At 61.9% G+C, this 56,950-nt stretch carries 58 protein-coding genes and 1 other annotated feature (1 of these 59 cut by a window edge); of the genes, 6 read left to right on the top strand and 52 right to left on the bottom strand.

Translation table 11 applies throughout. The features are described from left to right. Positions 1–497 (top strand): hypothetical protein (locus VE009_RS19140; RefSeq protein ID WP_325010365.1); only part of this gene is annotated, 497 nt, incomplete at its 5' end. A gap of 888 nt (positions 498–1,385) precedes the next feature. On the opposite strand, the gene dtd is transcribed toward VE009_RS19140, so the two are convergent. Continuing rightward, the gene (gene dtd / locus VE009_RS19145; RefSeq protein ID WP_325010366.1) at positions 1,386–1,829 is read right to left on the bottom strand and encodes a D-aminoacyl-tRNA deacylase; all 444 of its coding nucleotides are present in this window, start codon (positions 1,827–1,829) and stop codon (positions 1,386–1,388) included. Between the two features lie 22 nt (positions 1,830–1,851). Next, complete coding sequence (locus tag VE009_RS19150; RefSeq protein ID WP_325010368.1) at positions 1,852–4,077, bottom strand: bifunctional (p)ppGpp synthetase/guanosine-3',5'-bis(diphosphate) 3'-pyrophosphohydrolase; 2,226 nt, start codon at positions 4,075–4,077, stop codon at positions 1,852–1,854. A 202-nt stretch (positions 4,078–4,279) separates the two neighbouring features. Between VE009_RS19150 and uraA the strand changes: the two genes are divergently transcribed. Beyond that, positions 4,280–5,563, top strand: a complete 1,284-nt coding sequence (uraA, locus tag VE009_RS19155; RefSeq protein ID WP_325010371.1) for a uracil permease — start codon at positions 4,280–4,282, stop codon at positions 5,561–5,563. A gap of 48 nt (positions 5,564–5,611) precedes the next feature. On the opposite strand, the gene VE009_RS19160 is transcribed toward uraA, so the two are convergent. The 6 genes from VE009_RS19160 to VE009_RS19185 form a co-directional block, all read right to left on the bottom strand. Further along, positions 5,612–6,124: an adenine phosphoribosyltransferase gene (locus VE009_RS19160; RefSeq protein ID WP_325010620.1), complete on the bottom strand. Its 513-nt coding sequence runs from the start codon at positions 6,122–6,124 to the stop codon at positions 5,612–5,614. A gap of 2 nt (positions 6,125–6,126) precedes the next feature. Continuing rightward, the gene (recJ, locus tag VE009_RS19165; RefSeq protein ID WP_325010373.1) at positions 6,127–8,544 is read right to left on the bottom strand and encodes a single-stranded-DNA-specific exonuclease RecJ; all 2,418 of its coding nucleotides are present in this window, start codon (positions 8,542–8,544) and stop codon (positions 6,127–6,129) included. Between the two features lie 27 nt (positions 8,545–8,571). Then, positions 8,572–9,531 carry a cation diffusion facilitator family transporter gene (locus VE009_RS19170; protein WP_325010375.1) on the bottom strand — a complete coding sequence of 320 codons (960 nt, stop codon included), beginning with the start codon at positions 9,529–9,531 and terminating at the stop codon, positions 8,572–8,574. Continuing rightward, the gene (gene secF / locus VE009_RS19175) at positions 9,528–10,418 is read right to left on the bottom strand and encodes a protein translocase subunit SecF (protein WP_325010377.1); all 891 of its coding nucleotides are present in this window, start codon (positions 10,416–10,418) and stop codon (positions 9,528–9,530) included. Before secF ends, VE009_RS19170 begins: the two co-directional genes overlap by 4 nt. After that, positions 10,408–11,640, bottom strand: a complete 1,233-nt coding sequence (secD, locus tag VE009_RS19180; RefSeq protein ID WP_325010379.1) for a protein translocase subunit SecD — start codon at positions 11,638–11,640, stop codon at positions 10,408–10,410. Before secD ends, secF begins: the two co-directional genes overlap by 11 nt. A 123-nt stretch (positions 11,641–11,763) precedes the next feature. After that, a complete protein-coding gene (locus VE009_RS19185) occupies positions 11,764–12,063 on the bottom strand; it encodes a post-transcriptional regulator (protein ID WP_325010381.1) in 300 nt (99 codons plus the stop codon). Positions 12,064–12,200: 137 nt separating this feature from the next. Here VE009_RS19185 and spoVB point away from each other — a divergent pair, with 137 nt between their 5' ends. Beyond that, positions 12,201–13,760, top strand: a complete 1,560-nt coding sequence (gene spoVB / locus VE009_RS19190) for a stage V sporulation protein B (protein ID WP_325010383.1) — start codon at positions 12,201–12,203, stop codon at positions 13,758–13,760. A gap of 2 nt (positions 13,761–13,762) precedes the next feature. On the opposite strand, the gene VE009_RS19195 is transcribed toward spoVB, so the two are convergent. Beyond that, positions 13,763–14,455 carry a DUF421 domain-containing protein gene (locus VE009_RS19195; RefSeq protein WP_325010385.1) on the bottom strand — a complete coding sequence of 231 codons (693 nt, stop codon included), beginning with the start codon at positions 14,453–14,455 and terminating at the stop codon, positions 13,763–13,765. 184 nt (positions 14,456–14,639) lie between these two features. On the opposite strand from VE009_RS19195, the gene VE009_RS19200 reads away from it, so the two are divergent. Then, a complete protein-coding gene (locus VE009_RS19200; protein WP_325010388.1) occupies positions 14,640–15,032 on the top strand; it encodes a TIGR04086 family membrane protein in 393 nt (130 codons plus the stop codon). A 61-nt stretch (positions 15,033–15,093) separates the two neighbouring features. Here VE009_RS19200 and yajC read toward each other — a convergent pair whose 3' ends face one another. The 16 genes from yajC to VE009_RS19280 all read right to left on the bottom strand — a co-directional run bounded on the left by yajC (position 15,094) and on the right by VE009_RS19280 (position 29,952). Then, the gene (gene yajC / locus VE009_RS19205) at positions 15,094–15,399 is read right to left on the bottom strand and encodes a preprotein translocase subunit YajC (RefSeq protein WP_325010390.1); all 306 of its coding nucleotides are present in this window, start codon (positions 15,397–15,399) and stop codon (positions 15,094–15,096) included. A gap of 30 nt (positions 15,400–15,429) precedes the next feature. After that, a complete protein-coding gene (gene tgt, locus VE009_RS19210; protein WP_325010392.1) occupies positions 15,430–16,569 on the bottom strand; it encodes a tRNA guanosine(34) transglycosylase Tgt in 1,140 nt (379 codons plus the stop codon). Between the two features lie 20 nt (positions 16,570–16,589). Continuing rightward, entirely contained in the window at positions 16,590–17,633 is a 1,044-nt protein-coding gene (queA, locus tag VE009_RS19215; protein ID WP_325010395.1) for a tRNA preQ1(34) S-adenosylmethionine ribosyltransferase-isomerase QueA, read from the bottom strand. A 5-nt stretch (positions 17,634–17,638) separates the two neighbouring features. Next, a complete protein-coding gene (locus tag VE009_RS19220; protein ID WP_325010397.1) occupies positions 17,639–19,759 on the bottom strand; it encodes a SpoIID/LytB domain-containing protein in 2,121 nt (706 codons plus the stop codon). Further along, a complete protein-coding gene (ruvB, locus tag VE009_RS19225) occupies positions 19,756–20,766 on the bottom strand; it encodes a Holliday junction branch migration DNA helicase RuvB (protein ID WP_325010399.1) in 1,011 nt (336 codons plus the stop codon). Before ruvB ends, VE009_RS19220 begins: the two co-directional genes overlap by 4 nt. 18 nt (positions 20,767–20,784) lie before the next feature. Next, positions 20,785–21,432 carry a Holliday junction branch migration protein RuvA gene (gene ruvA, locus VE009_RS19230; protein WP_325010401.1) on the bottom strand — a complete coding sequence of 216 codons (648 nt, stop codon included), beginning with the start codon at positions 21,430–21,432 and terminating at the stop codon, positions 20,785–20,787. Beyond that, positions 21,429–21,944, bottom strand: coding sequence for a crossover junction endodeoxyribonuclease RuvC (gene ruvC, locus VE009_RS19235; RefSeq protein ID WP_325010403.1), 516 nt, complete (start codon positions 21,942–21,944; stop codon positions 21,429–21,431). The genes ruvA and ruvC overlap by 4 nt, the downstream gene beginning before the upstream one ends. A 145-nt stretch (positions 21,945–22,089) precedes the next feature. Next, entirely contained in the window at positions 22,090–22,746 is a 657-nt protein-coding gene (locus VE009_RS19240; protein ID WP_325010405.1) for a BofC C-terminal domain-containing protein, read from the bottom strand. Positions 22,747–22,898: 152 nt separating this feature from the next. Beyond that, positions 22,899–24,005, bottom strand: a complete 1,107-nt coding sequence (locus tag VE009_RS19245) for a LysM domain-containing protein (protein ID WP_325010407.1) — start codon at positions 24,003–24,005, stop codon at positions 22,899–22,901. Positions 24,006–24,172: 167 nt separating this feature from the next. Continuing rightward, positions 24,173–24,553, bottom strand: a complete 381-nt coding sequence (gene mnhG, locus VE009_RS19250; RefSeq protein ID WP_325010409.1) for a monovalent cation/H(+) antiporter subunit G — start codon at positions 24,551–24,553, stop codon at positions 24,173–24,175. After that, entirely contained in the window at positions 24,525–24,821 is a 297-nt protein-coding gene (locus VE009_RS19255; protein WP_325010411.1) for a Na(+)/H(+) antiporter subunit F1, read from the bottom strand. Before VE009_RS19255 ends, mnhG begins: the two co-directional genes overlap by 29 nt. Next, positions 24,821–25,297 (bottom strand): Na+/H+ antiporter subunit E, encoded by a 477-nt coding sequence (locus VE009_RS19260; protein ID WP_325010413.1) that lies wholly within the window; start codon positions 25,295–25,297, stop codon positions 24,821–24,823. The genes VE009_RS19255 and VE009_RS19260 overlap by 1 nt, the downstream gene beginning before the upstream one ends. 6 nt (positions 25,298–25,303) lie before the next feature. Beyond that, on the bottom strand, positions 25,304–26,776 hold the full coding sequence (locus VE009_RS19265; protein ID WP_325010415.1) for a Na+/H+ antiporter subunit D: 1,473 nt from the start codon (positions 26,774–26,776) through the stop codon (positions 25,304–25,306). Next, positions 26,769–27,107, bottom strand: coding sequence for a Na(+)/H(+) antiporter subunit C (locus tag VE009_RS19270; RefSeq protein WP_325010416.1), 339 nt, complete (start codon positions 27,105–27,107; stop codon positions 26,769–26,771). The genes VE009_RS19265 and VE009_RS19270 overlap by 8 nt, the downstream gene beginning before the upstream one ends. Positions 27,108–27,110: 3 nt before the next feature. Further along, a complete protein-coding gene (locus VE009_RS19275; protein ID WP_325010418.1) occupies positions 27,111–27,533 on the bottom strand; it encodes a Na(+)/H(+) antiporter subunit B in 423 nt (140 codons plus the stop codon). Next, positions 27,523–29,952, bottom strand: a complete 2,430-nt coding sequence (locus VE009_RS19280) for a Na+/H+ antiporter subunit A (RefSeq protein WP_325010420.1) — start codon at positions 29,950–29,952, stop codon at positions 27,523–27,525. The genes VE009_RS19275 and VE009_RS19280 overlap by 11 nt, the downstream gene beginning before the upstream one ends. A 119-nt stretch (positions 29,953–30,071) precedes the next feature. On the opposite strand from VE009_RS19280, the gene VE009_RS19285 reads away from it, so the two are divergent. Continuing rightward, positions 30,072–30,308 (top strand): hypothetical protein, encoded by a 237-nt coding sequence (locus VE009_RS19285; RefSeq protein ID WP_325010422.1) that lies wholly within the window; start codon positions 30,072–30,074, stop codon positions 30,306–30,308. A gap of 179 nt (positions 30,309–30,487) precedes the next feature. Here the strand turns inward: VE009_RS19285 and ilvE are convergent, their stop codons facing one another. From ilvE to VE009_RS19400, 23 genes are all read right to left on the bottom strand, one after another. Next, a complete protein-coding gene (gene ilvE / locus VE009_RS19290; protein WP_325010424.1) occupies positions 30,488–31,369 on the bottom strand; it encodes a branched-chain-amino-acid transaminase in 882 nt (293 codons plus the stop codon). An 18-nt stretch (positions 31,370–31,387) separates the two neighbouring features. Continuing rightward, positions 31,388–32,263, bottom strand: coding sequence for a prephenate dehydratase (pheA, locus tag VE009_RS19295; RefSeq protein ID WP_325010426.1), 876 nt, complete (start codon positions 32,261–32,263; stop codon positions 31,388–31,390). Further along, the gene (thrB, locus tag VE009_RS19300; protein WP_325010622.1) at positions 32,260–33,228 is read right to left on the bottom strand and encodes a homoserine kinase; all 969 of its coding nucleotides are present in this window, start codon (positions 33,226–33,228) and stop codon (positions 32,260–32,262) included. The genes pheA and thrB overlap by 4 nt, the downstream gene beginning before the upstream one ends. Position 33,229: 1 nt before the next feature. Continuing rightward, on the bottom strand, positions 33,230–34,300 hold the full coding sequence (thrC, locus tag VE009_RS19305; protein WP_325010428.1) for a threonine synthase: 1,071 nt from the start codon (positions 34,298–34,300) through the stop codon (positions 33,230–33,232). A 44-nt stretch (positions 34,301–34,344) separates the two neighbouring features. Then, positions 34,345–35,631, bottom strand: coding sequence for a homoserine dehydrogenase (locus tag VE009_RS19310; protein ID WP_325010430.1), 1,287 nt, complete (start codon positions 35,629–35,631; stop codon positions 34,345–34,347). A 37-nt stretch (positions 35,632–35,668) separates the two neighbouring features. After that, positions 35,669–36,145, bottom strand: coding sequence for an ACT domain-containing protein (locus VE009_RS19315; protein ID WP_325010432.1), 477 nt, complete (start codon positions 36,143–36,145; stop codon positions 35,669–35,671). Between the two features lie 121 nt (positions 36,146–36,266). Continuing rightward, positions 36,267–37,574, bottom strand: coding sequence for a GTPase ObgE (gene obgE, locus VE009_RS19320; protein ID WP_325010434.1), 1,308 nt, complete (start codon positions 37,572–37,574; stop codon positions 36,267–36,269). A gap of 13 nt (positions 37,575–37,587) precedes the next feature. After that, positions 37,588–38,193 (bottom strand): Spo0B domain-containing protein, encoded by a 606-nt coding sequence (locus VE009_RS19325; RefSeq protein WP_325010436.1) that lies wholly within the window; start codon positions 38,191–38,193, stop codon positions 37,588–37,590. 152 nt (positions 38,194–38,345) lie between these two features. Further along, on the bottom strand, positions 38,346–38,657 hold the full coding sequence (gene rpmA, locus VE009_RS19330) for a 50S ribosomal protein L27 (RefSeq protein ID WP_325010438.1): 312 nt from the start codon (positions 38,655–38,657) through the stop codon (positions 38,346–38,348). Positions 38,658–38,674: 17 nt separating this feature from the next. After that, positions 38,675–39,010: a ribosomal-processing cysteine protease Prp gene (locus tag VE009_RS19335; protein WP_325010440.1), complete on the bottom strand. Its 336-nt coding sequence runs from the start codon at positions 39,008–39,010 to the stop codon at positions 38,675–38,677. 14 nt (positions 39,011–39,024) lie between these two features. Then, positions 39,025–39,336, bottom strand: a complete 312-nt coding sequence (gene rplU / locus VE009_RS19340) for a 50S ribosomal protein L21 (RefSeq protein ID WP_325010442.1) — start codon at positions 39,334–39,336, stop codon at positions 39,025–39,027. Positions 39,337–39,350: 14 nt separating this feature from the next. Further along, positions 39,351–39,433, bottom strand: a sequence feature (ribosomal protein L21 leader region). 34 nt (positions 39,434–39,467) lie between these two features. Beyond that, positions 39,468–40,712 (bottom strand): Rne/Rng family ribonuclease, encoded by a 1,245-nt coding sequence (locus VE009_RS19345; RefSeq protein ID WP_325010444.1) that lies wholly within the window; start codon positions 40,710–40,712, stop codon positions 39,468–39,470. Positions 40,713–40,769: 57 nt separating this feature from the next. Next, positions 40,770–41,666, bottom strand: a complete 897-nt coding sequence (locus VE009_RS19350) for a M50 family metallopeptidase (protein WP_325010446.1) — start codon at positions 41,664–41,666, stop codon at positions 40,770–40,772. Continuing rightward, a complete protein-coding gene (locus VE009_RS19355; RefSeq protein WP_325010448.1) occupies positions 41,638–42,477 on the bottom strand; it encodes a M23 family metallopeptidase in 840 nt (279 codons plus the stop codon). Before VE009_RS19355 ends, VE009_RS19350 begins: the two co-directional genes overlap by 29 nt. Before the next feature lie 72 nt (positions 42,478–42,549). Beyond that, positions 42,550–43,707, bottom strand: coding sequence for an FtsW/RodA/SpoVE family cell cycle protein (locus tag VE009_RS19360; RefSeq protein ID WP_325010450.1), 1,158 nt, complete (start codon positions 43,705–43,707; stop codon positions 42,550–42,552). 2 nt (positions 43,708–43,709) lie between these two features. Next, entirely contained in the window at positions 43,710–44,501 is a 792-nt protein-coding gene (gene minD / locus VE009_RS19365; RefSeq protein ID WP_325010452.1) for a septum site-determining protein MinD, read from the bottom strand. A gap of 5 nt (positions 44,502–44,506) precedes the next feature. Continuing rightward, positions 44,507–45,175 carry a septum site-determining protein MinC gene (locus tag VE009_RS19370; protein ID WP_325010454.1) on the bottom strand — a complete coding sequence of 223 codons (669 nt, stop codon included), beginning with the start codon at positions 45,173–45,175 and terminating at the stop codon, positions 44,507–44,509. A gap of 69 nt (positions 45,176–45,244) precedes the next feature. Beyond that, positions 45,245–45,790, bottom strand: a complete 546-nt coding sequence (gene mreD / locus VE009_RS19375; RefSeq protein ID WP_325010456.1) for a rod shape-determining protein MreD — start codon at positions 45,788–45,790, stop codon at positions 45,245–45,247. Continuing rightward, positions 45,783–46,646, bottom strand: a complete 864-nt coding sequence (mreC, locus tag VE009_RS19380) for a rod shape-determining protein MreC (protein ID WP_325010458.1) — start codon at positions 46,644–46,646, stop codon at positions 45,783–45,785. Before mreC ends, mreD begins: the two co-directional genes overlap by 8 nt. 55 nt (positions 46,647–46,701) lie before the next feature. Beyond that, the gene (locus VE009_RS19385) at positions 46,702–47,739 is read right to left on the bottom strand and encodes a rod shape-determining protein (protein ID WP_325010460.1); all 1,038 of its coding nucleotides are present in this window, start codon (positions 47,737–47,739) and stop codon (positions 46,702–46,704) included. A gap of 1,358 nt (positions 47,740–49,097) precedes the next feature. After that, entirely contained in the window at positions 49,098–49,781 is a 684-nt protein-coding gene (radC, locus tag VE009_RS19390) for a RadC family protein (RefSeq protein WP_325010462.1), read from the bottom strand. Positions 49,782–49,894: 113 nt separating this feature from the next. Beyond that, positions 49,895–50,494: a Maf family protein gene (locus VE009_RS19395; protein WP_325010464.1), complete on the bottom strand. Its 600-nt coding sequence runs from the start codon at positions 50,492–50,494 to the stop codon at positions 49,895–49,897. Between the two features lie 35 nt (positions 50,495–50,529). Beyond that, on the bottom strand, positions 50,530–50,784 hold the full coding sequence (locus VE009_RS19400; protein ID WP_325010466.1) for a DUF4321 domain-containing protein: 255 nt from the start codon (positions 50,782–50,784) through the stop codon (positions 50,530–50,532). A gap of 208 nt (positions 50,785–50,992) precedes the next feature. On the opposite strand from VE009_RS19400, the gene VE009_RS19405 reads away from it, so the two are divergent. Continuing rightward, positions 50,993–52,270, top strand: coding sequence for an N-acetylmuramoyl-L-alanine amidase (locus VE009_RS19405; protein WP_325010467.1), 1,278 nt, complete (start codon positions 50,993–50,995; stop codon positions 52,268–52,270). Positions 52,271–52,345: 75 nt separating this feature from the next. On the opposite strand, the gene VE009_RS19410 is transcribed toward VE009_RS19405, so the two are convergent. The 4 genes from VE009_RS19410 to VE009_RS19425 form a co-directional block, all read right to left on the bottom strand. Further along, entirely contained in the window at positions 52,346–53,821 is a 1,476-nt protein-coding gene (locus VE009_RS19410) for an SPOR domain-containing protein (protein ID WP_325010469.1), read from the bottom strand. A gap of 105 nt (positions 53,822–53,926) precedes the next feature. Further along, entirely contained in the window at positions 53,927–55,309 is a 1,383-nt protein-coding gene (murC, locus tag VE009_RS19415) for a UDP-N-acetylmuramate--L-alanine ligase (RefSeq protein ID WP_325010471.1), read from the bottom strand. A 6-nt stretch (positions 55,310–55,315) separates the two neighbouring features. Further along, positions 55,316–56,662 (bottom strand): folylpolyglutamate synthase/dihydrofolate synthase family protein, encoded by a 1,347-nt coding sequence (locus VE009_RS19420; protein WP_325010473.1) that lies wholly within the window; start codon positions 56,660–56,662, stop codon positions 55,316–55,318. A gap of 6 nt (positions 56,663–56,668) precedes the next feature. Beyond that, positions 56,669–56,950, bottom strand: partial view of a valine--tRNA ligase gene (locus VE009_RS19425; protein ID WP_325010475.1) — the 3' end only. The gene runs 2,382 nt beyond the window's last position; 282 of the gene's 2,664 nt are visible here — the last part of the coding sequence; its start codon lies off the right edge, out of view; it ends in the stop codon at positions 56,669–56,671.

Raw genomic sequence — 56,950 nt, forward strand, 5'->3', positions numbered from 1 at the left:
TCTTAGGGACCGTTCACGCCGGCCTCCAAGTGCTCGGTCCTTATTTCTTCATTACGCATGCCCTTTATCGCAGAGAACGCGTTATTCTTATCGGGGGTTCCATGGACAATCGCACCGGGAAAGCTTCAGCCGTCAAGTTCAAGCCCGTTCCAACGCAATTGTTGGATGGGAAACGATTGACGAGAGACGGGAAAATACACTTCGCCCAAAACGTGTTTCCGGATTCGCGCGAATTCGTCCCGCTCTCCTCTTTCGGCATGGCCAAAAGCCAACTTCGATTTATTGCCGAAGACGCGAAACACTGGCTCTACTCCGTCTTTGGCAGCATCGGCAACACCTATTTGCAACTTTATCTCGACGAATACGCGTTTCGTTGGAATTGCATATCCCAAGGCATCCCCTTGAAGGCTGCATGGGAACAAATGATGTTCGGTCGCGCCGTTTACGAGCGGACGATGTCGGCATCGTACTGCCCATCTGCCTCTATAGCCGGGTAAGTCATACGTGGCTGTGGGCAACCGTCCCCAAAAGATTGCCCAGGCAATAGTTCGGATTATCGTTCGAGTTATCGACTTGGAAAACACCTGCTGTATTCTAACGAAAACACTGGAGACAAAGCGATACTTCTACACTAACCATTGCAGGGTACAAAGTTTCCCATTTTAATGATAGTTTGTTTATAATCCCCATTGGTAAACCTTGCAAATACCCTGGAACATAAACTCCCAACAAAAGGAATCGCTTGGGATACGCAATTGCTGCGAGCTCTTTGTCTTGCGCTTGTTGCTGAGCAAAGGGAATTGAAACGGAATGCGACACACTCATAGGTGCAGCGCAAGCTTGTTTATCGGGATATCGTTGTAGCAAAGCCATGCAAATTGTCGCTGCGCTGAGCAAAGGGAATTGCAACGGAATGCGACAAAAGCGGCGTTGGTGGATCACCTTCTTTTAAGACAGGGAGTCCACTCGGATATTGTTGTGGGAAGTAGTTTGGTGTAAGTCATACCTGAGCAAAGGGAATTGATACGGAATGCCACATGCACATAGGTGCAGACAAGCTTGTTCATCGGGATTTCGTTGTAGCAAAGCCATGCAAATCGTCGCTGCGCTGAGCAAAAGGAATTGTAACGGAATGCGGTGTAAGCGTACCTGAGCAAGGGGAATTGAAACGGAATGCGACAAAAGAGGCACTGGTGTCTCACCGCTCACGAACCGTTGCTGAGTAAAGGAAATCGAAACGGAATGCGACAAAAGGGGCAATAGCCAACCGCTTCTCTCAAGGTGCGGGAAAGCGAAAGTGCAAGATGAAACCCGAGAAGAAGCTTGCCCCGGAACATTCCGAACAAAACAAAAAACCTTCCCTGTAAAGGAAGGCCGCTTGTTCATTATGCTTTGCTGTCCAGCCAAATCGTCACGGGGCCCCAATTGACGAGCGATACGTCCATCATTTCCCCGAAGCGGCCGGTTTCGACCGTCAACCCTTTTTCCCGCAGCAGCGCGTTAAATCGTTCATACAGCGCCAATGCCTGCTCCGGGCGGGCGGCGGCCATGAAGTTGGGGCGTTTGCCCTTACGGGCGTCGCCGTACAACGTGAATTGCGACACGGAGAGAATCGCTCCGCCGACATCGGCGACGGAGATGTTCATTTTGCCGTCTTCGTCCTCGAAGATGCGGAGGCCCGCCACTTTGTCCGCCAAATACGCCGCGTCCGCTTCGGTGTCCTCATGGGTCACTCCGAGCAGAACGACGAGCCCGGCGTCAATAGCGCCGACCGTTTCGCCCCCGACGGAGACGCTTGCCGTCTTGCAGCGCTGCAGCAACGCGCGCATGATGTCGACCGCCTTTCGCTTTCTACTGCATGATGCGCTGAACGGAATACACGTCGCGCACGCGTTTGATTTTTTCGACTACGGAATGCAGATGCTCCGTATTTCGAATGAGTATCGTCATGTGAATCAACGCTACTTTGTTTTTATCCGAACGGCCCGATACGGCGGACATGTTCGTTTTGCTCTCGGACACCGCTTGGAGCACTTCGTTCAACAGCCCGCGGCGATCGTGTCCGGTAATTTCGATATCGACGCTGTAATTCGCCTCCGCCGCGCCGATCCACTCGACTTCGATGACGCGGTTCGCTTCGTCGGCCGCGTCTTCCGGCAGCGCGACGTTCGGACAATCGGCCCGGTGAACCGATACGCCGCGCCCCCGCGTAATGTAGCCGATGATGTCGTCGCCGGGTACGGGGTTGCAGCAGCGCGCGAACCGGACGAGAAGGTTATCGACACCCTTCACCCGCACGCCCTGCGTCGAGCGCGGGCGCACTTTGTGCGCGGCGGAAGCCGGCTTCAGCTCGCGGACTTCGCTTGTCAGCTGCAGCTGAGCGGCTTCTTCGTTTTCCCTGCGTTGTTTTTCCGTTAAGCGGGTTACAATTTGGGCGGCCGTAATGCCGCCGAAGCCGATCGCCGACAACATATCTTCGATGTCGTTGAAGTTGAACTTCTTCGCCGTTTCCAGCAGCTTCTCGTCGACCAGTATCTCCTGCGGGTCAAAGCCGAGGCGTTTCACTTCCCGTTCAAGCGCTTCGCGGCCCTTCTCGACGTTTTCCTCGCGCTTTTCTTTCTTGAACCACTGCTTGATCTTGCTCCGAGCGTGCGAGGATTGAGCGATTTTCAGCCAGTCCTGGCTTGGCCCGTACGAATGCTTCGACGTTAAAATTTCCACGATGTCCCCGGTTTGGAGACGATGGTCCAGCGGGACGATCCGGCCGTTCACTTTCGCGCCGATCGTTCGGTTGCCGATTTCGGTATGAATGCGGTACGCAAAATCGAGCGGCACGGAGCCGGCCGGAAGTTCGATGACTTCGCCTTTCGGCGTAAAGACGTACACCAAATCGGTGAAGAAGTCCATTCGCAGCGATTCCATAAATTCCGCCGCGTCTTTCGCCTCGTGCTGCAGCTCCAAAATTTCGCGGAAGAACGTCATTTTTTCCTCGAAGGTACCCAGATTCGCCGCCTGCGAGGAGCCTTCTTTGTTTTCCTTATACGCCCAATGCGCCGCGATACCGAATTCGGACGTTCGATGCATTTCGTACGTGCGGATCTGCACTTCCGTCGGCTCGCCTTTCGGACCGATCACGGTCGTATGGAGCGATTGGTACATGTTCGGCTTCGGCATCGCGATATAGTCTTTGAAGCGTCCCGGCATCGGTTTCCAAAGCGTGTGGATGATGCCCAGCGTCGCATAACAATCCTTCACGTTCTCGACAATGATTCGGATCGCGAGAAGATCGTAAATTTCGTTAAACTGCTTGTTGCGGGTGACCATCTTTTTATAAATGCTGTAGATATGCTTCGGCCGCCCGCTAATATCCGCATCGATACCCATTTCCTTGAGCTTCTCGCGGATTTTTTCCATGACCTCGGAGATATGCTGTTCGCGCTCGGCGCGTTTTTTCTGCATAAGGTTGACGATCCGGTAGTATTGCTGCGGGTTCAAATACCGAAGCGAGATGTCCTCCATCTCCCAACGGATCGCCGCCATACCGAGTCTATGGGCGATCGGGCAAAAGATTTCGAGCGTTTCTTCGGAAATGCGCCGCTGGCTTTCTTCGGATTGATACTTCAGCGTCCGCATATTATGAAGCCGGTCGGCTAACTTAATAAGAATGACCCGGATGTCCTGGGCCATGGCGACGAACATTTTGCGATAGTTTTCGTTCTGTTGCTCTTCTTTCGACTTAAATCGAATTTTTTCGAGCTTGGTGAGTCCGTCGACGAGCGCGGCGCATGTCCTCCCGAATTTCGCCTCGAGATCCTGCGTAGTCACGTTCGTATCTTCCACGACATCGTGCAGCAAACCCACGATAACGGTGGTCGCATCCATCTGCATGCCTACCAAAATGTCGGCCACGGCAAGCGGATGCAGAATGTACGGCTCGCCGGATTTTCGGGTCTGGCCGCGGTGTGCCGCTTCGGCGAACTCGTACGCTTCCCGGATCCGCGCAAGGTCGGCTTCTTTGATATATGAAGATGCCTTCTCGATCAGCTGCTCGATCCCTGTGGGCTGCCGTTCTTCCATAGACTTGTGTTTACCCCTAAAACATAAATTTTGTTTACCATTATCCCCTTGTTAAGGGGTTCCGTCAAGAACGGTCGTGATTCGAGGAAAATTATAGGCTGACATTTAATGTGACTTTTGCTACGATATCGTTTAGGTCGAATTCATTCGAACCATGTCGAATGCTGTCACGCTACTTTTTTCAGAGGAGTCGATGTTTTCCATGTCCCACCACTCGCGCACCATCGGCGTGAACGAAAAGCCCCCGATCCTGACAGCTCTACCGCTCTCGCTGCAGCATCTATTCGCCATGTTCGGCGCTACGGTGCTCGTACCGGTGCTGTTTCAGGTCGATCCGGCAACGATTCTGTTGATGAACGGGATCGGTACGTTGTTCTATCTTATTTTATGCAAAGGGCAAATCCCAGCTTACCTCGGCTCAAGCTTCGCGTTCTTGTCGCCCGTATTCGTGGTGCTGGGAGCGACGGGCGGGAATTACGCCAAAGCGCTCGGCGGCTTCGTGGTCGTCGGTGCGATTTTTACAGTCGTCGCGCTGCTCATCTCGGTCGTCGGCACGAAATGGATCGACGTTGTGTTCCCGCCGGCCGCCATGGGCGCGATCGTCGCGGTCATCGGCCTCGAGCTGGCTCCGGCCGCAGCGCGGATGGCAGGCTGGATTCCCCCTGAAAACGTGTTGCCGCAGGATTGGTCCCCGGATCCGAAAGCGGTCGCGGTCTCCGTCGTCACGCTGTTGATTACGATCCTCGGCTCTGTCGTCTTCCGAGGATTTATGAAAATCATCCCGATTTTGTTCGGCATCGTAGCCGGTTACGCGTTCGCCGCGCTAATGGGAATGGTGTCCTTCGAGCTCGTCGCCGAAGCGAAATGGTTCCGGCTGCCGACGTTCACCTCGCCCCAATGGGATGCCGCCAGCATCGCGATCATCGCTCCCGCCGCGCTTGTCGTCATCGCGGAGCATATCGGCCATCTGATCGTCACTGGCAACATTGTAGGCAAGGATTTGACGAAAGAACCGGGGCTCGGACGTTCTCTGCTCGGCAACGGATTGTCTACGCTCGCATCCGGCTTCGTCGGCTCGACGCCGAACACGACGTACGGCGAAAATATCGGCGTCTTAGCGATTACGCGCGTATACTCCGTTTGGGTCATCGGCGGCGCCGCCGTAATCGCAGTTGTGTTGTCGTTCGTCGGCAAGCTGGCTGCGCTCATCAGCTCGATCCCGACGCCGGTCATGGGCGGCGTATCGATCCTGCTGTTCGGCGTCATCGCCGCTTCCGGCATCCGGATGCTGATCGAAACGAAAGTCGACTATTCGAAAGCGACCAATCTCATCCTGACGGCCGTCGTGCTTGTCATCGGCATCAGCGGCGCGACGTTTACCGTCGGCACTTTTTCGCTTAAGGGCATGGCGCTCGCCACTGTGGTCGCGATTCTGCTGAGCTTGTTCTTCAAGGTGCTTGAAATTACGAAGCTGAAAAACGAATAGTACGTGAAAAATCGCCCCCCGGCATGCCGAGGGGCGATTTTTAATTCGTTAATACGTTATCAACGATTGGACTTCGATGCCTTTCATTTTGTCTCTGCCGTTCAAGTACGACAGCTCGATCAAGAACGTCGCGCCGATCACTTCGCCGCCGAGCTGGCGAACGAGATCGATGCACGTCGAGATCGTGCCGCCGGTCGCGAGCAGATCGTCTGCAATCAGCACCCGTTGGCCCGGCTTGATGGCGTCCTTGTGCATGGCGAGCGTATCTTTGCCGTACTCGAGATCGTACTTCGCTTCGATCGTTTCGTACGGCAGCTTGCCGGATTTCCGAATCGGCACGAAGCCGACGCCGAGCGCGTACGCGAGCGGAGCGCCGACGACGAAGCCGCGCGCCTCCGGTCCGCAAATCACGTCGATTTGCTTGTCCTTCACCATGTCCTTCATCTGGTCGATCGCCGAACGGTACACTTCTCCATCGCCGAGCAGCGTCGTAATATCCTTAAAGCGGATGCCCGGCTGCGGCCAATCCTCGATCACCCGAATATGTTTTTTAAAATCGATGCTCATCCCACTGCCTCCGTCGTTCGTATTCCGTATTCGAAGCCTTCGCGCGTCGACTGTCCGAGCAGCCGTTCGCGCAGCGCCTCTGCGGTCATTCGTTTCCATGCCAGCCGTTCCGCGGCGGCTTCCTGCTCCAACGCGAATGCTCGGGATTCCGTCAGTTCCCGCCTTGCGGGCGCAACGACGGCGCGCAGCGTCCCCGGTCGAACGCCCTCTTCCGCGAAACGCAGCTCCTTGCAGACGCGAATCGCCAGCTTCGCGGATTGAATCCCGATGCCGGCTTTGCCGGCGACCGTTCGGATCCATTCCTCCTCGGCGCCTTCCGGCAGTTCTCGGATGCACACGTACGCCCGTTTGATAATATCGCGGTCGACGATCGCCCCGCCGCTGCCGTACTCGCCGAAATCAAGGGCGTATAAGCGCCCTATGGAAGTTTCCCGTTTCAGTATAAGATGAAACCGCGCGTATGGGAACGGGCAATTTACAAAAAACAGATCCGTCGCCGAGGACAGCGGTCGTTCCCGGCCGAGCGCGTTCGCGGGAACGGCACCTTGCTCGCCGTCGTCGGACAGCCGATACGCCGGCACGGTTTTCCACCATGCCGAGAGCGCGACCGGCGGCTCCTCGTGCGCGCCGAGCAGGAACGCCGGGCGCCAGTCGGCGGAAGCCGTCCGCTCCCAGCGCTCCTTGAAGATGGACGCCGTAGCCGCGTCCCGCCAATCGAACAGCTGAACGTGGGACACCGCGACGTCTTTGACGATCATCTGCGGCGTTCTGCGGCCGTTCCATTCGTTGATCGACAGCTCCCCGACGAGGGAGAGCACCGAGCCGGGCGCGATGCGCCGAACCGTGTCGCCGATGCCGAAGCCGACCGCGTCCAGCGTGCGGTCGCCTTCGGAGAGCCGGAACTTGGCGTGGTTTTTATCCTTGCCGATGACCGAAGCGTCCTGCACGAACGCCCGCCTAACCGCGAATTTCGGCGCCGGATGAGCGGCGCCGAACGGCGCCAGCTTGTCCAGCTCGTGGATCGCTTCCAACGTAATGTCCGCGACCTCAAGCTCCGCGTCGATATGGGTGACGGGCACCTTCATCTCTTCCGTCAGCCGCGAGGCCGCCTCGCTCCGAAATGCCGCGGCGAACGCCTCCAGATCGTCTCGATGCATGGACAACCCCGCCGCGGACTCGTGCCCGCCGAAATGACCGAACATCGACTCGCACGCCTTTAACGCATCGTACAAGTGGAATCCGTGGATCGTGCGGGCCGATCCTTTGCAGTAGCCCGTTTCCGGGTCGATCGACAGCACGACCGTAGGTCGGTAATACGTCTCTACCAACCGGGAAGCAACGATGCCAATGATTCCGGGATTCCATCGTTCGGAAGCGACTACGATGGCGTCGCCCGCTCCGCCTTCCCGTTCCACCGTCTCGACCGCTTCCGCGGCGGCCGTCTCCACCATTCGCTGCCGCTCCTTGTTGAGCGCGTCGAGGCGGCGAGCGATGGCGTCGGCTTCGACAGGGTCGTCGGTGACGAGCAGCCTCACCGCGTCGTCGGCGCTCTCAAGGCGTCCGACGGCGTTGATGCGCGGCGCGAGGCCGAAGCCGATCGTGTGCGACGTGACCTCGTGCTGTTCGACGCCGGAGACGCGCAGCAGCGCGGCGAAGCCGACCGGCGGCTTCGTTCGCAGGCGCTGCAAGCCTAGCTTCACGATGGATCGATTTTCGTCTGTGAGCGGCATCAAATCGGCCACCGTTCCGAGCGCCGCCCATTCGGCCAGTTCCTCAGGCACTCGCCCGAGCAGCGCTTGCGCCAGCTTGAAGGCGACGCCGACGCCGGCGAGCCCCTTGAACGGGTACGCGCAGCCGGGCTGCTTCGGATTGACGACGGCCAGCGCATCAGGCAGTCGTTCCGGCGGCTCATGATGATCGGTCACGATCAAATCGATGCCGAGCGACTTCGCCGCTTCCGCCTGCTCTACCGCCGTAATGCCCGTATCGACCGTGATGATCAGCGAGATGCCTTCCCGGTGCGCCTCTTCGATATAGTGGGTGTGCAAGCCGTATCCGTCCTGCACCCGATGCGGGATGCGGTATGTAAAATCGGCTTCGAGCATCCGCAGCAGCCGAAGGACGAGCGACGTGCTGCTCACGCCGTCGGCGTCGTAATCGCCGTACACGAGCAGCTTCTCCTTCTTGGCGACCGCCTCCCGGATGCGGGCGACCGCTTCCGGCATGCCTTTCAAAAGCAGCGGATCATGAAACGTAAGCTCTCCGGACAGAAAAAAGGCCGCCTCCTCCGCGGTGTGGCCTCTGGCGGCAAGCAGCGCGGCGAGCAGCGGACGAATGCCCAGCTTCTTCGTCAGTTCTTCTACGAGCGCGGAATCGGGAGTGCCGATCGACCAGCGCGTCTTCGGTGTAAGCATGAGCGTCCTCCTTAAAAATCTGCGGCGTCAATGGAGCAGCGTCGGGTAATCGTCCTGCGACGCGTCTCCCGCGCTTTTGTAGGGGAACCCCGGGTCGTACGGATTGACGTGTACGAAGACGTCCGAAACATGAGAAAACTTCGACATAAGCTCGTGTTTGACCGCTTTCGCGATATCGTGCCCCTCCAAGACGGTGATTCTCGGATTGACGCTGATTTTCGCGTCCACGATCACGTAATGTCCGTGTTCTCTCGCGCGCAGATCGTCGACCGTGATGACGCCCTTCACGTTCTGGGCCGTCTGCACGAGCTCTTCCGCGTCCTCCCCGTGAAGGACGTGGTCGAGCGTATTGTGAATCGACTCCATAATCAGTTTGTAGCCCATGCGAAGCACGAGCATCGCGACGAACAAGCCCGCCACCGGATCGGCGTATGCAAGCCACGGGATGCCGTAACGGCCTCCGATCACCGCCGCGGCGACGCCGACGAGCGCCGCCGACGACGCCATTACGTCGCTCCGGTGATCCCAAGCGGTCGCGATGAGCGCCTGCGATTTCAACTGCGTGCCCAAACGGTATTTATAACGAAACAAAACTTCCTTGATCACGATCGCGGCGACGAGCGCCCAAATCGCATAAGCGTCCGGCACGGGGACGCCTCCCTCGGTAAAAAACATCGCGACGACGGCGGCTCTCGCGACCTCGAAGCCAACGAGCAGCAGCAGCACCGAAACGATGATCGCCGCGATCGATTCCGCCTTCCCGTGCCCGTACGGATGGTCTTTGTCCGGCGGACGCTTGGCCGCGCGCAAACCGATCAGCACGGCGAACGACCCGGCGACGTCGGACGCGGAATTGGCCGCGTCCGCGATGAGCGCTTTACTGCCCGACAGAAAACCGACGACGCCTTTCATGACCGCCAGAAACAAATTGCCGAAAATGCCGATCCAAGCGGCGAATTCCGCTTTCGCGAACCGTTGTTCCGTCATTTCGCCCTCCCGATACTCCCTTTTCTAAGCACGTACCAGATCGGCGACGCGATCCCAATGGAAGAATATGCGCCGGCAATCAAACCGATGATGATCGCGAGCGAGAACAAACGTATGGACTCGCTGCCGAAAATAAACAGCGCGACCGCCGCGACCAACACCGTGACGACCGTATTGACCGAGCGCGTAAACGTCTGCCAGATGCTCGCGTTGACGATCTCCGCCAAATCGTCTTCGTTTTTCAGCTTCGCGAAACGCAAGTTTTCGCGGATCCGGTCGAAGATAACGATCGTATCGTTGATCGAATAACCGATAATCGTCAGCACCGCCACGATGAACGGCAGGTTCACTTCCAGGCGGAAAATCGAGAATACGCTGATGACGATGAACGCGTCGTGCAGCAGCGCCACGATGCCCGCGATGGCGAAGCGCCATTCGAACCGGATGCTTACGTACGCAATGATGCCGAGGCTGGCGACGAGCACCGCGATGATCGCGTGCCGCAGCTGCTCGCGAGCGAGCTCGGGATCGACGGTGTTGACTTCGCGCGACACTTGGTCGCCGAATTTGGCTTTGAACAAGCCTTCGACCTTTTCGACGTCCTGATTGGTCAACGTTTCCGGAAACCGGACGGTGACGCGGTCGCCGTCGCCGCCGATCGTCGGACGCACCCCTTCGTAGCCGGCTTCCGCGATGATGGCGTCGGCTTCGGCCTGCGTGATCGGTTTGCCGACCTCGATGTCCATATTGGTGCCCGCCCGGAAATCGACGCCGTAATTGAGTCCCGCGATCGCCAGCATAAGGATGCCGAGCACCGTGATGGCGATCGAGAACAGGAAAAATTTGCTCCGATGCTTGATGAAATCTAGATAAATTTTATAGTGCACGGATTTCGTCCTCCTTCACGCCGAAATATTTCGGATGATCGAACGCTCGGCTGCGGATAAGCAGGCTGAGCAGCAACCGGGAGAAGAGGACGTTCGTAATGATGCTCGCCACGATGCTGGCGATCAGGATAACGCCGAACCCTTTGACGGAGCTGGAGCCGATGAACAAGATGACAGCCGCCGCGATGATCGTCGTGAGGTTCGCGTCCATAATCGTACGGAAGCTGTTCTTGGACCCGGCGCGCAGCGCGGAAGACACTTTCTTCCCTGCGCGGATTTCGTCCTTGATTCGCTCGTACGTGATGATATTGGCGTCGACGGCCATCCCGATGCCGAGCACGAACGCAGCGATGCCGGGCAGCGTCAACGTGACGCCCATCAGCCGGAACGCCAGCAGCAGCAGCCAGGTAAATGCGAGAATCGCGACCGTCGCGATCAGCCCCGGAATGCGATAGACGGCGGCCATAAAGATCAGAATGACGACGAGACCGATGATGCCGGCGAACACTGTCGTTTGGAGCGATTGTTGACCGAGCGTCGCGCCGACGCTCTGCGTATACTTCTCGGACAACTTAAGCGGCAGCGCGCCCAAGTTGATAATGTCCGCCAATTCCTTCGCTTCTTGATATGTGTAGCGTCCTGTAATGGACGCTTCGCCGCTTGCGATGACGGCCTGCACGTACGGCGCGGACAGCTCGGTCTCGTCCAAATAAATGGCGAGCGGCTGGCCGAGCAGCTTCTCCGTCACTTTGCGGAACTTCTCGGCGTCTTTCACTTTCAGCGCGATATATGGCTGGCCGGCTTGGTCGAACTGCACCGACGCGCCGCCCTGCACGAAGTCGCTGCCGATCATCTCCTTCTTGCCGTCCGGACCGCGGAACGTCAGCTCCGCGGGTTTATTCAAAATTTCGCGAACCTCCGCTTCGTTCTGTACGCCCGCGATTTTGACGCGGATCCGGTCCTTGCCCTCCGGCGTGATCTCCGGTTCGGAGACGCCGATGGCGTTCACGCGCTGCTCGAGGCTGCGCGCCGTTTCCCGAAGGGATTCCTGAGTCACTTCCGAGCCACCCTCGAGCGGGGCTGCGACGTACAAAATCTCGAACCCGCCCTTGAGGTCGAGCCCGAGCTTGATGCCTTGCGCGAGCTGCAGGCTCGTCCCGGCGACGACGCCCAGGGTGATGAGTACGCTCAGGATGAAGGCCGCGAATCGTTTCTTATCCATAGCAGGTTGTCTTGCTCCCTTCCCTTGTCCAATAGTCTCATTATAACCACCGCAAAAAAGCGAGTCAAAAAAGGGTGCCGCGAAAAAGGCGCAGCCTGGGCTGCGCCTATGACATGCCGTTCGTCACGGCTTCGGACCGATATCCGGTTGCTTCCACGCGCTCAGCGTCATCCAGTTCATAAGCCCCGTCACCCGCAGCGACATGATGTCGTTCACGAGCCGATGCAGCGGGGGAAGTTCCTTGTATTTCGAGCTGACGCAATCCCATACGTCTCTCCCCGTGACGCTGTCATATCCGAGCATTCGAAACTCGTCGGCTTTGCTGTTGCAAATTTCCTCGATCACGGCATTCAAGTCCTGCTCGTCCAGAGGCGCCGCCTCGGCTTCGGCCTCGGCCGCGTCGTCCCGTTCCCAATCGGTCATGACCCCATCGTCCCTCCGTACGCATCGAATGTTTCCATTGTAACACAAATCCGCGCATGATGGTGGGACACGCCTCATAACCATGGAATATATACGCCGTATTGTCTAGCGGCTTTCCGGAAAGGGCGCGTGTGTACATGACCAAACAATCGTTCATCCGCGGCACGATGATCCTGCTCGCCGCCGGGCTCCTCAACCGCATTCTCGGCTTCGTTCCCCGCATCACGCTACCCCGCGTCATCGGCGCGGAAGGCGTCGGGCTGTACCAGCTCGGGTATCCGCTGCTCGTCGTCCTGCTGACCGTCATCACCGGCGGCATTCCGCTCGCCGTCGCGAAAATGGTCGCCGCGGCCGAATCCGAGGGCAACGAACGGAAGGCGAAGGACGTTCTGCGCCTCGCGCTCGGACTGGCCGTGCTGATCGCGATCGCGTTCACCGCCGCGCTGTGGGCGCTCGCTCCGTGGATGTCGACGGAGCTCCTGAACGACGAGCGCGTCTACTACACGCTGCTCGCCATGAGCCCGATGCTGCTCATCGTCGGCATCTCTTCCGTCTTCCGCGGCTACTTCCAAGGCCGGCAGAACATGATCCCTACGGCGCTGTCGACGACCGCGGAGACGGTGTTCCGCATCGCCGCGATGCTCGTTTTCGCGTACGTGCTGCTGCCGCACGGTCTCGCCGTCGCCGCCGCGGGCGCCATGTTCGGCGTCACCGTCGGCGAGTGCTGCGGCCTAGCGGTTATCGTCTACCAGTACGTCCGCACCCGCTCCGCCTACAAGGCGTTCCACACGGCCCAGATCGGGAGCGCCGGGACGTCCCGCCGATTCGCGGCGTCGCTGCGAGAGCTGCTGCGCATCGCCCTGCCGGTCACGGGCAGCCGCCTCGTCGGCTCGGCGTCGTACTTCCTGGAATCCGTCATGACCGTGAAGGCGCTCGCGATCGCGGGCGTCGCCGTCGCGGCCGCCACCGCGCAGTACGGCTCGCTGCAGGGTATGGTCATCCCCGTGCTGCTGCTGCCGGGCGTGCTGACGTATTCGCTGTCCGTCTCGCTCGTGCCCACGCTCGCCGAAGCGGCCGCGCGAGGCGACAGGGCGCAGATTCATATGCGGCTGCACCAAAGCCTGCGCCTTGCGCTCGTCACCGGCGCGCCGTTCGCGGTCTTGATGTATGTATTGGCGGAGCCGATCTGCTACTTCCTGTACAACGATGCGGAAGTCGGGGGCATGCTGCGGCTCATGGCGCCCGTCGCGGTGTTCCTCTATTTCCAAGGGCCGCTGCAGGCGACGCTGCAGGCGCTCGACCGGCCGGGCACCGCTCTGCTTAACACGTTCTACGGCGCGGCCATCAAGCTGACGCTTATTTACGTGCTCGCGACGCAGCCGCAGTACGGCATCTACGGCGTGCTCGCGGCGATCAACGTCAACATCGCGCTCGTTACGATTTTGCATTGGAACAGCGTCGTGCGGCTCGTGAAATTCCGGTTTCCCGCGCTCGACGTGGTGAAAACGGCCGCCGCTGCCGCGGCGATCGGCTGGGTCGCGCAGTGGCTGTTCCTGACCGAATGGCATGGTTCGCCGCTGCTTCGGTTTTTCGCCGCCGGCGCGGCGTCGGCCGCCCTGTACGTCGCGCTCGTGCTGCTGCTGCGGCTCGTCGACAAGGAAGACTTCGGCCGCGTGCCGTTCCTCCGCCGCAAATAGCGTTACTTTTTGTCGATATACAATCTGCCGCGGTGATCGATCGTGCACAGGAACACGTCTTTGACGTCCTTCACGCCGCGCGCTTCCAATTCGCGCTTTAGCCAAAACCGGGTTTGCCCAATTTTCTCTAGGCCGTCGTTTTGCACCTTCCCGTCCATGATGAGCGGCACGGGCAGCCCTTCGTAGCGGAAGTTCGCCGTATCTTTGGCGGGAGGCGACGCCGACGTTTCCGGCTTCAGGCGGAATTCGTCCTTCTTCACGAGCGTGAGCTGACCCGTCGGCTCGAGCACCGCGAACTCGACGTCCGCCACGTTCGTGATGTTTTTCTCGCGCAGCTGCAGCATTAAGTCGTCCAAGCTGTACCGCTGACGGCGCATTTCGTCCCGATCGAGCTTGCCGTTTTGGATGACGAAGCTCGGGCTGCCCTCGAACCATTTGCGGAGCACCCTGCTCTTCAGCGTGATGTAAGCGATGAGGATTTGCAGGATGCCGAGCACGAACATCGGCAGGATGCCTTCCCAAATCGGGCGGCTCGGGTTTTCCACGACGATGACGGCCATCTCCGTGATCATGATGGAGATGACGAGATCGAAGACGGACAGCTTGCCGATTTCCCGTTTCCCCATGACGCGCAGAACAAGGTAGATGATGAAGTAAATCAGCACCGTCCTAGAAAAGATCGTTACCGCCTCCATGTTCGCCCTCCTTGCGCGGTCGTATGTAAACGGTGGTTTGCATTGGGTATTCTGACCGCACGCAAGGGGGCGCATGCAGCGCGCAGCGACGTAAGTTTTGGCAGCTTGGTCTTTTTTCGGAAGCTTGGCCATATGGTGTAGTAAGCGTATTACGAATTTGAAATCGTGCGGAGGTCGATCCTGAATGAATCCGATGAAAAGCGTGTCTTCCGGCGTGAAGGTGGGCTCCCCAGTGCTTCGAGGTTTAATGGTTTCGCTGGTATGCATGGCGGCCGCGACGGTCGTCGCGTCGCTGCTGATCAAGTTCACCGGCATGAAGGAAGGCTCGGTCACGACGTCGGTTTATATTATCCACAGCGTGTCGCTGTTCATCGGCGGCTGGGCGACCGGTCTGCGCTCCGGGCGCAAGGGGTGGTATTACGGCGGCATGATGGGTATTTTGTACAGCGTCGTTGTTATTTTGGTAGGATTCCTGAGCTACGACGCCGCATTCACGTCGTATACGCTCATTCTGCTGGCGCTCTCCTTCGCCGCGGGCGCGCTTGGCGGCATGATCGGGGTTAACATGCGGAAGTAATGGATGGACCATCGAAAAAAACCGTTCCGGAACGAACCGGAACGGTTTTTTGGTATGTACCTTATTCGGACGCCGCGCTGGATACGACGCTGTCGATCGCGCTGCGGTTGAACGTCATCCGCGTGGAATCGTTCACGAGCAGCACCATCGTGTCGTCCGTCAGCTCGACGATTTTGCCGTGGAGACCGCCGATCGTGACGACCTTGTCGCCCTTCTTCACGTTCGCGAGCATCATGTTCCGCGTCTTCGCGCGCTTCTGCTGCGGGCGAATGAGCAGGAAGTAAAAGATAGCGAACATGAGGACGAACGGGAGCAGCGACATCAAAACGTTGCCTTGGCCGGCGGCTTGCTGCGTCAACAAATACATAGTACGATGCCTCCTTGAATGGTCACCGGGTTAGAAACCCCGGGCGTTCTCAGCATTCAGACCGTAACGGTCGAAAAACTCTTCTTTAAAATCGCCGAGGCGATCTTCGAGGATCGCTTGGCGCACTTTGCGCATCAAGTCGAGCAGGAAGTACAGATTGTGGTACGTCGTCAGCCGAATGCCGAACGTCTCGTCCGCTTTGATCAGATGGCGGATATACGCCCGCGAATAGTTGCGGCACGTGTAGCACGAGCATTCCGGATCGAGCGGCCCGAAATCCCGCTCGAATTGCGCGTTGCGGATGACAAGGCGGCCGCGGCTCGTCATCGTCGTGCCGTTGCGCGCAATGCGCGTCGGCAGTACGCAGTCGAACATGTCGACGCCGCGCATGGAGCCTTCGATCAGCGCGTCCGGCGATCCGACGCCCATCAGATAGCGCGGCTTGTTCGTCGGCAGCATCGGCGTCGTCGCTTCCAGCATCTCGTACATCAAATGCTTCGGCTCCCCGACGCTCAGTCCACCAATAGCATACCCCGGGAAATCCATGGAAGTCAAATCGGCGGCGCTCTGTTTGCGCAAATCGGCGAACATGCCGCCCTGCACGATGGCGAACAGCCCTTGGTCGTGCGGGCGCGCGTGCGCCTTCAGGCAACGCTCCGCCCAGCGCGACGTCCGCTCCGTCGACTGCTTGACGTACGCTTCGTCCGCCGGCCACGGCGGGCATTCGTCGAACGCCATCATAATATCGGGGCCGAGCGCGTTTTGGATCTCCATCGCCTTCTCCGGTCCGATGAACAGCTTGTCTCCGTTCAGGTGCGAGCGGAAATGGACGCCTTCCTCCGTAATTTTGCGCAGCTCGCTCAAGCTGAACACCTGGAAGCCGCCGCTGTCGGTCAGAATGGCGCGATCCCAATTCATAAATTTATGCAGCCCGCCCGCTTCTTTGACCAGCTCGTGACCGGGACGCAGGAACAGATGGTACGTGTTGCTTAAGATGATGCCCGCGCCCATCTCTTTGACTTCCTCCGGGCTCATCGTCTTGACCGTCGCCTGCGTGCCGACCGGCATGAACGCCGGCGTGTCGAAGCTGCCGTGCGGCGTATGGACGCGGCCGAGACGGGCTCCGGTTTGTTTGCACGTTTTGATCAGTTCGTAGGTTATCGCCGCCATAAAGGTTCGTTACTTCCCTTCTAAGATATGAACATCGCATCGCCGAAGCTGAAGAAGCGGTATTCCCGCTCCACCGCTTCCCGGTACGCGGCCAGCACGTTGTCTCTGCCCGCCAGCGCGCTGATCATCATGAGCAGCGTCGATTTCGGGAGATGGAAATTCGTCAGCAGCGCGTCGACGAGCTTGAATTCGTAGCCGGGGTAAATGAAAATGTTCGTCCAGCCGCGCAGATCGTCGTCTTCCCCGCTTAGAATGCGAGCGGCCGCCGTCTCCAGCGTGCGGGCGGACGTCGTGCCGATCGCGACGACGCGGCCGCCGGCCGATCGCGTTTCGCGAATGAGGCGCGCGGTCGCCTCCGGCACCTCGTAGTATTCTTCGTGCATCCGGTGCTCCTCCACCGTCTCCGCAGAGACAGGCCGGAACGTGCCGAGGCCGACATGCAGCGTTACGGGGGCGGTGCGTACCCCGCGCTCCCGGACGCGATCGAGAAATTGCTCCGTGAAATGGAGTCCCGCCGTCGGCGCCGCCGCCGAGCCGGGATGCTTCGCATAAACGGTTTGGTACCGGTTCGGGTCGTCTAAGCGCTCTTTAATATAAGGCGGCAGCGGCATCGTGCCGAGCCGTTCGAGCACTTCGAGAAACACGCCCTCGTAGCGGAATTCCACGACGCGTCCCCCGTCTTCCGTCTCCGCGACGACCGTCGCTTCGAGCAGCGGCTCCTCCTTGCTGTCGCCGAAATGGAGCACGGTGCCGGAGCGGAGCCGCTTGCCCGGCCGCGCGAGCGTCTCCCATCGGCCTTCGCCGAGATCCTTCAGCAGCAGCAGCTCCGCGTTCGCGCCGGTGTCGGCTTTCCAGCCGTACAGCCGCGCGGGTAGCACCTTCGTATCGTTCATCACGAGCAGATCGCCCGGATGCAGCAATTCCAGCAGGTCGGGAAAATGTAAATGCCGCACCGCGCCCGTCCGCTTGTCCAGCGCCATCAGGCGGGAGGCGGTCCGCTCTTTCAGCGGGGATTGCGCGATCAGGCGCTCCGGCAGTTCGAAATCGAATTGATCTACGTTCAAGTGCTTCATTCCTTCGCAATCGTTGCGTCACGATAGTAGTATAGCAATATTTTCCGGTAGTCATACCCGAGCTCCGCGAGGCCGAAGGCGCCCCACTGGGACATGCCCAGGCCATGCCCGAAGCCCGTGCCGTGGAACCGAAACGCTGCGTCCTTCGTGGCGACGCGCGCCGTGCCGTCGCCGTCCGTAATGAGGTACGCGTCGCTCGAGATCGTTCGGACCGCGCCTCCGGCGGAGACGGCCGACAGCGCGGCCGGGCCGGAAGCGGACGGCAGTTCGGTCGTCCGCCCGCCGGCGCCGAGCACCGTCACGGCGGCCGTCTGCTCCACTTCGAATCGGGAGCTCGGCAGTCCGAACAGCGTCCGGTACTGCTCCGGCCGCAGGACGGGAATCGTCCGGCCGTTCGCCGCGACCTCCGTCACGCGTCCGCTGGCGGCCCCCCGCTTCGTCACTTCGATCGTCCGGAGGCCCCCGAGCGCCGCCACCTCGGCCGGCGCGACGCCGCTCGCCGCCATCTGCAGCTGCAGCTGGCCGGCGGGAATCGGTCCGCGGATCCATTGGTACGCCGTCGACTCCATGTCGCGTCCGATGACGGTGACGGGAGCGCCTTCGTTCAGCACCGCGAGCGACGGGTTCGTTTCGTTGTTGACGAACGGCGCGGCCCGCACGTTGACGCCGGCCTGCGCTACGGCGCCGGTCGGGAAGCCGCCCTTGTTCACCGCGCCCGTCAGCCGGACAAGGTCGGAGCGAATATAGCCGATCCGGCCGCCCTCCATGACGACGCGATACCAGACGAGCTTGTTCCGCTCGGCGGCGTCGTCCGGGCTCGGCGTCGAAACGATGCCCGGAATCGAGGCGTTCCACACCTCCGTCGGGTCGGCCGTCCGGTCGCCCGCGTTGCTGTGGTAGAACGCGTCCAGCAGCGTACCGTTCGCAAGGCGCAGCACTTCGCCGGCCGTCGCCTGCGCCGCGCCGGTCGCCGCCGCGGATTCGCGCTCGGTGCCGCGGTACGCTTGATCGGCGGTCGTGTCCGCGACGTGCGCGATACCGTACTTCCAGCCCTGCTTCAGCACGTACGTGCGCGCCGCGACCGCCTGCGCCTTCAGCACCTCGGCCGGCCACGACGCGTCCAGCTCCGCGCCGACGACGGCGGCGACGTACGTCTCGAGCGCGACGCGGTTGACGACCGCGAGCGCGCCGTTGTGCGCGAACACGTCGATCGCGCCGCGGTACGAGCGGCCGAACCGCTCGGCGACGCGGATCGCGCCCTGCGCCGAGACCGGCTGCGCGATCAGTTTCGCCCCGTCGCCGCCGACGGCGAGCATCCGGACGCCGGCGCCTAACCCTGCGTCCTGCAGCACGTCGGTGCGAAGCGCCGCATAGCGCACGTTCGCAGCGACGGGCGTCGCGGCGATGCCCGGCACCGCGGCGGACGCGGCGGTTATCGCCTGCTGCAGCGACGCCGCGTCCGCCGCCCCGCCGTACCACAGCTCGTAGGCCGCCGCGCCGCCTACGCCGTTCGTCGCGACCGGCTGCGCGTACACGCCGGCGTCCCACAGCGGCCCGGCCGCAGCGACCGCCTCCGCTTCCGAGGCGAACGTCCCTGCCCGCGCGTACAGCGGTCCGCGCAGCGCCATCGCCGCGCCCGCGAGGCGCGCCGCGACGGCGGCGTTGCCCGCGAGCGCCGTCCGCGCCGCTTCCGCGTCCGCTTTGGCGCCGTACGGTCCCGCTTCGACCGCGTACGTCATCTTGCCCTTCACCGGCCGGGCGATGACCGCCGCCGGCTGCCCCGCCTTCTTGACGTCGTCCGCGAATGCGCCCGCCTTGACCGCGTCGGTCGTCTCCGCGACGACGACGCGGAAGCCGTCGAACGTCGCCCGGACGTTCGTCTGATCCGCCGTCCGGTGCCACGCGGCGCCGTCGCTGCTCATGACGCTAAGCCCGCCGGGCGCGGACAGCGTCACGGCGCCGGCCGCCGATTGGTACGTATTGGTTTTCACGAACAGCGCGACGTGCACCTCCGCCTCGCCTCCGTCGGCCGCCGCCGGAGACGGCGGCGCGAGCGCGGCGGCGAACACCGAGACGGCCGTCAGCGCGCCGAGCCAAAACCGCTTATATCTCATCATGCGTTCTCCCCCTTCGGAGGAAATCCGAGATGGCGGTACGCCGCCGGCGTCACGACGCGGCCGCGCGGCGTCCGCTGCAGGAAGCCGATTTGCAGCAAATACGGCTCGTAGACGTCTTCGATCGTCTGGCTTTCTTCGCCGATCGTCGCCGCGATCGTATCTAAGCCCACCGGCCCGCCGTCGAAGCTCGTGATCATCGCGCGCAGCATTTTATGGTCGATCGCGTCCAAACCGAGCCCGTCGACCTGGATCATGCGCAGCGCCGTATCGGCAAGCTCCCGCGTGATCGCGCCGTCGCCGCGCACCTGCGCCACGTCGCGCACGCGCTTGAGCAGCCGGTTCGCGATCCGCGGCGTGCCGCGCGAGCGGAGGCCGATTTCGCGGGCCGCGTCCGGCGCGATCGGCACGCCCAAAATTTCGGAGGCGCGGGAGACGATGAACGCCAGCTCGTCGACCGTGTAAAATTCGAGCCGGCAGACGACGCCGAACCGGTCGCGCAGCGGCGAGGACAAGAGGCCCGCGCGCGTCGTCGCGCCGATCAACGTGAACGCCGGCAGATCGAGCCGAACCGAGCGGGCGCTCGGGCCTTTGCCGATGATGATGTCGAGCGCGTAGTCCTCCATCGCCGGATACAGCACTTCTTCGACGGTGCGGTGGAGGCGGTGGATTTCGTCGATGAACAGCACGTCGCCCTCCTGCAAATTCGTCAGGATGGCCGCCAGATCGCCGGGGCGCTCGATCGCGGGCCCCGACGTCGTCCGCAGGTTGACGCCGAGCTCGTTGGCGATAATGTTCGACAGCGTCGTTTTGCCGAGCCCCGGGGGGCCGTACAGCAGGACGTGGTCGAGGCTTTCCCGCCGCAGCTTCGCCGCTTCGATATATATTTTTAAATTCTCCTTCACCTGCCCCTGCCCGATATATTCGGACAGATAGCGGGGCCGGAGGCTGTATTCCACTTGCGCGTCTTCCATCATCAAGTGGGCCGATATGATGCGATCTTCCTCCATAGCCTCTCTCCCATTTCTTTACGCCTGATAGAGCGATTGCAGCGCAAGCTTGATCAGCTTGTCCGCGCCGTCCGTCGGCTGGGCTTTCCCTTTCACGTCGCGCCACGCGCGCTCCGTCTCCGCGTCGGTATAGCCGAGCGCGAGGAGCGCGTCCTTCGCTTCCCGCCATGCGGCCGGCAGCCCGGCGCCCGCGGCGGTCGACGCCGCCGCGGCTTCGCCGGCGGCGAAGCCCGCATCCAGCGCGCCGAGCCCGATCGGCACGCCGATGCCGTCAAGCTTGTCCTTCAGATCGAGGACGATGCGCTGCGCCGTCTTCTTGCCGATGCCCGGCAGACGCGTCAGGAACGTCAGATCGTCGCTCTGGATCGCGCTGACGATGCGCTCCGGCGTGCCGCCCGACAATACGCCGAGCGCGACGCGCGGTCCGATGCCCGTCACGTCGAGCAGCTTGCGAAACAGCGCCTGCTCCTCCCGCGTCGCGAAGCCGAACAGCTGCACCGCGTCCTCGCGCACATGATAATGAATGAACAGCGTCACCGTCTGCTCCGCCTTGCCGGCGAACGCGTACGGATTCGCGCAGAAGACGCGATATCCGACGTCGCGCACGTCGAGCACGATGCCCTCGGCGTCGACGGCGATTGGTTTTCCCCGCAAAAAATCGATCATGGTTTATGTACTCCGTTCCCGTTTCCTTTCATCCGGTCCAAAAACGTCGACGAATGCGCATGGCAAATCGCGACGGCGAGCGCATCCGCCACGTCGTCCGGCTTCGGCACGGACACGAGGTTCAAAAACATGCGCACCATCTCCTGCACCTGCCGCTTCTCCGCCTTGCCGTAGCCGACCACGGCCTGCTTCACCTGCAGCGGCGTGTACTCCGCCACCGGAAGCCCTCGCTGAACGGCGGCCAGCACGAGCACGCCGCGCGCCTGTCCGACCGACAACGCCGTCGTGACGTTCTTATTGAAGAACAGCTTCTCGATGGCCACGGCGTCCGGCTGATATTTGTCGATCAGCTGCAGCGCGGTTTCGTAGATTTGCTTCAATCGTACGCCTTGGTCCGTCTCCGCTTCGGTCGTAATGCACCCGTATTGAATCGGATGCAGCTTGCTGCCGATTTTGTCGACGAACCCGAACCCGACAATGGCGAGGCCGGGGTCGATTCCCAAAATTCTCAAAAGTCCTCTCTCCCATCCGCCATTGTAGCGAACATATGTATTCCTAGAAGGTTATCATACCAAAAAAAAGACGAGAGCGTCCATCCTCTCGTCTTTTTCGCGCCTGACCCGCCGCGTCCTCCGCCTCCCGGCGTCCGTTCGCCGCTTACGCGCCCGGCTTCATTACTTTTTCCGTCTCGTCGATCGCGTAATCGCTGAACGTCGACAGCACGCTGTTGTAGTCCGCGATGTCGGTGATCTTGATGCCGTCGCGCAGCTGCTGGACGACTTCGCCCGGCAGCGAGCTTTCCAAATGCTCGATATTCAATTGGAAGAACGTCTTCACCGCGCGTTCCTCGCGGGGCGGCCCGCGGAACAGCGTCAAATTGCCGCCCGCGTCGACGCCGATGTACGAGTTTTCCTTGCACGCGTCGGACAAGTCGTCGATATGCTCCGTGAAGACGACTTTGTCCGCGGCGACGGCGTAAAACTCCCACTCCGGATGGTCGGCCGCGAGCTTCGCGATGTTCTCCGGCGGCATGACGCCTAGCGCGCGTTCGTCCTCGCCGCATACATACAGCCGACGAAGCGTGACCGACGCCTCCCGCGTCAGCTCGCTCGGCGACGCCGGCGGCTTGCCGCCGGGCGCGAACACGGAGAGCGCGTCTCCGAGCCGCCGCGGTTCGCCGTCTCCCGAACCGGAAGCGGACGCGTATAGAAAAGCCAGCCCGGCCGCCAGCGCAAGCATGCCGAGCGCCAGCCAGCGGCGTTTTAGGCGCAGCCGTTTTTTGAACCGTTTTTTAATAAGACCGAAAAAGCCCATTGAACTTCCTTCACCCCTGACAAATTCCGCTTAGGTTACATTCCCTATTCTAGCCAGCGGCGGAAAGGAGTATACAATCGGAAGATTCGACGGGCCGTTTCGGTCCTTCGGTCAATCGTTCAGTCGGTCAATCGTTCAGTCGGTCAATCGTGTCAGTCGCGGATCCACGGCTTCGAGCCGCGAGGCGCCGAACGGCGGCCGGCGCCTCTGCGCTTCAGGAACGAGCGGAGCGCGGCCGTGCCGGAAGAGACGCGCGCCTTCCGCTGGCGGCCCGCTTTGCCGGACGATGCCTTCGCTTCGTCCGCCTTCGCTTGCGCCGCTGCGTCGACCGGAGCTGCAGCGGCCGGCGCTGCTTCGGCAGGCGCCGCGGGAGACTCCGGCCCTTGGATGGCGCTCGTGAACGCGCGCTCCTGCGGCGCCGTATTCCCGCCCCGCAGCGGCAGCGCATACGGCAGGCGGATGCCCGCGCCCGCGCTCCCGCCGCAGCCGCAGTCGCCGGCCGCCGGAGCGCCGAACGGCGCATACGCCGGCGCCATCGGCTCGGTCATCGCGCCGAACGGCACCGGCCATGACGGCGGCGGCGCCTGCACGCCCGCGACCCCCATCGGCGCGACGCCGTACGGACCCATCGGCCACATCGGCAAGCCCGCCGGCACCGCAGGCGTCGGCAGCGTAATGTACGGGTGCTGCGCCGGCTCGTCGCCCATCCCGCTCCACTTCACGTGCAGCGGCGACGTGTTCGCCTCCGGCATTTCCGTCTTATAATGGGCCGGAATGCCGGCGTTCGGCGCCGCTTGCGCGTTCGCGTTCGCATTCGCGTACGCATCCGCCGGATACGCCGCGAACGGCAGCTCCGCGTTCGGCCAACCGGAGATCGTCGCCGTCTCGCCGGCCGAAGGCGCCACGGGCAGCGCGCTCGCCGCTTCGGCCGCGGCTTCGACGGACGCCTCCGCCGCCTGCGGGAGCGCGCCCGCCGCGCCTTCGTTCCGCGCCGCCGCGAACGACTCAGGCGCGCGGGGCGGCGCCGTCGGCGCGAGGCCCGCGAACGCGGCCTCCTCGCTTCTCGCCGCGGCGAGCTCCGCCGCCGGCGCCGTCTTCATCGCGACCGGACCGGTCGGAATTTTCACCTTCGTTCCTTTGGCAAGCGTCCCTTCAGCGGTAAGCTGCGGGTTGGCCGAACGGATGCGCTCCGGGGCCACGCCGTATTGTTGCGACAAAGCGGAAATCGTATCTCCGTCTCTTGCGATATGGAGTCTCAAAACGTCCCCTCCTCTTCCTTGCCGAAATGTAAGTACCCGCGCGAACGCGCCTGCCCGGAGGCGGTGTGCGTTCGCCTAGTGCACTACATCTTATGCAAGGAAGGGCCGTTTGACATCCAAAAAAACCGATTCCCGTAAATTCGCTTCCCGCCGCCCGTTCTAATGCGTCAGTCCCCGGGCTGCACCTTGCCTTCCGGTCCGAGCGCCTCCGCCAAATCGTCCTGCACGCTGCGTTCCGACAGCGGCACGCCGGTCCGGTACGCGGCGCGGCCGATCAAATGACCGGCGACGGGCGCCGTCGCGAACACGAACGCGACCGCGAGCAGCATCTTCGCGCTCGCTACCCCATGGAACCACAGGAAAAACAAGAAGCCGGCGAGCAAAATACACAGGACGCCGAGCGTCGACGCTTTCGTCGCGGCGTGCGAGCGCAAATAGACGTCGGGCATCCGGACGAGCCCGAACGAGCTGACGGCGCACAGCAGCGCGCCGAGCAGCACGAGAACGGCGACGATCGCCTCACCGGCTCCCTGGATCGTCTCGATCATGTTCGATCACCGCCCCTCTTTCGATATATTTCGAAAACGCGATCGTGCCGAGAAACGACACGATGCCGATGAGCAGCACGATGTCCGCGTACGATTCCGACCTCAGCATGATCGAGACGATCGCGATGATCGACAGCAGCTGAATGCCGACCATATCGAGCGCGATGACGCGGTCCGGCATCGACGGCCCGCGCATGACCCGATAGAGCGCCCCCAGCACCGACAACGAAATAATGATCAAGGCGATTACCAGCGCCGTGTTCAGCATTACCGCGTCACCTCCAATATCGCCCGCTCGAACGAGCCTTTAATTTGCCGTTTCAGTTCGTCGGCGTCCTCGATATCGATCGCGTGAATGTACAGCGTGTCTTGATCGGGGGACACCTCCAGCGTCAACGTGCCTGGCGTCAGCGTGATGAGACAGGCGAGCAAGGACACTTCCCAATCGGAGCGAAGCTCCGTCTCGTACGCGAACACGCCGGGCCGCACCTTCAGCTTCGGCTGTAAAATGTGCTGGATGACAACCAGATTGGACAGCACGAGCTCTTTTAAAAACAAGCCAAGCAGCTTCAGAATCGCCCACAGCTTTTTCGCGTAAAAGGGAACGCGGAAAAATCGGCGAAACGCGAACAAAAACACGAATCCGATCGCATACCCGACGACGAAGCCGACGAACGAGCCGTCGCCCGACAGCAGCATCCAGATCAGCGCTAGCAGCCCGTTCAATACAATTTGAAACGCCATATGCATCTACTCCTTTAGCACGGCTTCGATGTACAGCTCGGGCCGCGCAAGCGTATCGCCCGCAAGCGACGCGTAGTCGTTCACCCATTCGGCGCCGACGCCGAGCAGGACGAGCAGCGCGAGCAGGACGGCGCACGGCGCGAGCAGTCCGGCCGGCGCGGATGCCGGGGGCGCTTCCGTCTTCGGCTCGCCCCAGAACGCGCCCATGAACAGCTTCATGAACGACAGCAGCACGAGCAGGCTCGACGCGAGCGCGACGGCCGCGCCGACGTAATGTTCGGCCTGCAGCGCCCCCTGCACGATCAGCAGCTTGCCGACGAAGCCGCTGAGCGGCGGAACGCCCGCGATCGCAAGTCCCGCCGCGAGCGTCATCCACCCGAGCGCCGGCGAGCGTTCGATCAGCCCGCCCATGCGCGGCAGCTTGTCGGTGCCGGCGAGCGCGATCAGCCAGCCGCCGAGCAGAAAGACGAGCGCCTTCGCCGGCATATCGTGCAACAGATAAAACACGACGCCGTCCAGCGCCGCTTCGGACGCCGCCGCGACGCCGAGGCCGATCAACCCGACCGCCACGACGATGTTGTAAATAAGGATGCGCGGCACGTCCTTATAAGCGATCGCCCCGAGCGCTCCGAGCGCCATCGTCGCGATGCTCATCCAGCCGATAAGCGGCCGGGTGAAATCCGGGTCGGAGGCGAACATGAGCGTGAACGTACGAACGATCGCGTAAGCGCCGACTTTCGTCAGAAGCCCGCCGAACATCGCGGCGACGACCGGCGGCGGCGCGCCGTACGAGCCGGGCAGCCAAAAGTGCAGAAACAGTCCCGCCTTCAGCGCGAACACGACGAGCAGCAGCACGGCGATGACGTTGAGCGCGCCGCCCTGCCCCGCCTCGGCGACCCGTTCGGCGATATGCGCCATGTTGAGCGTGCCGAGCGCCGCGTATAAATACGCCATCGTCGCGACGAACAGCGTCGAGGAGACGATGTTGATCAAGATATATTTGATCGACTCCCGCAGCTGCCGCTTCTCGCCGCCGAGAACGATCATCGCGTACGAGGAGATGAGCATCACCTCGAAGCAGACGAACAGGTTGAAGATGTCCCCGGTTAAAAACGAACCCGCGACGCCGACGGTCAAAAACTGCGAAAACGCATAGAAGTGGTGCTTCTCTCGCCCTTCGCCGATCGTCCGGAACGCGTAAAACGTACACGCCGCCATGACGACTCCCGTCGCGAGCACGAGCAGCGCCGCCAGCATGTCCGCGACGAACACGATGCCGTACGGCGGCAGCCAAGCGCCCATGTACAGCGTCTGAATGCCGTCGGTCCGCACCTGCTGGACGAGATGCGCGCTGGCCGCGACGTTCACGAGAACGCTGACGCCGGCGATCGTTCGCTGCGCGCGCACGTTCGCGACGAATATGAGCAGCACCGCCGTAAACAGCGGGATCAATAACGGAAAAACGACTGTATTATTCATCGTCGGCCCCCTTCAGCTGCTCCATGTCGTCCGTGCGCAGCTCCTGATACGCTCGGTACGCGAGCACGAAGAAGAACGACGTCACTCCGAAGCTGATGACGATCGACGTCAAAATAAGCGCCTGCGGCAGCGGATCCACATAAGCGCCCGCCTTCTCCCCGAGGAGCGGTGCCGCGCCTGTCTTCAGCCCCGCCATCGTCATAAGCAGCAGATGGACGCCGTGGCTGAGCATGGCGGTGCCGAGTACGATCCTCAGCAGACTCCGGCTCAATATCATGTATGTGCCGACGCTGAACAACGCGCCGATCAGTATGGCCATTAACGTTTCCATCGGTTACCGGTCCTCCCCGATCGACAGAATGATCGTCATCGTGACGCCGACGACGGACAAGAAGACGCCGAGGTCGAACAGGACGGCCGTAGCGAGCTCTTTTTCGCCTAAGAAAGGCAAATGTTTATACGCGAACGTATGGCTTAGAAACGGAACATCGAACACGAACGAGCCGACGCCCGTCAGCACCGCGATCATGAGGCCGATCGCCGTCAGCGTCCGAAAATCGATCGGCACGACGTTCCGAATCGTCTTCAAATCGAAGGCGAGCGCCAGCAGCACGAGCGCCGAAGCGGTCATGAGGCCGCCGATGAACCCGCCTCCCGGCTCGTTGTGGCCGGCGAAAAACAGATGCGCGGCGAACGCCAAGATGATGAACATGACGACCTTGGCGGCCGTGCGCAAAATGACATCATTAGCTTTCATGCGGCGACTCCCCTCCTCTCCTCTTGTTCCCCGCGCGAAGCCGCACCATGGCGTAAATGCCGAGAGACGCGATGCCGAGCACCATGATTTCCAGCAGCGTATCGAAGCCGCGGAAGTCGACCAGGATGACGTTGACGACGTTTTTGCCGCCGCCGAGATGGTAGCTTTCCCGCACGTAATACTCCGAGATGGAAGCGAATTTCGCCCCCCCGTTCACGGCCAGCGCCGTCGCCGTCACGGTTGCGCCGACGCCGAGCGCGATCAACGCGTTGCCGATGCGGAAGCGGCGCGTCGACGGCTCTTTGCGCAGCTTCGGCAAATGGTAGAAGCACAGCAGGAACAATGCGACCGACACCGTCTCCACGATCATTTGCGTCAAAGCGAGATCCGGCGCGCGGAACAGGACGAAAAACAGCACGACCATATACCCGACGGCCCCGACAAGCACGATCATCGTCATCCGGGAGCGGACGAACGGAACGGCCAGCGTGGCGAGCAGCGTCGCCGCCATCAGCAGCGCCTCGTAGATCGTCGTCTCCGACGTTCCTTCGAACGTAAAGCTCAGCGTGCCTGTCGCGATCAGGGCGCTGCCGACCGCCGCGATCATAAAGGCGAAAATGTACACCAAATACATGCGCAAGGAGCCGGTCATATAGCCGTTCGTCAGCGCGGAAGCGCCCCGCTCCAGACCGGACAGCCCTTTCTCGTAAAACGCATTAAGCGTCCATTTCCGAGGAAATGTTCCGTACACGCCCTGCCAGCGGCGGAACTGCGCGTACAGCAGCGAGCCGAGCGCGACGACGCCGATCGTCATGAACAGCTCCGTCGTCCAGCCGTGCCAGAACGTAATGTGGACGTGGAAATGTTCGTCGTGGGCGAGCAGCGTCGGCAGCAGCGCCGTCAGCGCCGGTTCGATCAGCGAGTAGCTAAGCAGGTCCGGAAACAAGCCGAATACGACAACGAGCGAAACGAGCACCGCCGGGGACAGCAGCAAACCGAGCGGCGCTTCGTGCGGCGCCTTCGGAAGCGGCTCCTCCTTGCGCTTCCCGAGGAACGTCCGGAACACGAACAAGACGCTGTACACGAACGTAAAGACGCTGGCCAGCCAAGCGAGCGCCGGGAACAAGATTCCCCACGTTTCCATCGCGAAGAAGTCCATCTTCGAAGCGTTCAGCAAGCCGGTGAAAAACATCTCCTTGCTCAGGAAGCCGTTGAACGGCGGCAAGCCGGCCATCGAGCCCGCCCCGACGACCGCGAACGTAAAGCTGATCGGCATGAGCGCGGCGAGCCCGCCCAGTTTGCGAATATCTCGCGTGCCGGTTTCATGGTCCACGATGCCGGCGACCATAAACAGCGCGCCCTTGAATGTCGCGTGGTTAATCAGGTGAAACACCGCCGCCGTCATGGCTAGCACGTACGCGTTGGACGACGCGCCGCCCCCGAACGCGAGCGCCGCCGACCCGAGGCCGAGGAGGCACATGATCAGCCCGAGCTGGCTCACGGTGGAGAACGCCAATATCGCCTTCAGGTCGGTTTGCTTCACCGCTTGGAACGAACCCCAACAGAGCGTCGCCAGCCCGAAGGCCGAGACGAGCCAAAACCATTCGGCCGAGCCGCCGAACACCGGCGTCATTCGGGCGACGAGGTACAAGCCCGCTTTGACCATCGTCGCCGAGTGCAAGTAGGCGCTCACCGGCGTCGGCGCTTCCATCGCGTCCGGCAGCCAGATGTGGAACGGGAACATCGCCGACTTCGTGAACGCGCCGAGCAGCATCAGCAGCATCGCCGGCAGGAACAGCGCGTGGTCCTTCAGGGCGTCCGCCGCGGCGATCGCGCCGCGAATGCTGAATGTGCCCGTCGCTTCGCGCAGCAGCAAGATGCCCGCGAGCATCGCGAAGCCGCCGAACACGGTAATGAGCATCGACTTGAGCGCGCCCGCCTGCGATTTCTCTCTGCGGTACCAGAACGCGATCAACAGAAACGAGGATAAGCTCGTCAACTCCCAAAACCCGTACATCGCGATAAGATTATCGGACATGACGAGCCCGAGCATCGCGCCCATGAACAACAGCAGGTACACGTAAAAGTGCCGCACTTGTTCCTTCGTTCGGGATAAATAAAAAATCGAATACAGCGTGACTAAACTGCCGATGCCCGAAATGAGCAGCGCGAACAGCAAACTCCACCCGTCCGCCACGAACGCGAGCTCGATGCCGAACGACGGCATCCACGGCAGCGAATGCGCGACCGTCTCTCCGGAGCGGACGACGGGGAGCAGCGACAGGCAGTAAGCGAATATAGCGACCGGCAGCGGCAGCACGAACCAGCCGGCGTGCGGTCGCGGCATCAACGCGCTGAGCAGCGGGACGACGATCGCCCACGCGAAAGGCGCCAATGCGGCGGCATGCAACCAAGACAACGGAATTCCTCCTATCCATGCGTATCTATCTCATTCGACCTGCCGTATAAAAATAGCTCGAAAGGCCGACCTTGATAATGGAACGTCTCCACATCATATCATTTCCAGAGGTGGGCTTCATGCTTACAAAAAAAGCGGCCGTTTGCGCCGTCATCTTCGCGCTCCTGCTCGCGGGCGCATGGCTCGCCGAACGGCAGCTCAGCGACGATCCGCGGACGGAGGCGTCGGACGGTTTGAACGACGAGGCCGCGGGGCCGCGGGCGGCGCGCGTGTATAACGCTCATCCGGAATTTCGATCCCGCGAGTATGTCAAAATTTTGCGCATCGGGGACGGAACCGAACCGATCGGCCCGTAAATCAAAAAGAACCCGTCACTCGCAGGGACGCTGCGCCGAAAATCGGCACAGCTGTCCCTTGGTGACAGGCTCCTCCATGGTAAAGCTTCGTATTCAATATATCTCCACTATACCGCAAATATCCCGGCCGTTCAATACGTCCATCCCAGACTTCGCCCGGCCCGTGGGCTTTCCCGGGTTTACGCCTCGAACGCCTTGACGCCGTCGACCGTAACGATGTTGCGGAATTCCTTCAGAAGCTCCGTCGTGATCGGGCCGGCTTTGCCTTCGCCGATGATGCGGCCGTCGACTTCGCGCACCGCGATGACTTCCGCCGCGGTGCCTGTGAAGAACACCTCGTCCGCTACGTAAACGTCGTGAAGCGTGAACGGCTCTTCCTTCAGCGGCACGCCCGTGCGCTTGCAAATGTCCATGATCGCCGCGCGCGTAATGCCTTCGAGCGCGCCGACGTACGCCGGCGGCGTGAAGACGACGCCGTTCTTGACGATGAAGATGTTGTCGCTCGACCCTTCGGCGACGTAGCCCTGCGAATTGAGCATGATCGCTTCGCCGACGCCCGCGAGGTTCGCCTGAATTTTAACGAGAATGTTATTGAGGTAGTTCAGCGATTTAATTTTCGGATTCAGCGCGTCCGGGACGTTGCGGCGCGTCGACACGGACACGGTGCGCAGGCCGTTCACGTACGCCTCTTCCGGGTAAATCGACAGTTTCTCGACGATGATGATGACGTTCGCTTTCGGCGAACGGCGCGGATCGAGACCGAGATCGCCGGGACCGCGGGACACGATGAGCCGAATGTAGCCGTCGCGCAGCTCGTTGCGGCGGATCGTCTCGACGAGCGTATCCTGCATCTCTTGGAACGAGAGCGGAATATCGAGCATGATCGACTTCGCCGAGTCGTACAACCGCTTCAGATGCTCTTTGCATTTGAAAATGTTGCCGTCGTAAATCCGAATGCCTTCGAAAATGCCGTCGCCGTACAAGAAGCCGTGATCGTATACCGATACGGTCGCCTTCTCCTTCGAAACGAATTCCCCGTTCAAGTAAATCACTTGCGCCATGAATCGCCGCACCTCCGCTTATTGAGCTCCTGTGTGATAACCATAGGCGGGGTAAGACCCCAGAATGCGCACATCGCAGCCGACGGCGCGAATTTCTTCGACCGCTCCGCGCAGCAGCACCGATTCCATCGACGCTTCCACGTCGACGTAGAAATAATACGTGCCGAGCTGACGCTTCGTCGGACGGGATTCGATTTTGGACAAGTTGAGCCGGCGCCAAGCGAAGGCCGATAACAGCTGGTGCAGGCCGCCGGGGAAATCTTCGCCGGGCATGAGCAGCAGCGTCGTCTTGACCGAGTCGGCGCCGCGCCCCTCCGGCGCGAACGCGGGAGTCGGCGATTTGCCGGCCAGCACGAATCTCGTGAAGTTGTTCTTATGATCTTGAATCGCCGGCGCGAGCAGCTTCAGCCCGTATCTGGCGGCCGCCGTCGCAGGCCCGATCGCCGCCGTGAACGGATCGTTCCGTTCGACGAGCAGCCGGGCTCCTTCCGCGGTCGAGCCGACCGCCTCCAGCTCCGCCTGCGGCAGATGCTCGCTCAGAAACTTCCGGCATTGCGCGAACGCGACCTGGTGGGACAGCACCTTGCGCAGCTGCCCATAGTCGCCTTCGAAGCCGGACAGCGCCATCAAGTTTACATGAATAGGATACACCCATTCCGTCTGGATGGGCAAATCCTGCTCGGCGACGAGCCAGTCGATATGCAGGCTGACGGAGCCTTCGAACGTGTTCTCGACCGGCACGACGCTGTAGTCGGTTTTGCCGGCGAGCGTCGATTCGAACACGTCGGCGATCGTCTTGCACGGCACGAGCCGCCAATCCATCCCCTGCAGCAGCCACGACGCCGCTTCCTCGGAATACGTGCTCGGACCGAGCACCGCCACGGAAATCGTCATGATGCGTCACCTCTCCGTTCGTCGGCGAGCCGCGCCGCCGGGGTTTCGAGCTCGAGGCCGATCGCCGAAGGCGCAAGCCACAGCAGCTCTACGGCGCCGCCTTCCGGCCCGCCCATCGCTTCGCGCATGAACGCTTCGAGCTCCGCCTTACGGCCGGCTTCGTCGTCCACGAATGCGATCGCCGTCGGGCCCGCGCCGGACAGCGCCGCGCCGAGCGCCCCGTGATCGGCCGCTTCGCGCAGCACGCGCTCGAGGCCCGGGACGAGCGGCGCCCGGTACGGCTGGTGGATCCGATCCGCCATGGCGCCGCGGAGGACGTCGAGCCGTCCGGCGGCGAACGCCGCCGTCAGCAGCGCCGCCCGCGACAAGTTGAAGACGGCGTCCGCGCGGCTCACCTGCTCCGGCAGCGCCGCCCGCGCCTTGCTCGTCAGCAGCTCGTACGCGGGGATCGCGACGAGCGTCGTCAGGCGCGGCGGCGGGTCGAGCCGGATGTGCTCGGCGCGCTCGCCGTCCCACGTCGCGGCGACGAAGCCGCCGTACAGCGCGGGCCCGACGTTGTCCGGATGCCCTTCGATCGAGGCGGCGATACGGAACAGCTCGTCCCGCGGCAGCGGCTCGCCGATCAGCGCGTTCGCGGCGCCGAGCGCCCCGACGATCGCGGCGGCGCTGCTGCCGAGCCCGCGGGCGAGCGGAATGTCGCTGTACACCGCGATGTCGAGCTCGGGAACGGATACGCCGGCTTCGTCGAACACGCGCTGCGCGATGCCGTACAGCAAATTGGACTTGTCCGTCGGCAGTCCTTGGCTTCTCGCGCCGACGAGCGAGACGGTCGTCGTATCCGCCTGCGCCAGCTCGATCCACGCGTACAGCGACAGCGCGATGCCGAGCGCGTCGAAGCCGGGTCCGAGATTGGCGGACGTTGCGGGCACCCGCGCTCTGACGCGTTCGCGGGCGCCCGCCGGCATCCTAGCCACGGGCTGCTTCCGCCTGCTGGATGGCGGACATGACGGCTTCTTCCGTCGCGGGGATGACGACCGGCTCGGCGGCTACCGTTTTAATGGCGATGTTCGGATCCTTCAGGCCGTGGCCGGTCAGGACGCAGACGACCCTGCTGCCCTTCGGCAGCGCGCCTTCGCGGTGGCGCTTGAGCACGCCCGCGATCGAAGCGGCCGACGCCGGCTCGGCGAAGACGCCTTCGTTCGACGCGATCAGCTGGTACGCCTCCAAGATTTCTTCGTCCGTGACCGCCCATACGCCGCCTTCGGACTCCGTGTACGCGTTGACCGCGAGGTCCCAGCTCGCCGGGTTGCCGATACGGATCGCGGTCGCGACCGTCTCCGGATTCGGGAACGGCTTGCCCGTCACGAGCGGGCTCGCGCCCGCCGCCTGGAAGCCGATCATTTTCGGCACGGACGTCGAGCGGCCCGCGGCGCGGTATTCTTTAAACCCTTTGTAATAAGCGGAAATGTTGCCCGCGTTGCCGACCGGAATCGCGAGATAATCCGGCGCTTCGCCAAGCGCGTCGACGATTTCGAACGCCGCGGTCTTCTGCCCCTCTAAGCGGTACGGATTCACCGAGTTGACGAGCGTGATCGGATGCTTCGACGTAATGTCGCGCACGATTTCGAGCGCCTTGTCGAAGTTGCCGTCGATCGCGAGCACCGTCGCGCCGTATGCGTACGCCTGCGCCAGCTTGCCCAGCGCGATGTTGCCGTTCGGAATGAGCACGACGCATGCGAGCCCGCCGCGCGCCGCGTAAGCGGCCGCCGCCGCGGACGTATTGCCCGTCGACGCGCACATGATCGTGCGGCTGCCTTCCTCCATCGCCTTCGCGACGGCCATGACCATGCCGCGGTCCTTGAACGAGCCCGTCGGGTTCATGCCCTCGAACTTGAAGTACAAGTCGAGCTGCAGCTTCTCCGACAGCCGGTCCGCCCGAATAAGCGGCGTATTGCCTTCGTGCAGCGTCAGCAGCGGCGTCTTCTCCGTCACCGGCAGCATGTCGCGGTATCGATCGATCAATCCCATGTATCTCATTGTGTTACGGCCCCCCGACCAAAGTCGCGCGCCGCGTCCGGCTATTAGCCGACGACGCGGTACACGCTCTTAATTTTGTTGACGACATCCATCGATTCCAGCTCTCGAATGACGTTCTTCATACCGGACATATTCGTATCGTGCGTAATAATGATGATTTCGGCTTTCGGATTTTCCTGATTCGGCTGCTGCAGAACGGACTCGAGGCTCACTTCGTTCGCCGCGAACGCCTGCGTGATTTGCGCCAGCACGCCCGCCTTGTCCTCCACGTGCAGCAGCAGGAAGAACTTGCCGAAGATGCGGTCGTCGGACTGCAGCTTCTTCTCCTTGTACGCCGTGCTGAGCGTCTTCCCGTTGACGCCCATGCGCATGTTTTTCACGACCGCCACGAGGTCCGCCACGACCGACGTCGCCGTCGGCAGGCTGCCCGCGCCGGGGCCGTAGAACATCGTCTCCCCGACCGCTTCGCCGTACACGTACACCGCGTTGAACACGCCGTTGACCGACGCGAGCGGATGCGACGTGCGCACCATAGCGGGCTGCACGCTGACGGACACCGATTCGCCGTCGCGCTCGGCGACGCCGAGCAGCTTCAGTTCGTAGCCGAGCCGTTTGCCGTACTGAATGTCTTCTTTCGTGACGCCTGTGATGCCCTTCGCGTCGACGTCGGCGAGCGAGACGTTCATCCGGAAGCCGAGCGTCGCGAGAATCGCCATCTTGCGCGCGGCGTCGAGCCCTTCCACGTCGGACGTCGGATCCGCTTCCGCGTAGCCGAGCGCCTGCGCTTCCTTCAGCACGTCCTCGTAGGAGGCGCCTTCCTGGCTCATTTTCGTCAGGATGAAGTTCGTCGTGCCGTTCACGATGCCGAACATCCGCTTAATGCGGTCGGACGAGAAGCTCTCCGTCAGCGCGCGAATGATCGGGATGCCGCCGGCGACGCTCGCCTCGTAATAAATGTCGCAGCCGTGCTCCCGCGCGATCGCGACGAGCTCCGCGCCGTGCAGCGCCATCAAATCTTTGTTGGCCGTCACGACGTGTTTGCCGCTCCGCAGCGCCCGCTCGATGAGCCCTTTCGTCAGCTCGACGCCGCCCATCACTTCGACGACGACGTCGATGTCGTCCGCCGCCACGATGTCCTCGGCTTCCCGCGTCAGCAGGCTCGAATCGAGCGCGATGTCGCGCGGCTTCTCCGTGTTCTGAACAAGCACTCTGCGAATTTCGATCGTAGAACCGGTCTGGCGGGTCAAATCGTCCCGATGGTCGTTCAAAATGCGCACGACGCCCGTGCCGACCGTTCCGAGCCCCATGAGCCCGATGCGTATGGTTTCCATAATATCCTCCTTCATGGTTCGCGTCCGGGCGAGAAATTTACCCTTGCCCGATCACGACCGCCTTCCTGACGCCTTCCGTCGCTTTCATCGCCGCCACGAGCGCGTCGAGCGCTTCGACGCCTGCGCTCGTCTCGATCGACAGCACGACGTTCGCCATCCCCTGGAGCGGTATCGTCTGGTGGATGGTCAGTACATTGCCTTCATAGGACGCTACCAGCGACAGCACGCGGGAGAGCACGCCGGACCGATGCTCCATGTCCATGGATATGGTCACGATGCGGTCCCGGTCGATGCCGCTGAGCGGGAAAATGCCGTCTTTGTATTTGTAAAACGCGCTGCGGCTGAGGCCGACGCGCTCCGTCGCCTCATGGACGGTCGCGAACTCGCCGCGGGCGAGCCGCTCCTTCACCTGCAGCGTCTTGACGAGCGCTTCCGGCAAAATATCCTCCCGCACCAAATAAAAAGGCGCGGGCCGCTGCGGATGAGCCGTGTGGCCGTGATCTCCGCCCCCCACACCTACCGCCGTCCTCTCCGAGTAGACTCGTGTTTACCCATAGTGGACATTATAACCGAAGGCGAAAACCGGAGCAATAGGCGGATGCGAAAAAACGGCCGGCCGCAGCCGGCCGACCGTGTTATTCGTGCTCGACGAACTCGAATTCGTAGTCTCCGATGCGCACGTAATGGCCGTCTTCGGCTCCGCGCTTGCGCAGCTCCCGGTCGACGCCCATGCGGCGCATAATCGTCGCGAACCGCTGCACCGCGTCGTACGACTCGAATTTCGTCCGCTTCGCGAGCCGCTCGATCGCTTCGCCTTCGACGATGAAGACGTTGTTCTCGCGGCGAATCGTGAAGCTCTCGTCCGCGCGCGTCTTCTCGAGCGTGTACACCTTCCGCTCCTCCGTCTCCGGCGTCTCCTCGACGAGCGGCGCGGCCGGCACGGCTTCGACCATGTCGGCGAGCTTATACAGCAATTCGCGGATGCCCTGGCGCGTCGCCGCCGAAATCGGAACGATCTCGATGTCTTCGTGCCCGTCTTCGTTCAGCTTGCGGCGGAACTCCTCGAGGAACAGCTCCGCCTCGGGGATGTCCATTTTGTTGGCGACGACGATTTGCGGGCGCTCGGCGAGCTTCTCGTTGTACAGCCGCAGCTCCGCGTTGATCGCGAGCCAATCCTCGTACGGGTCGCGCCCTTCCGAGCCCGACATGTCGACGACGTGCGCGATGACGCGCGTCCGCTCGACGTGGCGGAGGAACTCGTGGCCGAGCCCGACGCCTTCGTGCGCTCCCTCGATCAGCCCGGGCAGGTCGGCCATAACGAACGACCGTCCCTCCTCCACGTCGACGACGCCGAGGTTTGGCGTAATCGTCGTGAAATGGTACGCGCCGATCTTCGGCTGCGCGGCGCTGACGACGGACAGCAGCGTCGATTTGCCGACGCTCGGGAAGCCGACGAGGCCGACGTCGGCCATCACCTTCAGCTCGAGCACGATCCAGCGCTCCTCGCCTTCCTCGCCTTTCTCCGCGATATGCGGCGCCGGGTTGTTCGCCGTCGCGAAGCGCATGTTGCCGCGGCCGCCGCGGCCGCCTCTCGCGACGACGACCTCCTGGCCGTGACGCGTCATGTCGGCGATGATTTCCTTCGTGTCGTCGTCGATGACGACCGTGCCCGGCGGCACGCGAACGATCATATCTTCCGCGTTCGCGCCGTGCTGCGACTTGTTGCGCCCCTTCTCGCCTCGAGGCGCCTTGAAGTGGCGCTGGTACCGGAAGTCCATGAGCGTCCGCAGCCCTTCGTCGACGCGGAATACGACGTCGCCGCCGTCCCCGCCGTCCCCGCCGGACGGACCTCCTTCAGGCACATATAATTCCCGGCGGAACGTGGCGACGCCGTCGCCCCCGTCCCCGCCTTTCACAAATATTTTCGCAAAATCGACAAACATCGTTGTCCTCCTGTCACCCCGCGGCCGAAAGCCGCACCTTGACCGTCGCTTCGTCGGCGTCGAACGCCGCTTCCAGGACGCAGGCGGGCGCAATCAGCCTCAGCTGCTTTTTCAACTCGGCGATCGTCCGCCCCATCGCGCCGGCGGAGTACGATCCTCGATACGTAAACACGATCGACGGCTCCGCCTCGCCGCATTCGAACGCGCAGAGCAGCTCGTTGTCCGAGCCTTGCGCGCCTTTCTCCGCCGCTTCTTCGAAGCCTTCCAGCAGCCGCCGGACGGCGAGCTCCGCCGCCGACAACCCTTGGCCTCGCAGCGCGAACGCATCGTCGATGCGGTAGCCGAACGCGAACCTGCGAATGCGCGCCCGCGCCGTAAGCAGCGCTTCGACGAGCCCCGGCGCCTCCAGCTTCGACGTACGGCTCTCCTCGGCCATCTTTTGCTTTAGCTTTTCCACGCAACCCGCTAATTTATCATACTTCCGCAACTGCACGTACCCGACGATCATCTGCAGATCGTTCAACCAATCGTGCCGCGCGTGACTCATCGTATCGATCCATAACCGGCGCTGCTCGTCCAGCAAATGGCTGTCCGCGTCGCGCCGTTCCGCGTGTTCCATGCCTCGGTTCCCCATTTCAAGTCCGGCAATCCGGTTCTTTTCCATCAAGTATACCAGACTTTTCCTTCGCGGACAGCATTAACGTTACGATCCGTTTTATGTAAAAAGCCCCGGCCGAAGGGGCCGGGGCTAAACGTCTATCGACGCCGGGATTACTTCTCCAACGTTGCCGCTACCGGAGCGGTCTCAACCGGGTACACGCTGACCTTCTTGCGGTCGCGGCCCCAACGCTCGAACTTCACGACGCCGTCGATCTTCGCGAACAACGTGTCGTCGGAGCCGATGCCTACGTTGTTGCCCGGGTGGATCTTCGTGCCGCGCTGGCGAACGAGAATGCTACCGCCCGTCACCGTTTGGCCGTCGGCGCGCTTCACGCCGAGACGCTTCGCGATGGAATCGCGGCCGTTCTTCGTCGAGCCTACGCCCTTCTTGGAAGCGAACAACTGAAGGTTCAATTTCAACATGGTGCCAACCTCCTTCTTTATACGTAGTATTCTTTCATCCTTATATGTTTACCGTACGATTGTTCAATCGATTGCAGCATGACGACCATCGACTCCAACAACAGCTGCAAGGAGTCTCGCTTCGCGTCCGGCAATTCGTCCGGCACGGCGACATGCAGCAGCCCGTCTTCCATGCGCGCCGAGAGCTCGACGCCGACGACCGCTTCCGCCGCATTGACCGTTCCGACCGTTACCGCCGACACGCCCGCGCAGACGATGTCCTTGCCCGACTCGGCGAAGAACGCATGTCCTTCGACTCGAAATCCGGCGATTCGCCCGCTCGCTCGCTCCCTGCCGATCTCCACGCGGATCAACCGATCAAATCCTCTTAGCCTTGGATTTTCTCGATCGTAACCTTCGTGTACGGCTGGCGATGGCCTTGCTTGCGGCGATAGTTTTTCTTCGCCTTGTACTTGAAAACGATGATCTTCTGACCTCTGCCGTTCTTCTCGACTTTGCCCGTAACGACTGCGCCCGCTACGATCGGCGCGCCCAGCGTCAGGCCTTCGCCGTTGCCCACTGCGAGCACTTGATCGAACGTCACCGTTTCGCCTTCCGAAGCGTCGAGCTTCTCGATGTAGATCACATCGCCCTCTTGCACTTTGTACTGCTTACCGCCTGTTTCAATAATCGCGTACATCTCTGCACCTCCCTCAAAAGTATAAGACTCGCCTCATCCCAGGTGGCCCTTCGATCGAAGAACGCTTCAAACCCGATAAGCGCGGTGGTCGTAAGACGACGCACTCGAAGAGTATAGCACAAGCGCCTGATCTACGTCAACGCGGAAGTTCTCACTTTGCCGCGGCCGCCGCATGTTTTGCAAGGGACGAAGAACATCATGTCTTTCTGCTCGCGAACCTTCTTCCGCGTCATCTCGAGCAAGCCGAGCTTCGTCCAGCCGACGATGTGCGCTTTCGTCCGGTCCTTCTGCACCGCCGCCTCGAGCGCTTCGATGATGCGGCGCCGGTTCTCCTCGAGCTCCATGTCGATGAAATCGATGACGATGATGCCGCCGATATCGCGAAGGCGCAGCTGCCGGGCGATCTCCTCGGCCGCTTCGATGTTCGTCGTCAGCACCGTTTCTTCGAGGTTCGTCGTGCCGGTGTATTTGCCGGTGTTGACGTCGATGACGGTGAGCGCCTCCGTCTGGTCGATGACGAGGTAGCCGCCGCTTGCGAGCCACTGCTTCGGCTGCAGCGCGAGCTCCAGCTGGTTTTTGACGCCGAACGCCTCCATGACGGGCTTGCCGCCTTCATGCAGCCGGACTCTTTCGGCGAGCTGCGGAGCGATCGTTTCCAGCATCCGCTTCGCTTCTCGGAGCCGCTCCGGGCTGTCCACGACCATCTCGTCCATCTGCTCGTTGACGACGTCCCGTATCAAGCGCGGCAGCAGCTCCTCGTCGGTATACACCTCGCTCGGCGCCGCCGCTCGCGCGGCCATCGCCTCGATGCGGCGCCACCGTTCGCGCAGCAGGTTCATGTCGCCCTCAAGCGCCTCGAACGCTTCGCCGTTCGCCACCGTGCGCAGAATGACGCCCTCGCGCTCCTGGCACAGCTTCTCGCCCAGCGCCTTCAACCGGCGCCGCTCTTCCTCTTCTTCGATTTTCTTGGACAGCGCGATATACCCCGCTTCGGGCATATAAACGAGCCAACGCCCCGTCAGCGCGTAATGCGTCGTCACGCGGGCTCCCTTCGTGCCGACCGGCTCGCGCACGATCTGCACGAGCAGCTCGTCCCCGGCCCGCACGAGCGTATCGATCGACGGCTTCACCTTCGGCTGGTGCTCCAAATGCGCCGGCAGCAAATCGTCGATGTACAAAAACGCGTTCTTTTCCAGTCCGATGTCGACGAAGGCGGCTCCCATGCCCGGCAGCACGTTGACGACGCGCCCCTTATAGATGTTGCCGACGAGTTTGCGCACGTTCGGCCGCTCTACGAAAAACTCGGTCAGTTTGCCGTCCTCGAGCAGCGCCACGGTCGTTTCGTCCCGTCGGCCGTGCACCACGATCTGTTTCAAGGAACACGTTCCCACCTTTATGTCTCGAGAATTTGTTTTCGAAAATGTCCCTCTATTCTACATGAAAAGCTCGGATACTGCACGATGTTGCTCTTCCCCGGTGTAATACGCGGCGCACCGGTCTTCGGGCACGACCGCGAGCACCCGTCCCGCCGCGGTCATGACGACGATCCAATGCAGCCGCTCCCGCCGAAGCAGCCGAACGACGGCCGCCAGCGTCAAGCTCGGATCGACCCACAGCGGATCCGCGCGGACGCCCCGCTGCGTCCACTGCCTCACCCGCTCCGCCCGTCCCAGCAAAAACCGGACGAACCGGTACGGCAGCGTCTGCCATTCGTTCCAATTCGAATACGTAAGGAACGCCCCGATCAGCGCCGCGTTCATATAGACGCCGTCCGACCCGAGCCGCGTCGCCGCGAAGCCGAACAGCGCGGCGCTCGCAAGCAGCGACCAGAACGTCGTCACCTTCAGCGTCCGGTAAAACGGCAGCGCAAGGCTGACCAGCGCGCGGAGCAGCTTGCCGCCGTCGAGCGGCAGCACCGGCGCGAGATTGAACAGCATGATCGTCAAATTCGCTTGGGCGAAAAAGACGGTCCACGCGTGCGACCAGATGCCTGCTGCGTTCATCAGGTAGGCGAAGCCGATCATCAGCGCGTTCATCGCCGGCCCGGCGGCCGCCACAAGCGCCTCCTCCCGCGCGGGAATGGAGCCGTCCTCGTCGGTGACCGCCACCCCGCCGAACGGCGTCAGCAGCACCTCCTGCAGGCGCCAGCCGAACTGCTTCGCCATCGCCGCATGTCCGATCTCATGGATGAGCACGATGCCGAACAGGGTGATCACTTCCAAGAATCGCCCCGTGATCGCCGACAGCGCCAGCACCAGCACGAACAGCGGGTGCAGCCGAAACCGGGCCCCCAGCCACCTCTCAAAGCGCCACAACATCGGACGGATCAATAAAGCTGTTCCCTTTTTTCACGGCGAAATACATGAGACCCCCCGCATCCTCCTCGGACGCCGGGCGGACGAAGCCGATCGTCGCGCCCGCTTCGACCCAATCGTCCTTCGCCACGGCGATCTCGCCTAAATAGCCGTATACGGTTTCGAGCCCGCCCGGGTGGCGGATGACGATCGTCTGTCCCGTCTCCTGCGTCTCGCCCGCGTACACGACGAGCCCGGCGTCCATCGACGCCACCGACGAGCCGCTCGTGCGGACGACGACGCCCGCGCCGGAGCGCACGCCGCCGAACGGCTCGACGATGCGCCCCGCCACCGGCGCGACATACGCGCGCCCGACGTCGGCGCCGACCCGCTCCGCCTCCGGCGCGGCGCGGTCCCACGCCGGCAGGAACGACGGCAGCTCGCCGAAGCGCGCCTCGTACCACGCGTACACGTCCTCGGAACGAAGCTCCTGCGTGAGCGCCGCGCGGACGAACGCTTGTCCCCGTTCGACGGCCGGATGATCCCATTGGAACAGCGCCCAGACGGCGGCAAACAAGAGCGCAGCGCCCGCCGCCTGCGCTCTCAGCGCCCCGCCCGTCCGGCCCCGGCTTTGCCACGGATTCGACCCGTGATACCACGCGTATTCGGGATCCTCCCGAAGCAGCCGCTCGTGTTCGCGCTCTTGCTCCATCAGGTCGTCTTCCGGGGATCGGCGATACGATCCGCTCGCGATATGTTGAATCCGCTGTGTCTTTCGTCTCCGCAAATCGTCCATATGGTCCATAGCCGATTCATTCCCTTCCTCTACCGCGGAATTGTTAGCCATCGCACTATCATCCTATGAGTTGTCCAACGCCCGTATGAAAAAAACGCCCGAATCCGTTGGATTCGAGCGTGTTCAGGCGACGTCGTCGAGCGGGGGATCGTCGTGCACGCGTATGGACAACGCGAGACCGATCGACAGCATGTTAATGATGAGGGACGAGCCCCCGTACGATACGAACGGAAGCGTGATGCCCGTCAGCGGCAGCAGTTCGAGGAACATGCCGATGTTTTGGAAAATTTGGAACACGAGCATCGAGACGATGCCGGTTATCACGTACGACCCGCCGCGATCCGTCGTTTGGATCATGATGAGAATGAGCCGGTAAATGAGCAAGAAATACAGCAGCAAAATCGCCGACGCGCCCAAAAACCCGAACTCCTCGCCGATGACCACAAAGATGGAATCCGAATAGGTATACGGAATTCTGCCCGTGTGGACGGAGGTGCCGTTCATGAAGCCTTCGCCGAACAGCGCGCCCGAGCCGATCGCCATGAGCGAATTGTTGACCTGCCACTTGTCGTTGGACGTCGCCCGATCCGGGTACAAGAACGCGTCGATTCGCGCCATCCAGTGGCTCGCGCCCATTTCGCTGAGGAAACGCTCAATCGGCTCATGGAACGTCTCGATGAGCGAAATCGCGCCGTACGCCCCGCCCGCGGCGAGCGCAAGGCCGAGCAGCACATGGATGTATTTGACGCCCCCGATCCAGAGCATGCCCGCCAAAATGACGACGTAAATGATCGCATTGCCGAGGTCCGGCTGGATGACGACCCAGATGAACGGAATGAATACGAGCAGCCCGACGGGAACGACGTCCCGGAGCAGCTCGAGCGGTTCGCCGAGCTTGCGGGCGAGCACGAACGCGACGGTGACGATAATGACGAGCTTCACGAATTCGGCCGGCTGCACGTTCAACTGGATGCCCGGGATTATGAACCAGCCGCGCGCATTGTTGATCGTCGCTCCGAAAAAATAGACGGCAATCAAGCTCAAAACGCCGATGCCGTACAAATACGGCGCGATTTTCAGGATCACTCGGTAATTCAGCATCGACGTTCCGAACAACACGAGAAACCCGAAAGCGTAAAACAGCATGTGCCGAACGTGGATCCCTTCGAACTGGGTATTATGCACGGCGCTGTACACGATGAACGTGCTCGCGACCATCAGCGTCCCGAGGATGGCGACGATCGCCCAGTCGATTTTTTTCAGCTTATTGACGAAAATCATGATCAGCCGGCGAAAAACTTCTTAATGCGCTGCAGGACGCCCAGCTTTTGCTGCAGCGGCATCAGCGGCACCGTGTCGCCCAAGATGCGGCGCGCGATATTGCGGTACGCGATCGCTGCGCGGGAATCCGGGTTCATGACCGTCGGTTCGCCGCTGTTGGACGCTTTGATCACGAGCTCGTCGTCCGGCACGAGGCCGAGCAGGTCGATCGCCAGCACGCTGCAAATTTCGTCGATATCGAGCATGTCGCCGTTCTTCATCATGTGCGGACGGATCCGGTTGATGATCAGCTTCGGAGCTTCGATTCGCTCCTTCTCCAGCAGGCCGATGATCCGGTCCGCGTCGCGCACGGCCGATTTCTCCGGCGTCGTGACGACGATCGCCCGGTCCGCGCCGGCGACCGCGTTCTTGAAGCCTTGCTCGATGCCCGCCGGACAGTCGATAATGACGTAATCATGCTCTTTCTTCAGCTCGAGCACGACGTCGCGCACCTGCTGCGGCGTCACTGCATTCTTGTCCTTCGTTTGCGCCGCGGGGATGAGATACAACTCATCGAACCGTTTGTCTTTGATCATCGCTTGGTTCAAGCGGCAGCGGCCCTCGATGACGTCGACGAGATCGTAGATGATCCGATTTTCCAGGCCCATCACGACGTCCAAATTCCGCAGCCCGATATCGGTGTCGACCATGCACACTTTTTTACCGAGCAGCGCGAGCGCCGTGCCGACGTTTGCCGACGTAGTCGTCTTGCCGACGCCGCCCTTCCCCGATGTAACCACGATCGCCTCTCCCATGAGGATCACTCTCCTTTGCTAGTGCCGAGTTGCGGCCGAATGCGGTGCAACTGATGTATTTTGTCGATCTCCATGACGCCTTCCCGCAAATACGCGAATTCCATGAACGCTTCCTGGAAGCCCCATTCGTCCGGCGGACGGGAGACGACGCCGGCGATGCGCAGCTGCGTCGGGCGCAAATGCGATGCGGCGATGACCGCGTCCTCGTCGCCGCCGATGCCCGCGTGCGCGAGCCCCCGCAGGGAGCCGAGAATCAAAATATGCCCGGTGGCCGTAATGGTCCCCCCGGGATTGACGTCCCCGATCAACAGCACGTCGCCGTCGTAATGCAGGCTTTGGCCCGAACGGACGATGCCCGATATCGTCTTCATGCCCGGCGGGAAGGCGAACGGCGCGCTTCCCTCTTCCGGATCGCTTTGAATCGTCTGCACGAGCAGGTTGCCGCGGAACGCGAACGCGCCCTTGACGGCGTCCTTCGTTTCGTCGGTGGCGGGCCTTTTGCCGAGCTTGACGTGAACGTGGACGATCGGTCCCGTTAAAAAGTGACTGTGCGTATGCTCCAATTTATGCGATAAATCCGACAGCACGTCCGAAAGCGGCGCTTCGTCGTCGAGCACGAAAAGTAAACCTTCTTTGACGCCTTTGATCGTAACGAGCGATTTCGTGGATGACATGGACTTTCGGTACGCCTCCCTCTACGCCTATACCAATTCGGTTTCTCCCCGCCAAATTCCTGCCGCGCGTTATTCTTCGTCTTCCGTTCGTTCGGCTCTCGGCACCTCGAGCCATTTGCGCGCGGGGATGTAGAGCGTTAACGCGAGAAACAGGCTGATCAGGATGCTAGGCAGCATGCCGTGCACGAACGTCCAAGAGAAATCGTCGTCGATGACGTTAAATAATCGATAAATCGCGAAGCTGGAAGTCTCGTACAGCAGCAGTGCGGATAATTGCACGAGAAACACGGAAAATAAACTGACGGCGCTGGGACGAAGAATGAGTCCGGCGAAATACGCGGAGAGCGCGTAGGTAAAGGCGTTCGCTCCGACCATATGTCCGTAAAATTGGACGTCCTGCAGCAAGCCGAAGGCGAGCCCGAACAGGGCGCCGCCGTGACGGTTCGTCAGGATGGCGATGTAAACGATCGCAATCAGTACAAGCTTCGGATAAATCGACAGGCTGTAGCGCCATTCGGGGGGGATGATCCAAGGCAGCAGCGAGCTTTCGGCCACGAACAGCGCCAGCAGCATCAGCGCGGTCAGCACCCATTTTCTCAGTTTGGCGTTATTCAAGGTCCGGCACCTCGACGACGAACACTTCCCTGAGGTGCGCGAACTGCGCGGCCGGCTCGATCGTCGCCGTGTGGGTCAAACCGAACAAACCTACGCTGCGGTCGAGCACTTTGCCGATGACGATCCCTTCCGGGAATAGATCTCCCGATTTGGACGTCACGATCGTATCGCCGACTTCCATCTCGTCGTTCTGATCGATCATGCTCATGAGCAGCGTGCCTTTCTCGGCGTTGTACTCCACAATCATGCCGAACGATTTCCCCTCCCGACCTTGCACCGTCGCCGGAATGCCCCGTATGGTGCCGTCTTCCCCGTTCAAGTCGGTAATGAGCTGCACGTTCGACGTGAACGGTTGCACGCGGACGACGCGGCCGATCAGCCCGTCGACGGTCAGCACCGCCATGTCTTCCTTAATGCCGTCCCGCTCGCCCAAGTTGATGCGAACGACCCGGTTGTACCGGTCCGTGCTTTCCGAAACGACCTGCGCGATGCGGTATTTGTAGTTGTTGGCCTGCTTTTGGCGCTCGGTAAAGTTCAGCATTTCCTTCAGCCGCTTGTTTTCGGCCTCCAGATCGTTCAACCGTGCCGTGTCTCTCGCGTATTGCGACAACGTAAGTCGCAGCGCCTGATTTTCTTCGTACACCGTTTTGAGGCGCCGCACGTCCTCGAAGAAGCCGGCGACGGCGCGCGACGGACGGTAGACGATCGCTTGCGCGAACGCTACCGTGTCGGTCAGCACCTTCTCCGGCCATGTGGAGGCGCCTCTTACGGTTAGGCTGAAACCCATCAACGCGATGAATACCATGATCGCGGACAGCAGCAGAAACAGCCTTTTGTTCCCCATGAACTTAAACATCGTTCCCCATGCATCCCCTCACCGCTTTGAACCTAGCGTGCCAAACTCGGCGCCGTTATCTCCGCGAACGTGAGGCTGGCCCCGACCTCGTTTTGAATAAGTGAATGTTTTCCAACGCTTTGCCGGTGCCGATCGCCACGCAGTCTAGCGGGTTTTCCGCTACGACGACCGGCATGCCCGTCTCCCGTGCCAGCAGCTTGTCGAGGTTGCGCAGCAGCGCCCCGCCGCCGGTGAGCACGATGCCGCGGTCCATGATGTCCGCGGACAGCTCCGGAGGGCATTTCTCGAGCGTCACCTTCACCGCGTCGACGATCGCGCCGACGGTGTCGGCGAGCGCCTCGGTCACTTCGTCGGCGGATACCGAAATCGTCTTCGGCAGCCCGCTTACGAGGTCGCGGCCGCGAATTTCGATCGATTCGGGCTGCTGCACCGGCAGCGCGGAGCCGATTTCCATCTTCAACTGCTCGGACGTGCGCTCGCCGATCATCAAGTTGTACGTGCGTTTGATGTATTGGATGATCGCCTCGTCCATTTCGTCGCCGGCGACGCGAATCGAACGGCTCGTGACGATGCCGCCGAGCGAAATGACGGCGACTTCCGTCGTCCCCCCGCCGATGTCCACGACCATGCTGCCCGTCGGCTCCCATACCGGCAGGTTCGCGCCGATCGCCGCCGCGAACGGCTCCTCGATCGTGTAGGCCTCCTTCGCGCCCGCTTGACGCGTCGCGTCTTCGACCGCCCGCTTCTCGACGGCGGTGATGCCGGACGGCACGCAAACCATGACGCTCGGATGGCGCGGGAACAGCGATCGCTGTTTTTGCGCTTGGCGGATGAAATACTTGATCATCGTCGCCGTCGTATCGAAATCGGCGATGACGCCGTCTTTCATCGGCCGCACGGCCCTGATGTTGCCCGGCGTCCGGCCGATCATCCGTTTCGCTTGCTCGCCGACCGCCTCGATTGTTTTTGTATCTGTGCGCAGGGCCACCACGGACGGCTCCCTGACGGTGATTCCTTTGCCTTTGACGTACACGAGCGTATTCGCTGTCCCGAGATCGATCCCGAGATCTTTCGTGCTGAAACCGCCGAACATGTAGGCAACTCCCTTCTGCTCCACCCTAAGTAAGACAATCTTTTTAATTATAACATCAGGGTGCCCGGACAATGCAAATGTCGCTGGTCCCACCCCAGTCTAACCTAACCGCTTCCGCCCCTGCTGTCGGCCGGATAAGGAACATTTGTCTCTTACTGACCGCTTCAGGTCCCGCCGACCGCCGGATAAGGAACATTTGTCTCTTACTGACCGCTTCGGTCCCCGCCAACCGCCGAATAACGAACATTTGTCTCTTACTGACCGCTTCGTACCCCGCCGACCGCCGGATAAGGAACATTTGTCTCTTACTGACCGCTTCGGACCCCGCCGACCGCCGGATAAGGAACATTTGTCTTTTGCAGACCGCTTCGGTCCCCTCCGACCGCTGGATAAGGAACATTCGTCTCTTACAGGTCGCTTCTGTCCCCGCCAACCGCCGGATAAGGAACATTTGTCTCTCACAGGTCGCTTCTGGTCCCGCCGACCGTCGGATAAGGAACATTTGTCTCTTACTGACCGCTTCGGTGCCCGCCGACCGTCGGATAAGGAACATTTGTCTCTTATTGACCGCTTCAGGTCCCGCCGACGGCCGAATAATGAACATTTGTCTCTTACTGACCGCTTCGGACCCCGCCAACCGCCGGATAAGGAACATTTGTCTCTTACTGACCGCTTCGGTCCCCGCCGACCGCCGAATAAAGAACGTTTGTCTCATATTGACCGCTTCTGGTCCCGCCGACCGCCAGATAAGGAACATTTGTCTCTTACTGACTGCTTCGGTCCCCGCCGACCGTCGGATAAGGAACATTTGTCTCTTATTGACCGCTTCTGGTCCCGCCGACGGCCGAATAACGAACATTTGTCTCTTACTGACCGCTTCGGACCCCGCCGACCGCCGGATAAGGAACATTTGTCTCTTACTGACTGCTTCGGACCCCGCCGACCGCCGGATAACGAACATTTGTCTCTTACTGGCCGGTTCTATCCCCGCCAACCGCCGGGTAAGGAACCTTCGCTCGGCGGTAAGCGCAATTCTGCGCCTAATCGACGCCCCCGGGGCCGTGATCCTTACTTTAAGCGGAATTTTGCGCCTATTGCGCCCGTGAAGCCCCAAATCCTAACGAATAAGCGCAATTCTGCGCCTAATCAACGCCCCCGGGGCCGTGATCCTGACATTAAGCGCAAATTTGCGCCTATCGGGCCCACGAAGCCCCAAATCCTGACGAATAAGCGCAATTCTGCGCCTAATCGACGCCCCCGGGGCCGTGATCCTTACATTAAGTGCAATTTTGCGCCTATCGGGCCCGCGAAGCCCCAAAACTCCGCACGCCAAACAAGCGGCCGTCCGCGTTCCCCCGTCACATGTCCCCCCGCTCTTTTAAACTTACGTAACTGCGGTCGCCAATAATGACATGGTCTAACAATTCGATACCTATAATATGACCCGCCTCGGACAGCCGATGCGTTAATTGAATATCTTCCGGGCTCGGCGTCGGATCGCCGCTCGGGTGATTATGTACGCAAATGATCGACGCGGCGCTCCGCTTGATCGCCGCCCGGTACACCTCGCGCGGATGCACGATCGTCGCGTTGAGGCTGCCGACGGACAGCGTCTCCCGTCCGACGACTCGATTTTTCGTGTTCAGGAACAGCACGACGAAATGCTCCTGCTGCAAATACCGCAGGTCCTCCCTCACGAGCGCCGCCACGTCTTGGGGCGAGCGGATCGCCGGCGACGCCTCCAGGTCGGCGCGGGCGACCCGCTTGCCGAGCTCCAGCGCCGCCAGCAGCTGGAGCGCTTTGGCGCTGCCGACGCCGCGCTGCTCGCACAGCTGCTCGACGCTGCGATCGGCCAACCCCCGCAGGCCGCCCGCTTCGCGCAGCAGCCGATGCGCCAGCGTCACGGCCGACTCGCGCTTCGTGCCCGTCCGCAGCAAAATCGCAAGCAGCTCCGCGTTGCTGAGCGCCGACGCGCCGATGCGCAGCATCCTCTCGCGCGGTCGCTCCTCCGCCGGCACTTCCCGCAGCAACAACGTATCCATCCTCGCATCCCCCGCCTCGCTCCAAAAGTACCCCAATTATAGGAGCGAGGACGGCGCCGCACAACAAAAACGAACCCGTAACGGAAGAAGATTCCGTTACCGAACACCGAACGTTACAGCGCCCGCTGGCCGTATTCGCGTTCGAGCATATCTGCGAGCAGCGACACAGGCAAGCCGACGACCGTGAAATAGTCGCCTTCCATCCGTTCGACGAGCACGGCGCCGATGCCTTGAATTGCGTACGAGCCCGCCTTGTCCATCGGCTCGCCCGTCGCGATATACCGCCGAATGCGCTCCGCGTCCATCGGCTTCATCCACACGCGCGTCGCCTGATGCGCCGCCGCGCGGCGTCCCGTCGCCGCGTCCACGAGCGCGAGGCCGGTGTACACCTCATGCGAGCGCCCCTGCAGCGAAGCGAGCATCGACGCCGCGTCGTCCGCATCCCGCGGTTTCCCGAGCGCGCGGCCGTCCAGCACGACGATAGTGTCCGAGCCGACGATGATGCCTTCGCGGCCCTCGGGCAGACGCTCCCGCACGGCGAGCGCTTTGCGCAGGCTCAGTTCCTCGACGATGCGCGCCGGCTCCCAATCGGGCTCCGTCGTTTCGTCCGCGTCGCTCGGCAAGACCTCCACCGGCATGCTGAGCAGTCGGATCAGCTCCTGCCGCCGGGGCGAGCCGGAGGCGAGAATCAACGTTTTCATCCCTTGTTCCATTCGTTTCGCTTACCGCCTTTCGTTCGCGTTGCGCGCTACATTTTTCGATAAATCCAAATCGCGGCGGCGAGCCCTGCGATGCTCAGCAAATTTAGGGTAACCGCAAACTGAAGATCGTATCGAATTACCTGCAAATCGGCTTTCGGCTCCCAGTTCAGCTCGGCGGACGTCGTCAGAAACGACAGCGCCGGCACGTCTTTCAGGAGCTGGCCGGCGATCGAGCCGGCGAGCAGCCCCGCCGCGATCAACACGACAAGCATGAGGCCGTTCTTTTTCATCGGTTGTTTCATGAATGGACAGACTCCTTCGATTCCCGCGCGGGAAACAGCTCCCTCTTGCGGCGCAGCGTGATAGATAAGTTTCGCTAGACACTAGACTATTATACCGTTCCTTCGCGAACCTGCGAAGCGCAGGCCCGGAGGCCGCAGCAAAATAGTACATCTTACCTGCTTACAATCAATAGTTAACCTATTAAAATATGAGCGGGAGGGGTTTCCATTGAAAAAGCTAGTAACGACGCTTGCCGTCGCCGTCAGCCTGTTCTCGTCTCCGTACATAGGACAGGCCGCCAAAGTCGTGGTCGACCCCGGCCACGGAGGCAGCGACCCGGGCGCCGTCGGTATCAACGGCCTGTACGAAAAAACCGTCAATAACGAAATCTCTTGGCGTTTGCGTGACCTGCTCGTCCAGCACGGGTACGAAGTAGTGATGACGCGCGACGTCGATAAAACGCTCTCGCTAGCCGATCGGGTAACGGCGTCGATGGCGGCGGACGCCGATTTGTTCGTGTCGATCCACGCCAACGCGCATCCGTCGACCAGCGTGCGCGGCACGATGGTGCTCTACCACGACGCCTCGAAACCGAACCCGGATTACCCGGCCAGCGAGGCGATGAAAGCTCTTACCCCGGAGAGCAAACGTCTCGCCCAGCTCGTGCTGTCCTCCGTTCTGGAGCAAGTGCCGAACGAGAACCGCGGCATCGTACCGAGCTCGGCGTACGTCGTCCGCATGGGCAACATTCCGAGCATCCTCGTCGAAACCGCGTTCCTGTCGAACGCGCAAGACGCGCAGCTGTTGTCCTCGTCGATGATCCGAGAGAAATACGCGCTCGGCATTTTGAACGGCATTCTCAAATATTTGCCCCCGATCTTCAGCGACATCGGCCGGCACTGGGCCAAAGAGTCGATCGTCCGGCTGAACGAGCAGGGCATCGCGAACGGCGATAACGGCAAATTTTATCCCGACCGCCCGCTGACGCGGGCCGAGCTGATGGCGTTCGTCGACCGAGCGTTCGGTCTTCGCGCCGCAGGGCCGGACGTGACGATCGCGGAGCATACGGACATGGACCATTCCGTGACCGAGGACGTGTACGAGAGCGAGGAAGCGATCGCGCAGCCCGCGCCGGAACCCGCGCCGACGTTCAGCGACCTGTCCGAGACGCACTGGTCGTACGAGCTCATGCGCAAAGCCGTCGAAACCGGCGTGCTTTCCGGCTACCCGGACGGTACGCTCCGGCCGGACGCCCCGGTGTCTCGGGCCGAAGTCGCGGTCGTGCTCGACCGCCTGCTCGGCACGGCGATCGCGGGCTCGACGTACGACGTATCGTTCCGCGACGTCACGTCCGACAACTGGGCGTACACCTCGATCATCCGCCTGGGCGGCGCCGGTCTCGTGCGAGGCGTAGAGCCTGAATTGTACGGTCCCGACCGCAAAGTGACCCGAGCCGAGATCGCGACGATGGTCGACCGCCAGCTGCAGCGGGGCAACCTCGAATAACTTCGCAGCGAAAAAAGACCTTCCGCAAGCCGAGAAACCGGCTTCGGAAGGTCTTTTGCGCATGCGCATCGGCGATTACATCGTCGCGATCGTCGTCAGCAGTTGCTTCTCCGCGATCAAATAGTCCATCAAAGCGCTCTGGGCGCTCCACAGGTACGCATGATCCGGGTGCGTCGCATATTCCTCGATGGCGACGACCGCGTTCAGCAGCGCGCCGTCCATGCGGTCGAGCATCGGGCGCGCTTCGGACGGCAGCCCTTCCGCCGCCGTCGAGGACAGCTCCGACACCGCGCGATGGTCCGTCTTCAGCTTCTCGAGCGTCGCCCGTTCCGGCGCGACCGCCGCGTCGCCCTCCAGGTGAACGAGCGTCAAGTCGCCGATCATGCGCACAAGCTCGCTCCCCCGCGTCACGTACCCGGCGAGCGCGTCCGCGGAGCCGTCGGCCCAGCGCACCTGGCTGACCGCCGGAAGCTCGTACGGCTTGACGTACACTTCGACGCCGGCCGACTGCAGCTTCACCCCGGCCCGGAGCGCCGCGTCCCGGTCGGACGTGACGCCCGCGTACACGTAGAACCGGTCGCCCTCCTCGATCGTCGCGGCGAGTCCCTTGCTCTTCATGTCGTCGGCGAGCGCCCGCGCGCTCGTCAGCGTCTCGAATACGCCGTTCTGCAGCAGCCACATGCGACGCTCCGGCAGGTCGATCGTCGCCGTTGCCGCTTCGACGGCGTCCGCCTCCTCGCCTTCGACTGCGGCGCTCCCCGGCTGCTCGGCCGAGGGCGTCCCGCTCTCCGCCGCGGGGGCGCTCACCGCGCCGGCGGCGGCGTCGAGCAGGCCGTCGAGGCCGCTTCGCTCCGGCTCGCCGGTGAAAAACTGCAGCACGAACGTGCCGAACAGCACGCCGGTCGCGACCGCGCCGACGACGGCGCCCGCCACCTTCCACCAGGCCGGGCCGTCGTCCGGACCGCGGCGATGGGGGACGGCCCGGCCGGCCCGATCGGTCCGCGGCCGATCGCCGCGCGCCGGCAGCTCGCCGCGCCAATACCCCGCCTCGGCGTCCGCATCGTCAGCTTCGGCTTCGTCGACTTCCGGCGCATACGGCCGAGGCGGCGGCGCCGCGCGGCGCGATCCGGCCGAACGCCGGCCGCCGTCGATCGCGCGAAGCGGCGGCGAAGGCGGCTCGCTCTCCCGGATAAGCCGCTCCAGCTCGTCCGCCTCAGCGCTGGACGCGTCGTTCCAAGCGCCGTAGTCGTACGGGTACTCCGGTTCGACGCGGCGCGGCGGCGACAGCCGAGGCGTCTCCTTCTCTTCGAGAAGGACCGGCTCCTCCGACACTTGAAACTCGAAATGCTTCAGCGGGATGACGTTGCTCTCGGGGCTCGCGGAGCGCCCAACCGCTTCGACGCGTTCTTTCCCCGGTTCCGTCCCCTGTCCTGCCGCCTGCTCTGTTCCTTGTACGGCCCCCGCCTCCGGCTCGCCGCCGTGGCCGGACGCTTGTCCGGCCGGGGGGCGCCGCGTATGTTCGAAACGATATGTAATTCTCGCTTTGCTCATGCGTCTCGCTCCCTTGTCCATTCTCCCTATCAACATATGATAGAGGGAGCGAGATTATGATGAGCTTTTTTTGCGAGAGATCGTGATTTCCGCGCGGCGTCCGCCCTAAGCTTCCCTGGCCTTCAGCGCGGCGGCGAGGTCGATCGCGACTTTCCAAATGTCGCCCGCCCCCATCGTCAGCACGAGATCGCCCGGCTTCACGGTGCGCTCCAGATACTCGAGCACCTGCTCCTTCGTGGAGATGTGCGAGACGTTCGGATTGCTGTTCTGCCGGATGAGCTCCGTCAGCCGACCCGCGGTGACGCCTTCGATCCGCTGTTCGCCGGCGGGGGAATAAATATCGACGATGATGACCTCGTCCGCCTCTCCGAACGCCCGGCTGAACGAATCGAGCAGGTAGAACGTCCGCGTGTAGCGCTGCGGCTGGAACACGGCGACGATGCGCTTGCCCGTCGCTTTCGCCGCGGCGATCGTCGCGACGATTTCCGTCGGATGATGCGCGTAGTCGTCGATCACGAGCACGTCGTGCGCGTCGCCGAGCACCTGGAACCGCCGCTTCGCTCCGCGAAACTCGGTCAGCGCCTCCGCCGCCTGCGCGAACGGAACGCCCGCTTCCAAGCAGACGATCAGCGTCGCGAGCGCGTTCAGCACGTTGTGGTGCCCCGGCACGCTCAGCTTCACGCGCCCGAGCGGCGCGCCGCGCTTCTCGACCGCGAACTCCGCCTGCCGATCGCCGAGCCGAATGTCGACCGCGCGGTAGTCCGCGTCCGCATGCGTCCCGTACGTGATGTACGCCGCCGACACCTGCGGCAGCAGGCTCGCGAGCTCCGGATCGTCCAAGCAGACGATCGCCTTGCCGTCTTCACGCACTTGGCTGAGGAACCGGGCGTACGCGCCCTTAAGCTTTTCGAAATCGCCGTCGTAATTTTCCAGATGATCCGCCTCGATGTTGGTGACGACCGCGATCGCGGGGTAATACTGCAGGAACGAGCCGTCGCTTTCGTCCGCCTCCGCGACGACGTAATCCCCTTTGCCCGCCTTGGCGTTGCTGCCGACGTTCATGATTTCGCCGCCGATAATGAACGTCGGGTCGAGCCCGCAGCTTTCCATGACGAGCGCGATCATCGAGGACGTCGTCGTCTTGCCGTGCGCGCCGGCGACCGCGACGCCCTTCTTCGCGTTCAGCAATCTCGCCAGCATTTGCGACCGGTGAATGACCGGGATGTTCAAGGACTCCGCAGCTACCTTCTCCACATTGTCCTTCGACAGCGCCGTGGAGTAGACGACCAAGTCCGCGCCCTGCACGTGCTTCGCTTCATGGCCGATAAACACCTTCGCGCCCTTCGCGGCAAGCTTCTCCGTGAGCTCCTGCTGCGCGACGTCGGACCCCGAGACGCGGTAGCCCATTTCCAGCATCACTCTGGCAATGGCGCTCATGCCGTACCCGCCGATCCCGATGAAATGCACGTGCTGCTCGGAAGTACTCATGTGTCCTCACCAACCTTTTTCGCTATCGGTCATTTGTAAAATGGAGGAACGGACATCCGACAAAAAGTACAGCGAGCCGGAAACGACGACGAGATCTTCCGGTCCTGCCGAACGGCGGGCGAGCTCGAGCGCTTCGCGCCAATCGGGCGAAAGCGTAACGGTCGCCGACGTCGCTCCGCTCGAATCCCGCTGGGCTTCCGCCTCCCGGGCCAGATCGGCGGCCGGCATCTTTTTGAAAAAATCCGGCTCCGTCACAATCAAAGTATCCACAATAGGTAGTATATGCCGTAAATATTCCGGATGATTCTTGTTTCGAACCATCCCGAGCACAAATACGAGTTTATCGTACTTATAAACCGTCCGCAGCGTCTCCGCCAGCGATTTCGCGCCGTCGGGATTGTGCGCTCCGTCGAGCAAAATGCGCGGCTCGCGCGACACGAGCTCGAGGCGCCCCTTCCACTGCGTGTCGTGCATCGCCGCGTACAAATCTTCGTCGTCGACGACGAGCGCGTAATACTGCCGCAGCACCTCGAGCGTCATGAGCGCGAGCGCCGCGTTCGCCTGCTGGTGCAAGCCGTCCATCGAGATGCGCACGTTCGTCAGCTTCCGGAACGGCCCCTCGAAGTCGAACGTCTGCTGTCCCTCCTGCACTTCCTTCGTCGAGTAAGAGAACTTCTCGCCGATCTCGTACAGCGAGCTCTTGCGCTCTCGCGCCGTCTGGCGGATGACCTCGGCCGCTTCCGGATGCGTCGCGGTCGACACGACCGGAACGCCCGGCTTGATAATGCCGGCCTTCTCCCTTGCAATGTCGGCAATGGTCTCCCCTAATACGTCCGTATGATCGAGCCCGACGTTCGTAATGACCGAGACGAGCGGCGCGACGACGTTCGTCGAATCGAGCCGCCCGCCCATGCCGGTTTCCCAAACGACGAAATCCGGATACGACTCCGTCGCGAAGTGGAGAATCGCGAGCACCGTGCTGATTTCGAACATGCTGAGCGCGCCGTAGGTCGGCTCGAGCTCTTCGACGAGCGGTTTGATCCGGTTCGCAAGCGCCACGACGGACGCCTCCGGGATGTCCTCGCCGTTCGTTTGGATTCGGTTCGTATATTTTTCAAGGTACGGGGACGTAAAGACGCCGACGTCGTACCCCGCCTTCCGAATGACGGAGGCGAGGAACGCGCAGGTGGAGCCTTTGCCGTTCGTGCCCGCGACGTGAATGAATTTCAGCCGCCGATGCGGGTTGCCGAGCTTGTCGAGCAGCGCCTGCGTCCGCTCGAGCCCCGGCTTGATGCCGTGAAGCGGCATGAGCCGGGTGATCCAGCCCACCGCTTCTTCATAAGTTTGAAACATGCCTCTTTACCCCTTCAATTCGGCGATCCGCGCGATCACCTTTTCCCGTTTGTCCGCATAGTCGTTCATTTTCGCCTTCTCTTCCTCGATGACGGCCGCGGGCGCCTTCGCGACGAAGCCCGGGTTCGCGAGCTTCTTCTCGACGCGCTCGACTTCGGCGTTGAGCGTCTTGAGCTCCTTCTCGAGGCGGGCGATTTCCTGGTCGATATCGATGAGCCCCGCGAGCGGGAGGAACATTTCCGCCCCCGTCACGATCGCCGACATCGCCTTCTCCGGCGCGGCCGCGGC

This window comes from Paenibacillus sp. (assembly GCF_035645195.1).
Lineage (GTDB): Bacteria > Bacillota > Bacilli > Paenibacillales > YIM-B00363 > Paenibacillus_AE.

Coding starts and splice junctions, on each gene's coding strand:
- dtd (WP_325010366.1), bottom strand. CDS start 1,829: ATGCGCGCGTTGCTGCAGCGCTGCAAGACGGCAAGCGTCTCCGTCGGG.
- VE009_RS19150 (WP_325010368.1), bottom strand. CDS start 4,077: ATGGAAGAACGGCAGCCCACAGGGATCGAGCAGCTGATCGAGAAGGCA.
- uraA (WP_325010371.1), top strand. CDS start 4,280: ATGTCCCACCACTCGCGCACCATCGGCGTGAACGAAAAGCCCCCGATC.
- recJ (WP_325010373.1), bottom strand. CDS start 8,544: ATGCTTACACCGAAGACGCGCTGGTCGATCGGCACTCCCGATTCCGCG.
- VE009_RS19170 (WP_325010375.1), bottom strand. CDS start 9,531: ATGACGGAACAACGGTTCGCGAAAGCGGAATTCGCCGCTTGGATCGGC.
- secD (WP_325010379.1), bottom strand. CDS start 11,640: ATGGATAAGAAACGATTCGCGGCCTTCATCCTGAGCGTACTCATCACC.
- VE009_RS19185 (WP_325010381.1), bottom strand. CDS start 12,063: ATGACCGATTGGGAACGGGACGACGCGGCCGAGGCCGAAGCCGAGGCG.
- spoVB (WP_325010383.1), top strand. CDS start 12,201: ATGACCAAACAATCGTTCATCCGCGGCACGATGATCCTGCTCGCCGCC.
- VE009_RS19195 (WP_325010385.1), bottom strand. CDS start 14,455: ATGGAGGCGGTAACGATCTTTTCTAGGACGGTGCTGATTTACTTCATC.
- VE009_RS19200 (WP_325010388.1), top strand. CDS start 14,640: ATGAATCCGATGAAAAGCGTGTCTTCCGGCGTGAAGGTGGGCTCCCCA.
- yajC (WP_325010390.1), bottom strand. CDS start 15,399: ATGTATTTGTTGACGCAGCAAGCCGCCGGCCAAGGCAACGTTTTGATG.
- tgt (WP_325010392.1), bottom strand. CDS start 16,569: ATGGCGGCGATAACCTACGAACTGATCAAAACGTGCAAACAAACCGGA.
- VE009_RS19220 (WP_325010397.1), bottom strand. CDS start 19,759: ATGATGAGATATAAGCGGTTTTGGCTCGGCGCGCTGACGGCCGTCTCG.
- ruvB (WP_325010399.1), bottom strand. CDS start 20,766: ATGGAGGAAGATCGCATCATATCGGCCCACTTGATGATGGAAGACGCG.
- ruvA (WP_325010401.1), bottom strand. CDS start 21,432: ATGATCGATTTTTTGCGGGGAAAACCAATCGCCGTCGACGCCGAGGGC.
- VE009_RS19240 (WP_325010405.1), bottom strand. CDS start 22,746: ATGGGCTTTTTCGGTCTTATTAAAAAACGGTTCAAAAAACGGCTGCGC.
- mnhG (WP_325010409.1), bottom strand. CDS start 24,553: ATGATCGAGACGATCCAGGGAGCCGGTGAGGCGATCGTCGCCGTTCTC.
- VE009_RS19255 (WP_325010411.1), bottom strand. CDS start 24,821: ATGCTGAACACGGCGCTGGTAATCGCCTTGATCATTATTTCGTTGTCG.
- VE009_RS19260 (WP_325010413.1), bottom strand. CDS start 25,297: ATGGCGTTTCAAATTGTATTGAACGGGCTGCTAGCGCTGATCTGGATG.
- VE009_RS19265 (WP_325010415.1), bottom strand. CDS start 26,776: ATGAATAATACAGTCGTTTTTCCGTTATTGATCCCGCTGTTTACGGCG.
- VE009_RS19270 (WP_325010416.1), bottom strand. CDS start 27,107: ATGGAAACGTTAATGGCCATACTGATCGGCGCGTTGTTCAGCGTCGGC.
- VE009_RS19275 (WP_325010418.1), bottom strand. CDS start 27,533: ATGAAAGCTAATGATGTCATTTTGCGCACGGCCGCCAAGGTCGTCATG.
- VE009_RS19285 (WP_325010422.1), top strand. CDS start 30,072: ATGCTTACAAAAAAAGCGGCCGTTTGCGCCGTCATCTTCGCGCTCCTG.
- ilvE (WP_325010424.1), bottom strand. CDS start 31,369: ATGGCGCAAGTGATTTACTTGAACGGGGAATTCGTTTCGAAGGAGAAG.
- pheA (WP_325010426.1), bottom strand. CDS start 32,263: ATGACGATTTCCGTGGCGGTGCTCGGTCCGAGCACGTATTCCGAGGAA.
- thrB (WP_325010622.1), bottom strand. CDS start 33,228: ATGCCGGCGGGCGCCCGCGAACGCGTCAGAGCGCGGGTGCCCGCAACG.
- thrC (WP_325010428.1), bottom strand. CDS start 34,300: ATGAGATACATGGGATTGATCGATCGATACCGCGACATGCTGCCGGTG.
- VE009_RS19310 (WP_325010430.1), bottom strand. CDS start 35,631: ATGGAAACCATACGCATCGGGCTCATGGGGCTCGGAACGGTCGGCACG.
- obgE (WP_325010434.1), bottom strand. CDS start 37,574: ATGTTTGTCGATTTTGCGAAAATATTTGTGAAAGGCGGGGACGGGGGC.
- VE009_RS19325 (WP_325010436.1), bottom strand. CDS start 38,193: ATGGAACACGCGGAACGGCGCGACGCGGACAGCCATTTGCTGGACGAG.
- rpmA (WP_325010438.1), bottom strand. CDS start 38,657: ATGTTGAAATTGAACCTTCAGTTGTTCGCTTCCAAGAAGGGCGTAGGC.
- rplU (WP_325010442.1), bottom strand. CDS start 39,336: ATGTACGCGATTATTGAAACAGGCGGTAAGCAGTACAAAGTGCAAGAG.
- VE009_RS19355 (WP_325010448.1), bottom strand. CDS start 42,477: ATGGCTAACAATTCCGCGGTAGAGGAAGGGAATGAATCGGCTATGGAC.
- VE009_RS19360 (WP_325010450.1), bottom strand. CDS start 43,707: ATGATTTTCGTCAATAAGCTGAAAAAAATCGACTGGGCGATCGTCGCC.
- minD (WP_325010452.1), bottom strand. CDS start 44,501: ATGGGAGAGGCGATCGTGGTTACATCGGGGAAGGGCGGCGTCGGCAAG.
- VE009_RS19370 (WP_325010454.1), bottom strand. CDS start 45,175: ATGTCATCCACGAAATCGCTCGTTACGATCAAAGGCGTCAAAGAAGGT.
- mreC (WP_325010458.1), bottom strand. CDS start 46,646: ATGTTTAAGTTCATGGGGAACAAAAGGCTGTTTCTGCTGCTGTCCGCG.
- VE009_RS19385 (WP_325010460.1), bottom strand. CDS start 47,739: ATGTTCGGCGGTTTCAGCACGAAAGATCTCGGGATCGATCTCGGGACA.
- radC (WP_325010462.1), bottom strand. CDS start 49,781: ATGGATACGTTGTTGCTGCGGGAAGTGCCGGCGGAGGAGCGACCGCGC.
- VE009_RS19395 (WP_325010464.1), bottom strand. CDS start 50,494: ATGGAACAAGGGATGAAAACGTTGATTCTCGCCTCCGGCTCGCCCCGG.
- VE009_RS19400 (WP_325010466.1), bottom strand. CDS start 50,784: ATGAAACAACCGATGAAAAAGAACGGCCTCATGCTTGTCGTGTTGATC.
- VE009_RS19410 (WP_325010469.1), bottom strand. CDS start 53,821: ATGAGCAAAGCGAGAATTACATATCGTTTCGAACATACGCGGCGCCCC.
- murC (WP_325010471.1), bottom strand. CDS start 55,309: ATGAGTACTTCCGAGCAGCACGTGCATTTCATCGGGATCGGCGGGTAC.
- VE009_RS19420 (WP_325010473.1), bottom strand. CDS start 56,662: ATGTTTCAAACTTATGAAGAAGCGGTGGGCTGGATCACCCGGCTCATG.